35 protein-coding genes (2 of these 35 only partly in view) are annotated in these 57671 nt (G+C 42.9%); 13 read left to right on the top strand and 22 right to left on the bottom strand.

Annotated features, from left to right (window positions below; genetic code table 11):
- Positions 1 to 289 carry the 5' portion of a glucose-1-phosphate cytidylyltransferase gene (gene rfbF, locus MKY18_RS03565; protein WP_185107520.1) on the bottom strand. It extends 476 nt beyond the left edge of the window, so only the first 289 of its 765 coding nucleotides appear in the window; the start codon lies at positions 287 to 289; its stop codon lies off the left edge, out of view.
- 356 nt (positions 290 to 645) lie between these two features.
- Here rfbF and MKY18_RS03560 point away from each other — a divergent pair, with 356 nt between their 5' ends.
- Complete coding sequence (locus MKY18_RS03560) at positions 646 to 795, top strand: DUF1540 domain-containing protein (protein WP_080773021.1); 150 nt, start codon at positions 646 to 648, stop codon at positions 793 to 795.
- A gap of 198 nt (positions 796 to 993) precedes the next feature.
- On the top strand, positions 994 to 2073 hold the full coding sequence (locus tag MKY18_RS03555) for a DUF3900 domain-containing protein (protein ID WP_012009211.1): 1080 nt from the start codon (positions 994 to 996) through the stop codon (positions 2071 to 2073).
- A gap of 64 nt (positions 2074 to 2137) precedes the next feature.
- Here MKY18_RS03555 and MKY18_RS03550 read toward each other — a convergent pair whose 3' ends face one another.
- Positions 2138 to 3337 (bottom strand): MFS transporter, encoded by a 1200-nt coding sequence (locus MKY18_RS03550; RefSeq protein WP_044141578.1) that lies wholly within the window; start codon positions 3335 to 3337, stop codon positions 2138 to 2140.
- A 102-nt stretch (positions 3338 to 3439) separates the two neighbouring features.
- Between MKY18_RS03550 and MKY18_RS03545 the strand changes: the two genes are divergently transcribed.
- Positions 3440 to 4348, top strand: a complete 909-nt coding sequence (locus MKY18_RS03545; protein ID WP_044141577.1) for a LysR family transcriptional regulator — start codon at positions 3440 to 3442, stop codon at positions 4346 to 4348.
- 32 nt (positions 4349 to 4380) lie between these two features.
- On the opposite strand, the gene MKY18_RS03540 is transcribed toward MKY18_RS03545, so the two are convergent.
- Positions 4381 to 4860, bottom strand: a complete 480-nt coding sequence (locus MKY18_RS03540) for a YbaK/EbsC family protein (protein WP_044141576.1) — start codon at positions 4858 to 4860, stop codon at positions 4381 to 4383.
- A 145-nt stretch (positions 4861 to 5005) separates the two neighbouring features.
- On the opposite strand from MKY18_RS03540, the gene MKY18_RS03535 reads away from it, so the two are divergent.
- Positions 5006 to 6205, top strand: coding sequence for an MFS transporter (locus MKY18_RS03535; RefSeq protein ID WP_044141575.1), 1200 nt, complete (start codon positions 5006 to 5008; stop codon positions 6203 to 6205).
- A 17-nt stretch (positions 6206 to 6222) separates the two neighbouring features.
- On the opposite strand, the gene MKY18_RS03530 is transcribed toward MKY18_RS03535, so the two are convergent.
- Positions 6223 to 6954 carry a MurR/RpiR family transcriptional regulator gene (locus MKY18_RS03530; RefSeq protein WP_126741160.1) on the bottom strand — a complete coding sequence of 244 codons (732 nt, stop codon included), beginning with the start codon at positions 6952 to 6954 and terminating at the stop codon, positions 6223 to 6225.
- Positions 6955 to 7153: 199 nt separating this feature from the next.
- Here MKY18_RS03530 and MKY18_RS03525 point away from each other — a divergent pair, with 199 nt between their 5' ends.
- Positions 7154 to 8482 carry a 6-phospho-beta-glucosidase gene (locus tag MKY18_RS03525; protein ID WP_065099172.1) on the top strand — a complete coding sequence of 443 codons (1329 nt, stop codon included), beginning with the start codon at positions 7154 to 7156 and terminating at the stop codon, positions 8480 to 8482.
- 33 nt (positions 8483 to 8515) lie between these two features.
- Here MKY18_RS03525 and MKY18_RS03520 read toward each other — a convergent pair whose 3' ends face one another.
- Positions 8516 to 9163, bottom strand: coding sequence for a DUF3885 domain-containing protein (locus MKY18_RS03520; RefSeq protein ID WP_044141612.1), 648 nt, complete (start codon positions 9161 to 9163; stop codon positions 8516 to 8518).
- A gap of 113 nt (positions 9164 to 9276) precedes the next feature.
- Between MKY18_RS03520 and MKY18_RS03515 the strand changes: the two genes are divergently transcribed.
- Positions 9277 to 9477 carry a hypothetical protein gene (locus tag MKY18_RS03515; RefSeq protein ID WP_044141570.1) on the top strand — a complete coding sequence of 67 codons (201 nt, stop codon included), beginning with the start codon at positions 9277 to 9279 and terminating at the stop codon, positions 9475 to 9477.
- A 10-nt stretch (positions 9478 to 9487) separates the two neighbouring features.
- Here the strand turns inward: MKY18_RS03515 and MKY18_RS03510 are convergent, their stop codons facing one another.
- A complete protein-coding gene (locus tag MKY18_RS03510; protein WP_044141569.1) occupies positions 9488 to 10402 on the bottom strand; it encodes an NAD(P)/FAD-dependent oxidoreductase in 915 nt (304 codons plus the stop codon).
- A 64-nt stretch (positions 10403 to 10466) separates the two neighbouring features.
- Positions 10467 to 10904, bottom strand: coding sequence for an Rrf2 family transcriptional regulator (locus MKY18_RS03505; RefSeq protein WP_044141568.1), 438 nt, complete (start codon positions 10902 to 10904; stop codon positions 10467 to 10469).
- Positions 10905 to 11087: 183 nt separating this feature from the next.
- Between MKY18_RS03505 and MKY18_RS03500 the strand changes: the two genes are divergently transcribed.
- Positions 11088 to 11459 carry a hypothetical protein gene (locus MKY18_RS03500; protein ID WP_044141567.1) on the top strand — a complete coding sequence of 124 codons (372 nt, stop codon included), beginning with the start codon at positions 11088 to 11090 and terminating at the stop codon, positions 11457 to 11459.
- 71 nt (positions 11460 to 11530) lie between these two features.
- Here the strand turns inward: MKY18_RS03500 and MKY18_RS03495 are convergent, their stop codons facing one another.
- The 3 genes from MKY18_RS03495 to MKY18_RS03485 all read right to left on the bottom strand — a co-directional run bounded on the left by MKY18_RS03495 (position 11531) and on the right by MKY18_RS03485 (position 13466).
- Entirely contained in the window at positions 11531 to 11917 is a 387-nt protein-coding gene (locus MKY18_RS03495; protein WP_260406794.1) for a hypothetical protein, read from the bottom strand.
- Between the two features lie 9 nt (positions 11918 to 11926).
- The gene (locus MKY18_RS03490; RefSeq protein ID WP_260406793.1) at positions 11927 to 12385 is read right to left on the bottom strand and encodes an SMI1/KNR4 family protein; all 459 of its coding nucleotides are present in this window, start codon (positions 12383 to 12385) and stop codon (positions 11927 to 11929) included.
- A 106-nt stretch (positions 12386 to 12491) separates the two neighbouring features.
- Entirely contained in the window at positions 12492 to 13466 is a 975-nt protein-coding gene (locus MKY18_RS03485) for a tRNA-dihydrouridine synthase (protein WP_185107518.1), read from the bottom strand.
- A gap of 754 nt (positions 13467 to 14220) precedes the next feature.
- Here MKY18_RS03485 and MKY18_RS03480 point away from each other — a divergent pair.
- A complete protein-coding gene (locus tag MKY18_RS03480) occupies positions 14221 to 14793 on the top strand; it encodes a hypothetical protein (RefSeq protein WP_185107516.1) in 573 nt (190 codons plus the stop codon).
- Positions 14794 to 14958: 165 nt separating this feature from the next.
- Here MKY18_RS03480 and rlmD read toward each other — a convergent pair whose 3' ends face one another.
- Positions 14959 to 16395: a 23S rRNA (uracil(1939)-C(5))-methyltransferase RlmD gene (gene rlmD / locus MKY18_RS03475; RefSeq protein WP_342488164.1), complete on the bottom strand. Its 1437-nt coding sequence runs from the start codon at positions 16393 to 16395 to the stop codon at positions 14959 to 14961.
- Positions 16396 to 16398: 3 nt separating this feature from the next.
- Positions 16399 to 17307, bottom strand: a complete 909-nt coding sequence (locus tag MKY18_RS03470; RefSeq protein WP_044141563.1) for a diacylglycerol kinase — start codon at positions 17305 to 17307, stop codon at positions 16399 to 16401.
- Positions 17308 to 17488: 181 nt separating this feature from the next.
- Here MKY18_RS03470 and MKY18_RS03465 point away from each other — a divergent pair, with 181 nt between their 5' ends.
- Positions 17489 to 18442, top strand: coding sequence for a nucleoside hydrolase (locus tag MKY18_RS03465; protein WP_126741166.1), 954 nt, complete (start codon positions 17489 to 17491; stop codon positions 18440 to 18442).
- Positions 18443 to 18473: 31 nt separating this feature from the next.
- Here MKY18_RS03465 and MKY18_RS03460 read toward each other — a convergent pair whose 3' ends face one another.
- Positions 18474 to 21692: an efflux RND transporter permease subunit gene (locus MKY18_RS03460; protein ID WP_111912186.1), complete on the bottom strand. Its 3219-nt coding sequence runs from the start codon at positions 21690 to 21692 to the stop codon at positions 18474 to 18476.
- A 131-nt stretch (positions 21693 to 21823) separates the two neighbouring features.
- Between MKY18_RS03460 and MKY18_RS03455 the strand changes: the two genes are divergently transcribed.
- Positions 21824 to 22669: a TetR/AcrR family transcriptional regulator gene (locus MKY18_RS03455; RefSeq protein WP_065099163.1), complete on the top strand. Its 846-nt coding sequence runs from the start codon at positions 21824 to 21826 to the stop codon at positions 22667 to 22669.
- A gap of 188 nt (positions 22670 to 22857) precedes the next feature.
- On the opposite strand, the gene gatB is transcribed toward MKY18_RS03455, so the two are convergent.
- Genes gatB through gatC form a run of 3 tightly spaced genes read right to left on the bottom strand, consistent with a single transcriptional unit; the run spans position 22858 to position 26064 of the window.
- Positions 22858 to 24288: an Asp-tRNA(Asn)/Glu-tRNA(Gln) amidotransferase subunit GatB gene (gatB, locus tag MKY18_RS03450; protein ID WP_003214292.1), complete on the bottom strand. Its 1431-nt coding sequence runs from the start codon at positions 24286 to 24288 to the stop codon at positions 22858 to 22860.
- A gap of 13 nt (positions 24289 to 24301) precedes the next feature.
- Positions 24302 to 25759, bottom strand: a complete 1458-nt coding sequence (gatA, locus tag MKY18_RS03445; RefSeq protein ID WP_278178147.1) for an Asp-tRNA(Asn)/Glu-tRNA(Gln) amidotransferase subunit GatA — start codon at positions 25757 to 25759, stop codon at positions 24302 to 24304.
- 14 nt (positions 25760 to 25773) lie between these two features.
- Positions 25774 to 26064: an Asp-tRNA(Asn)/Glu-tRNA(Gln) amidotransferase subunit GatC gene (gene gatC / locus MKY18_RS03440; RefSeq protein ID WP_003213898.1), complete on the bottom strand. Its 291-nt coding sequence runs from the start codon at positions 26062 to 26064 to the stop codon at positions 25774 to 25776.
- A 423-nt stretch (positions 26065 to 26487) separates the two neighbouring features.
- On the opposite strand from gatC, the gene putP reads away from it, so the two are divergent.
- From putP to MKY18_RS03425, 3 genes are all read left to right on the top strand, one after another.
- Positions 26488 to 27969: a sodium/proline symporter PutP gene (gene putP / locus MKY18_RS03435; RefSeq protein ID WP_342497732.1), complete on the top strand. Its 1482-nt coding sequence runs from the start codon at positions 26488 to 26490 to the stop codon at positions 27967 to 27969.
- A 161-nt stretch (positions 27970 to 28130) separates the two neighbouring features.
- Positions 28131 to 28829: an MgtC/SapB family protein gene (locus MKY18_RS03430; protein WP_170938431.1), complete on the top strand. Its 699-nt coding sequence runs from the start codon at positions 28131 to 28133 to the stop codon at positions 28827 to 28829.
- Between the two features lie 113 nt (positions 28830 to 28942).
- A complete protein-coding gene (locus MKY18_RS03425; protein ID WP_081277221.1) occupies positions 28943 to 30349 on the top strand; it encodes an alkaline phosphatase in 1407 nt (468 codons plus the stop codon).
- Positions 30350 to 30391: 42 nt separating this feature from the next.
- Here MKY18_RS03425 and MKY18_RS03420 read toward each other — a convergent pair whose 3' ends face one another.
- The 6 genes in view from MKY18_RS03420 to MKY18_RS03395 are tightly spaced (at most 20 nt apart) and all read right to left on the bottom strand, a layout consistent with a single transcriptional unit that may run on beyond the window.
- Positions 30392 to 31399, bottom strand: a complete 1008-nt coding sequence (locus MKY18_RS03420; protein WP_044141556.1) for a phosphotransferase enzyme family protein — start codon at positions 31397 to 31399, stop codon at positions 30392 to 30394.
- Entirely contained in the window at positions 31392 to 37802 is a 6411-nt protein-coding gene (locus MKY18_RS03415; RefSeq protein WP_342497731.1) for an HAD-IIIC family phosphatase, read from the bottom strand. Before MKY18_RS03415 ends, MKY18_RS03420 begins: the two co-directional genes overlap by 8 nt.
- A complete protein-coding gene (locus MKY18_RS03410) occupies positions 37795 to 45027 on the bottom strand; it encodes an SDR family NAD(P)-dependent oxidoreductase (RefSeq protein WP_340909310.1) in 7233 nt (2410 codons plus the stop codon). The genes MKY18_RS03415 and MKY18_RS03410 overlap by 8 nt, the downstream gene beginning before the upstream one ends.
- Positions 45028 to 45045: 18 nt before the next feature.
- Positions 45046 to 49551, bottom strand: a complete 4506-nt coding sequence (locus MKY18_RS03405; protein WP_268452708.1) for a type I polyketide synthase — start codon at positions 49549 to 49551, stop codon at positions 45046 to 45048.
- Positions 49544 to 52213, bottom strand: coding sequence for a non-ribosomal peptide synthetase (locus MKY18_RS03400; RefSeq protein WP_340909304.1), 2670 nt, complete (start codon positions 52211 to 52213; stop codon positions 49544 to 49546). The genes MKY18_RS03405 and MKY18_RS03400 overlap by 8 nt, the downstream gene beginning before the upstream one ends.
- Positions 52214 to 52233: 20 nt before the next feature.
- Positions 52234 to 57671: the 3' portion of an amino acid adenylation domain-containing protein gene (locus MKY18_RS03395; protein WP_342497730.1), read on the bottom strand. The gene runs 3652 nt beyond the window's last position; only the last 5438 of its 9090 coding nucleotides appear in the window; its start codon lies off the right edge, out of view — the gene reads right to left on this strand; its stop codon occupies positions 52234 to 52236.

Raw genomic sequence — 57671 nt, 5'->3', positions numbered from 1 at the left:
AAAAGGTGATTTTCCAGTTCTCTGACTTTCCTAAAAGCTTTATTTCCCCTGTTGCCATATCCAGCTTCATGCTGTGATGCCGCCAGTCGTAGTTCAGGAAATACTCTTTGATCTTCTCTCCTTTATATCCAAGCAATAAGATAAACTCATCTACTCCGTAATACTGATAGATTTTCATAATATGCCATAGAATAGGCCGATCTCCGATCATAGCAAGTGGTTTAGGAAGCGCTTGTGTGACCTCACTCATTCTCGTTCCCTTTCCTCCGCAGAGAATGACTGCTTTCATCTTCTCCCCTCATCTCTCTATGAAAAATTTTTGATTGAAAACCTTATCTTTATGCGGAAAATCAGTACATGTACCCTCATACTTTGTCCGACATCAGGTTTTGAATCTACTCTATTCATATGTCGAAATGAGAGAGGGTGCCACCTAGCATTTAACTATTTTTACAAATAAAAAAAGAGCGAGATTTGTATTCTCGCTCTTTCAAAGTTTAAATTGTATATTATCAGGGTAGATGGTATGATAAACATGTGCATCAACAGCACAAACAGCCTCTTTTTATCAAGAGACTACTAGATGGAATGAATTCAAGTGGCAGCTTGCTTCATTCTCAATATGAATCACGGAGGTGAATTCCCATGGCACAAAACGTACTTTGTGAAGTGAACTCTTGCCGTTTTTGGGCTGATAACAGCTGTACGGCTTCTACCATTAAAATTGGTAAAAACACAATGGCTGATGTGACTCGCAATGCTGAAACTGATTGCGAAACATTTGAAACAAAATAAGTGATTTTTCTGAGGTGAAGGAACTGGCAGGTTCCTTCTTTTCTTTTATCATTCTATCAAGAATGATAATTATTATCAAGTGTTTTTCCATAAACATTTCTCGGGAAATAATGACACGATATTTCTCCATTCGTTGACGATTTTCACTCCTTTTTCTATACTCAACATATCCGAAGAAGAAAAAGTGGTGACCAATCAATGGATTTTACGATACGTTTTCTATCATTCTTTGTCGTGGAAATCGAAGGCAAAGATGAACAAGCAAATAAACGGTTCAAGCATTATCAAACATTAGATCAAGAGGAATTTGAACAAAGTGAGCTGAAGGACTTTTTAGATGGTGAACTAAAAAAAATCGTCAAACGAAAAGTGGACAGACACCCTAAATCTGAACAAGTACCGACCAAAATTGGCCGATTCATTGTCGAACCCGGTCATGAACTCGATTCAAATCCAAACTACAATTTATTTCATCAGACGAGATTTGCCGATACAAAAGAAGTATTTAATGAATGCAGTGAACAGTTTGTGCGCACGTATTTAGATACAAGTGCTGTCAGAGGCGGCGTTTTTTTAGTTGCGTCTGCCGTTCCTAAAAAGTACTTCGATGACTCCTTTGTCTTTATTATGAAATGCGATTTTGAACAGAAAGTCGCTTCTATCGCTGATACATCTACCTTGATCAAAAAAGTAGAAATGGCGATTACAACTAAAAACATGAAATCAATTCAATACCCTTTTATGCCAGAAGAGGGCATGACAGAGGAAGCTGAAGTGAAAATTCACCAATCCTCACATGCTCGTTATTTTGAGGACTTTCTGAAATTCGTCGAATACGGAGAATCAATGCCTGAAATCATGAAATCACAGGTCATGAACATGGTGCAGGAACAAGTATTTGAAACATTACAGGATGAAAGTGAAGAATTAAAGCAATTTGAAGAGGACCTTGAAATATGGGAAGCGAGTGAAAAACGAGAAATTAGAGAAACACTCGATACAGAACAGGTCACACTAGCAGCTTCTCACATTGTGGAACAAACCCCTGACATCACAATGAAAATGCGTCTAGGTGAAACAGAAATCAAAGGGCTTCTAGCGGACTTTGGCCACTCGATCCATATTGCGAAGGTCAACAATCGATATGTCGTGCTCGTTGAAGCAGACCAAATCGTCTTCGAAAAAGGAAGCACACCTGTAGAATTCCATAAACCAAATGGGTTAAAAGAGGTTGTCAGCCAGCTGACGCAAAAAGCCTACGATTCAGACTTAGAATAAGAGAATATGACTGCCTCCTGCGCTCAGCTGCATGAGGCAGTTTTTTTATATAGCGCTTTATTTTTTACACTGCACTAGAAGAAACATGCTGCCCGCCTCTTACCCACATGCTGACAAGCATTAAGCTTATGATGAGCATCAGCCAAAAGACGCTGTTTGTTCCGAAAAACTGAATCAATGTATACCCGCACAAAGGTCCTAAAGCAGCCCCCATATCTTGAACAAAAGAATAGCTGGCGAGAAAGCGGTTCTTATCTGTTTGAGCAGAGGCTTTTTGAAAGGCAAGTGTATCGGTGAACGTTGTTACAATCGTTGCCAGCAGCTGAATCAAAAGCAGCATCACAAGGAACCAGCCGCTTACCTTCAGCATGACCCCAAGAAAACTGAGCCCTCCAAATGAAAGAAACATCCAGCATAGCATTCGTTCCTTCATCACAAGCCGATCAAACCATTTGCCTGTTCTCGGTGCGAGAAATGGTTCCCATCCCCACCTGAGTGCTTGAATAACACCGCTTAAAGCCGAAGCTCCGATGACAAAGCCAAACAGAGTCAATTCATCCTGATCGATTTTTGCTTCAATGACATGACTCAGCGTGGATGCGAATAAACCTTGAATGATCAGTGCGATCAGCATGCCTGTTATCAGTACTTTTACCACATCTCGTGTAAACCACTTTTGTTTGATGCCATGATACACCTCGCTGCCTTCTCTCTTTTCAATTTCATCCAACGATACATAAAAAATGCCCCCCATCAATGTGAGTAAACCAAAGACAAGCGTCATGGACTGGAAGCCGATCAAGCTAGCAAAGATTCCTCCAAATAACATGCCAAATAAACTCCCAAGCCGGTAAAGTCCATTATAAAGACCCGTCAAATGTCCTTGTGAGCCTTCGCCCATTTCAGCCAAAACCCTCATCCCGCTCATACGGAGTAACGTCCAAGCGAGGCCCCATGCGCAGCGGCAGATCAATAGCAGCCAAAAACCGCTCATCCCATATAATATCGTGGTCACTGACGCGATCAAAATCGCCATCAATACACCTGTCTTCATTGGGATATATCGATAGAGCCACCATACGACAGGTGCTAGCGGGATACGTATGAATCGGTTGATAGACAGCAGTAACCCGACCTCCCAAATGGATGATAAACCAATCTCTTTCCAATAGATCGGGAGAACAATATAGAGCATTGAATCCCCAATAAGTGCAAATGCTGTGATAAGCGATATTGACACAACTTGCTTTTGACGACGATCCATTTTTCTTCCCCCTTCGCTACCTTTACGATAAGGGATGCCTTATAATAAATCTAATGAATGTTTTTGATTAATTTATCAAAATAATTGATAGGTGGTGCAAAGTTGAATTTACATGCCCTTCGAATTTTTGCAAAGGTCGCAGAGACAAAAAGCGTCACACAAACTGCAGATGCACTATCTTTAACACAGCCAGCTGTGACGGCCCAGCTTAGAAGCATTGAACGAGAGATCGGGATTCGCCTTTTTAAACGAAACGGTCGAGGCATTGCGCTCACAGAAATGGGAAAGATGCTGTATCCTTATGCCCGGCAAGTGTTTGAGGCTGAAAAGGAAGTAGAATATCAGATCACGCTATTACAAAACGGGAAGAAGGGGCGCCTCCGCATCGCTTCTACCTACGTACCACTCAACTTTTTACTGCCAGATTGGCTGGCTGCTTTTAAAACGTCATCACCACAGACAGAAATCGAATTAAAAAGCGGAAACTCCGCTCAAGTGATAGAGAGCCTGCTGCAATATGAATCAGATGTCGCCATCGCTGTGATTGAAGATTTGCATCATGAGGAGATCGTTACCTCTCATTTGACGAATTTAAGCTATGATTTTATTGTGCCAGCAGACCATCCGTTGAACGGAAAAACCGTCCCGCTAGAGCGCCTGAGTCTGGAGCCTTTTTTGATGCGTGAAGAAGGCAGCTCCACAAGAGATAAGCTCTTTTCCCTTTTCACCTCGAAAGGAATTAAAAAACCGACTGTTGATTTACAATTCAGCGGTGTTCATGAAGCGATTCAAATGATCAAAGCTGGCTATGGGATCACGCTTGTTCCCCGTGATGCGGTTCAAGGTAGTTTCCAGCGGAAAGAGATTGGTCGTATATATATCGAAGGCATAGAAATCGTCAGACCTGTTGTGATCTGCAAACGGGCGAATGATCTTGAAGAAAATAGAACCGTGGATGCCTTCCTGCAAATGAAAGGGATCGGTCCATTTAAGGAGCCTGCTGCAAATTAAAAAAGTGCCTGCATGAGAAACAGGCACTTTTTCTATTCTGCTGGTTGAACGATGTCATACGGTACAGCCTTTGAGGCTTTCACTAATTGTTCTGGTGTGATAAGGATTTCATTTCCCCATTCACCTGCGCCAACGCCTAATATTTCTTCCTCTAATAGTGAAGCTTCGATAATGGTGCGGAAGCCTTCTGGCTGCCAGCAAAACGGCGGTATTGAGCCAATTCGGTAGCCTGTCACTTCTAGAACCTTCTCTGGTGATGCCATTTTAATATTACGAGAGTCAGCCGCTTTCTTTAGTTTTCCTGACTTAATATGCTGGTCAGCGCCAACCATCACAAGCAACTGCTCCCCTTCCCCTGTTTCAAAAATCAATGTCTTAATCATTTGTCTCTCACGAAAACCAAGGGCTGCTGCTACATTTGCGGCTCCCTTCTCTGTTTCGGAAGAGAATGTTTTGATCTCATATGGGATGCTGTGCTGATTCAAGAATTCATGTGCTGGCAGTACTTTCATTGATTTGAACCCCTTTCCTTACGATGTCTTTCATTTAGCTTATCACAATCCTCTCATCCTTAAGATGTATTTTTCACTGAAAAGCCTCTGGGTCCTTCTTCACCATGCTATACTGAACTTGTTTTTGAAAAGGAGCCGGTTGGATATGGGAAATAAGTTTTGGTTTTATACAGGCAGTAAAAGCCTTCTCATGCTAAGTGATATTCTATTTGTGATGACGATCACATTTGTGATCTATCAAGATACACAATCTGTTGCGTATGCGGCTTTATTTCCGCTAATAAGAACACTATGCCAGCTATTAGCCGGGCTCATCTCTCCTGTTTTGGCAGATTACTTTCAAGCGGACCGGCTGTTGAAATGGGCCCCGCTTTTACGTCTCGGGTTGCTCATCGTGTTTACAGCCCAATTTCATTTCTTTCAGCAGCATATAGTTTGGCTGTTTGGTGCGCTTATTCTCATTTCCATCACAGGCGGGTTCATTAGTCCTTTATTGCAGGCCATCATGCCGATGCTTGTGCCAGAGAATCAGCTTGTGAAAGCGAACAGTACAGCCTCCATTTTTCAACAAACGGTTCAAATTGCCGGCTATTCGTTTACTGGAATGCTCGTCCTGTTCATTGGCCCCTTTTATTTAATGTGGATCACTTGTTTGATGATTGTGTTGTCTTATTTGTTTTTCATCCCTGTATTTCCTCTTCTTAAGCAAGGAGACACCGTTCGAAAAGCAAATAAGATGAACAGTTTCAAGGATGGCTGGACGATCATTTGGACAAACAAAACAATTCGCACTCTGACCTTTATGGATGTGTGTGAAAATATAGCAGGCGCTGTGTGGATCGGGGCGATTACGCTTGCCTTTGTCACACAAGATTTAAACGAAAGTGAGGATTGGTGGGGGTTTATCAATGCCGCTTATTATACCGGCGCCATTCTAGGCGGGCTCTTGGCTGCGTGGATAAGCCGGTTCATTCAAAAGCAGCTTCTTCTCTTTATGGCAGCTGGTTCATTCATTTATGCAGTGCTGACCATTGTCTACTCACTGAACAGCCTGCCGTGGCTTGCTTTGCTGCTTTGTATTTTGATGGGGCCTGCTTATCAAATTCGTGATGTTTCACAGCAAACCATTCTTCAAACGGAAACGCCAGTCCGAGATTTATCAAAGGTGTACTCGGCTCATTACGTTCTTTCCTCTGTATCTGTCGGTTTATCTATTTTCTTTGTTGGATTGATTGCAGATGCATTCGGAGCGAGGACTGTGTATATGCTGGGCGGTTTGTTTGTGCTCATCTGTTCCGGGATTGCCATCCTCTCATTTATGAGGCAGGAAAAAAAGAGCGGCTGATTCATGCAGCGGCTCTTTTACGTTTCCTTTAACATTGCGAACATATCACGCGCCATCGCTTCTAAAATATACACAACTGGCGTCTGTGTCGTAATATTGGCTCTGTGAACCCGTTCGTCTGTCACGTAATAAGCAATATTTAAATCTGAAATGCGCGAAATCGTGCAGTGCTGATTGTTTGTAATACTAATGATTTTGCTTCCTTCTCTTTTTAACTTCGAAATATGGTCGATTGTAATACTGTTCTCCCCTGATACAGACAGCACAATGGTGACACTATTGTCTAAATACTGCATATTCATCGGGAAAAACGGATCATTGATGTAAAATGAAAATTTCTCAAGACTCGAAAAATACCTTGCCCCATACTGCGCCAAAATACCAGAGCTGCCAGTGCCAATAAACAGCACATTTTTTGCATCGGCAATGATCCTTGCTGCCTCTTTAATTTTCCCCTCAAAGTCCCCTTTTAGTGTTCGTTCAATAAATTCATATAGAAAGTGCTGGGTGCTTTTTAAAGTAGGTGTCTGCTCTGCTTCTAAATACATTTTAAGCTTCACTTTAAACTCTGAAAAGCCTTCACAATTCACTTTTCGGCAAAAGCGAAGGACAGACGAGGTGGATATATGGGCAGCATCTGCTAAGTCCCGAATTCTCATATACACGACCTTTTCACTGTTTTCCATGATGTATCGGTATAAAGCGCTTTCTAGTTCATTAAAGCTGGAAATAACCTCACTTGAAAACATCTGACTTCCCCTTTCTCCAACAGCATGTCACAATGTGTTTCTTTTATGTAACAAATCTCTAAATAGGGCACCCTTGCCTAAAGACGCTGAAGTCATTTACGCACGAGATGCTCTCACGATAAGCTATAGATGTACAAACAAAAGAATTGGCTTTTCTCTATTATAACATTGCGCGTTACATTATTCGGAGGTGCAGAACATGGCAAAAGGATTAAAGGTTGTCACAATTGGCGGAGGATCAAGCTATACACCAGAGCTTGTAGAAGGATTTATTAAACGGTACGATGAATTTCCGATTAGCGAGCTTTGGCTTGTCGATATTGAAGCGGGAAAAGAAAAGCTTGAAATCGTCGGAGATCTTGCAAAACGAATGGTGAAAAAGGCAGGACTTCCAATCGAGGTTCATTTAACATTAGATCGCCGGAAAGCGCTTGCGGGCGCTGATTTCGTCACAACACAATTCCGTGTCGGACTTCTTGAAGCACGTATGAAGGATGAACGCATTCCTTTAAAATATGATGTCATTGGTCAAGAAACGAATGGTCCAGGAGGTCTATTCAAAGGGCTTCGCACCATTCCAGTGATTCTGGATATTGTGAAAGATATTGAAGAACTATGCCCAGATGCATGGCTTGTGAACTTCACAAATCCAGCTGGTATGGTTACAGAAGCCGTACTTCGCTATTCAAACCATCGCAAAGTCGTTGGCTTATGCAACGTGCCAATCGGCATTCGCATGGGAATTGCCAAAGGGCTTGATGTCGACGCAAGCAGAGTCGAGGTCAGCTTTGCTGGATTAAACCATATGGTCTTTGGACTCAATGTATTCTTAGATGGCAAAAGTATCATGGATCAAGTCATCGAAGACATGGCAGATCCAAACTCCACGATGTCGATGAACAACATTCATGCCATTCCGTGGGATGCTGATTTCTTAAAAGGGCTTGGCGTTATTCCATGTCCATATCACCGCTACTACTACAAAACAAGTGATATGCTGGCTGAAGAAAAGAAAGCAGCAGAGAATGAAGGAACTCGTGCAGAAGTCGTTCGTGCACTAGAAAATGACCTGTTTGAGCTTTACAAAGACCCTGATCTTGATATCAAGCCGCCACAGCTTGAAAAACGAGGCGGTGCCTACTACAGTGATGCCGCTTGTAACTTGATTGCATCGATTTATAACGACAAGCATGATATTCAGCCTGTCAATACCATCAACAATGGTGCCATCAGTGACATTCCAAATGATTCTGCTGTAGAACTGAACTGCGTCATCACAAAAGACGGTCCTAAACCAATCGCTGTTGGCGAAATGCCAGTCGCAGTCAAAGGACTGATTTCTCAAATTAAATCCTTTGAACGTGTTGCCGCTGAAGCAGCCGTGACAGGAGATTACAACACAGCACTTGTCGCAATGACGATCAACCCGCTCGTCCCATCAGATGCCATTGCAAAAAGCATCCTAGATGAAATGCTAGAAGCACACAAAGAATATTTACCACAGTTCTTCAATAAAGTAGAAGCATAAAAAGAAGCCGCACTTGTCAAAAGTGCGGTTTTCTTATTTCTTTGCAAACAGCCTGTCCATCTGAGCACGATCATAGTCTAATAGCCAGTGCTGTAAGCCCTCGTAGACTGGCCGAAGGCGCTCAGCATCTGCCGCAATAAGATCACAGCCTCGATCATCATATAAGTGGAAAATCATCTGTTTAGAGAGATTGATCAAATAGATTTCATAATCAAGCTTCCCCTTCATGATTTGATTCGGTGCATAGAAATCCTCCTGGCACATGGCTTGTAGAAGTGGGTGTAATCGTATATCTTGCAGCTGGCAAGACAAGGTAAATCTCTCCAATGTCAGGGGCTCATCTAGTTCTGGTCTTACATAGGTCAAAAGCTCGTGACGCAAGCGATTGCGTACTTGCCGGCGAACATATTTCTGATAAACTAGGAGCTTTTGCTTCATTAATTCATGTTCATGCTGCGTATAGACATCCGTGACAAACAGAATATCGTCTTCTGGATCAAAAGCATATCTCACAATTTCTAAAGCACGATCCCCCGCTTTTTCTAATACAACCGATTTCTTTCCTAATGACCAATCTGCCACTTCAAAGCGTAGCCCAAAAGGCCACCCATAAAAAAGTGGCGGCGTGAGGACAAGATCAGGAAAATGACTTTTTAAAAAGCTATTGGTTTGATCGCTCATGTCATGTCCTTCCATTGGTTTTATTTCTTATTTTACCGTTGAAATTGATGGAAATACAATTGGAAATAAACTGTCATTTCTTATATGATAGAAAGAGATGGAGGTGTGACCAATTGAAAAAATGGTTTTTACAGGTGTTCCTCACCGCATTGATCACTATGTGGATACAGGTTGGACTTGATCAGGCGAACATCATTCATATCACCAACGTATGGATCGATGCTAGCAGCTGGATCCTGATCTTCTTTGTCATCTACGCACTTTTTGAATGGGCAGCTCACGTTTTAGCAAAACGGAAAACCGTTCATCGCTGAACATCTCTTTTCATAGAGATGTTTTTTGTTGAAATTCTTCCTGCACAAGTTCATGGATAACGCCCATTCCTGCCTGGCTTCCAGCTGCTGCTGCAAGGACAAGCTGAGCAGGGCCGCCTAAATTGTCACCGCATGCAAAGACACCGCTGACTGTTGTACGTCCAAGAATATCTGTTTCAATGCCGGCATTTTTCGTCATTTGACAGCCCAGACTTTCAGCAAATGGAGCTGACTGCTTGAATTCACTTGCGACAAATCCGCCTTCTCTTTTCACCGTTTCCCCATTCGCAAGGTGAAGAGAGTGCATTTGTCCATTCTCATGATGAATTGACATAATCGGTACATCAATGACTTGAATAAAATGTGCTGATAGCAATGCCTTCTCCTCTTCAGCAAACACTTGCTGCCCATTCGTAAACACGATCAAATCCTTTGTCCAATTGGAAAGAAGTTTAGCCATATGCAAGGCGCGTGGATTCTCAGCAATGAGAGCAAGCGGCTTGTCCTTTAGCTCCCAGCCATCGCAGAAAGGACAGCTAAACAACGTCTTTCCATACACTTCATGAATCCCCTTGATCTCTGGCAGTATATCCTTTAGCCCTGTTGCCAATATGATTTTCTTCGCTTCGAACCTTTCTCCCTCTTGTGTCAGTAACGCAAAGTTGTCCTCATTGTTTTGTATCTCGACCATTCTACTTCGTTTGATTTGGATATTGGGGTAGTTTTGAAGATCTGCTTCTCCCGCTTGTCTGATCTCAAACGGTGTCATTCCATCGTTTGTAATAAATCCATGTGATTCCTGAGTCACTCGATTTCTTGGCATCTCGTCATCGAATACAATGACCTGTTTTCTGCCCCGCCCCACAACAAGTGCTGCGCTTAATCCGGCTGGCCCTCCTCCGATAATGGCACAATCTAATAACATGTCAATGTCTCCTTTTTATTCAAGACTTTAAAGACTCTTAATATCTATAATTTGTTCAAAAAAATCACATGTTGAAAAATGGATCTTTTTTTGTCTGCTCAATTTGGCTTGCGATATCAACTAACCGCTTTTGACTTAACGTCTCCTGCATTTTCGTTTCAACATCCTGCATGACCTGCTCAATCAAACAGTCATCATGAGGCATGAAAGAATCATGTTCTAAGGAACAACGAAATAAATTAGTTTGACCTTCTACCGCCTGAATGACGTCTAAAAATGAAATGTCCTCCTTCTTTTTCATAATGGTGTAACCACCTTTTGCGCCAGGTGTTGATTCAATCAATCCTGCCTTCACAAGCTTTGTTAAAATTTTGGATAAATAGGTGGGTGAAAGGTCTTGCATCTTGGCGAGAGGCTCAACGCCTATTGCTTTCCCCTTTGGTGCAAGAGTTAAAAATACCATCGTATGAAGTGCATAGTTGGTTGCTTTAGAATATTTCATCAGATGATTTCCTTTCTATCTATTATAGACCTTTTATATCTGTAATAGATCATAAAAGATTCAAGAAGAAAAAGCAAGTATTGTGGATCTGCTTCTTTTTTCATTCCACATTTCGCATTTTCTTCCGATAATAGAGGTAAGCACGAATCAAATTTTGATGAAAACTAGAAGGAGTGAAGAGAAATGTCAGATCAACAGCACAATGCAGCACACGAAGAAGAAGAGGAATTTAATGTATACGACATGCTTCCACCCGCAGGAACAATCATTGGTGAAGCAACAGAAGAAGAAATGGAAGCTGCGGCAGCATTAGAAGTAAGACACTATGCCTTTATGCGTCTGCAAGACTCGTACATTCAATTTGACGGATCTTCCTATAAAGAATTGCTCAAAGACTTTCAAGAACTAGAATTTGATTCTGCAAAGTTTTGGAGAGCCATCGCAAGACGCCTGCAAGTCCCATACGAATGGACAATCCGAATCGACCACGCAAACGGCCCAATTTATATTGGTGAAACAGAGGATAGCCGTGAGGTTGAGGAGAGTGCGGAGTAAGGAATTGATGACCCCCTTTTGATGAGGGGGTCTTTTGCTGAAATGATAGATTTCTCAATAAAAAAGATGTATTACTCCTCTAAATCAAATTCCAACGCAATCGATATATTAATGGCTATGTCGTGCATTTCATCTATTTCTGATTGATTCAAATGCTCCGCAAAACGACGTGCACTCTCGACAACATCAGCATGCTGCTTAATCATCTCTTCATTCAGTATAAAGATCGTATTGATCGCCCAGCCAGCATTCGTTAACATTTCTTCGTCTTGAATGGAGTTCATGTATGTTTCTACTTCAGAAAAAATCCACTTAACATCATCAATTTGTTCCACTTGAAAATTCGCAATTTTTGAAAGCTGTTCAGGGTCTTTGGTGATGAAAATGTCTTTCACTTCTTCTTTTGATAATGGTTTATTCTGCTTTTCATATTCAGCCTGCCACTCTTCATCTGACATCCCATCTTCTTAACTATCCTCTGCGGTATAATGCCCCGCAATCAATTCATCAAACGAATTCGCTAATTTAAAATCCGTCTCATATTCTAGATCAAAGTAATGAATTGGCGGATGTTCCTTTGTTTCTCTATAGTCCAATGCAATCCACGTATGACCATCCCCACAAATGAGCACAAGTCCCTCAGGCAATTCCCATTCTTCTATTAAATAATCACTATCCATGATGCCTTCGCCTTTGGCAATTCCTCTTAAATGATCAAATGACACATGATCCTCTGCCCATCCATTCGGCTGGTCCGTTGGAAAAGCGTTATGCAGGGTATACCCGCCATTTTGTTCAAGAATAAGTTTTTTATATGTATCAGGCAAGGTGACGCCTAGCTTCTTTTCCGCTTTTGCAATGCCTTTCTCATTGATTTTCTTAAATGTCTCTTCACTTTCTATGTCTGTATCCCAAAATGGTTTCAAATAAAATACCTCCAATTGTTATTTCTATCTCATTTTACCATTCGAGAGAACTAGTTTAATAGTCCTATTTATAAAAAAAGAGAAGGGTTACCCCTCCTCTTGTCCGTCATGATTGTTCTTGATTTCTCGCTTCAAATTCATCTAGCATTGCACGCACTTCATCTGTTGATGATGTGTTCATTAATTGGTTTCTTAGGAAGCTCGCTCCTCTGAATCCTTTTACATAAATCTTAAAGAAACGATGCAACGCCTTGAATGGACGCAAGCCTAATGAGGAATATTGATCATGAAGATCAAGATGCAATCTTAAAAGACCTAGCAGCTCATCACTCGTATGCTCCTTCGGCTCTTTTTCAAAAGCAAATGGGTTATGGAAAATCCCGCGCCCAATCATCACACCGTCCACTCCATACTGCTCAGCGAGCTTTAAGCCCGTTTGACGATCAGGAATATCACCATTGATGGTCAAAAGCGTATCAGGTGCTACTTCATCACGAAGTTTTACAATCTCAGGAATGAGCTCCCAATGCGCATCCACCTGGCTCATTTCCTTTCTTGTACGAAGGTGGATCGATAAGTTCACAATGTCTTGCTCCAAAATGTGTCTGAGCCAATCGCGCCACTCATCGACCTCTGTAAAACCAAGTCTTGTTTTGACGCTGACTGGTAATCCTCCAGCTTTTGCCGCTTGAATCAGCTCTGCGGCAACACCTGGGCGAAGAATCAAGCCACTGCCCTTCCCGTTTTGTGTGACATTCGGAACAGGACAGCCCATATTAATATCAAGACCCTGAAATCCTAACTCTGCCATTCCAATACTCATTTGCCTAAAGTTCTCAGGCTTGTCTCCCCAAATATGAGCAACAATTGGCTGCTCATCCTCTGTAAAGGTTAAACGCCCCTTCACACTTTGAATCCCATCAGGGTGGCAATAGCTCTCACTGTTCGTAAACTCTGTGAAAAACACATCCGGTCTCGCCGCCTCACTCACAACATGACGAAACACAACATCTGTCACTTCTTCCATAGGTGCTAATATAAAAAATGGTCGTGGTAAATCACGCCAGAAATTTTCACTCATCTTTCATCCAATTCCTCTCATGACATAGCGCCTTATAGGGCTTGTCCTTCTATAAAGTCTTTCAGCAATTTTTATCATTATATACTTTAGTAAGGATTCAACGCAAAAGGAGCATAAAATGAACATTAACAAAATGCTATCAGCACTTTATAAAATATCAAAAATTTGAGAAGACGTAAACGTTGTTCAAAAAGGTACTACTGGAAAACGTGTCAGACGGGCAGCAGGTAATGCATCTGGCAAACTAATAAAAAAGATATTCAAATAAAAAAAGCCCTATGCAGGGGCTTTTTAAATTGTAATTGCCTTTTCTGTTACATGATAAGTATTAGAAGTAATGATTTTATCAAGCGACCAACCGGCAGCGAATAACACAGAAAAAATTGTTAAACTGATAAATAACTTATTCATCTTTAGTTATTCTTTATTCAAAATATATCACGTTATATAAAATACAGTACTAAGATACAATTCATTCTTAATATGGTTTTTGTTACAATCTTTGTGTATCGCATAGATAAGAGTGATTTTCTTAAAAGCTGCTGTTTGGATCAGAAAACTTTCTGCCAAAATCGCAAAAGTAATGGATAAAGGGGAGAAAAGTAGACAGAAAAACAGTTCACAAATGCTTTTATTTAAAATGGGTGCGCCTAGAGATGCTGCTAAAACTTTGGCAAAGTTCATCGTTAATCTTATCTAAATATAAAAATAAGTGCTATTAGTTTCTAATAGCGCTTTTTAATGGAGGATCTTCATGTCTTTTTCTTACGTGATTTCATTGACTTTTTTAATACTCCTTTTAGTGTCTATCATACTCTATACTTTTTTAAGAAAGAAAAACGTTGTAGATGAAGCCCCTGGCGCTATTGCTGCCGTTCTTCTTATTTTACTTATATTTTTTTCCCTAAGTTTAGTTATTGTCCTTCCAACTGCTATGCTTTACCTAGTATCATTGGGAGTAAATTTTCTTTTCGGTGAATACATCACTTATGATTCATTTTTTTCTTTGATTACCTTCTCGTTGTTAGTTAGCATCATTGTGATTTTTTGGTCATTTATCGTTTTATTTATAGGGAAAGGAATCACTTTTTTGTTGAAGGTCCCAAAATGGATAACTTATATTTTAGAATTTTTTGCTTCGTGGGCTCTTATTTACTTCACGATTAAATATGTACTAAATTTGAAGATAATTGAAGTTTCTATATGGGGAAATGGGGTATTGATTTTATCTTTCTTTGTTAGCTTTTTATACATCGGACTTGATATCATATCCTCTGCACTTGATCAAAAAAATCAGAACATAGAAGAAGAACCCCCCATCCATTAATGGAGAAGGGATTTTATTCCATTTCATGACTTTTTCTATCTATATTCATATGTCTATAGAGTTTTACTTTAATAGAATTTCAAGCGAATTTTTCATTCTAACGGAGGGGAGCAAAAATAAAAATATCCCGATATCGATATTTTTCACGAAATCAGGACATCTCCATTATTGATTAATCACAAGACTTGCCACACACTCCACATGACTCGTATGCGGAAACATATCCACAGGTTGCACTTCTTCCGTCACATACCCACCATCTTCAAGAATACGCAAATCACGAGCTAGCGTCCCAGGATTACAGGAAACATAAACAACGCGATTTGGCTTCATCTTTAAAATCGTATCAAGCAGTGCTTCGTCACAACCTTTTCTTGGCGGATCGACGACGAGGGTGTCTGCTTTGATGCCTTCTTTATACCAGTTTGGGATAACAGTTTCTGCTTCACCGACTGCGAATTCGACGTTGTTGATCTCGTTTAAGGCAGCGTTGCGTTTTGCGTCTTCAATCGCTTCTGGCACAATTTCTACGCCGTATACTTTGCCTGCTTTTTGTGCGAGAAATAAGGAAATCGTACCGATTCCGCAATACGCATCGATGACGGTTTCTTCACCTTGCAGCTCGGCATATTCAAGCGCTTTGTCGTAAAGCACTTTTGTTTGAGCTGGGTTCACTTGATAAAACGAGCGGGCTGAAATGGCAAATTTGATGTCGCCAATCGTGTCATAAATGTATTCTTCTCCCCATAAAACGGTCGTTTCGTCTCCGAAAATGACATTTGTTTTCTTTGAATTCACGTTTTGCACAATTGACCGAACGTGTGGGAAACGTGCTATAATCTGCTCAATCACCTGCTGCTTTTGCGGAAAGTCAGCCGTTCTAGTAACAAACACTACCATCATTTCACCTGTTGCAATGCCGTAGCGAACCATCACATGACGCAGCCAGCCTTTGTGGCGCTCTTCGTTATATGCTTTGATGCCAAACGCATTGCATATGTCTTTTACTGCCTGTACCACTTCGTCATTTTCTGATTGCTGGATCAAACATTTTTCCATATCGATGATTTCATGGGTACGTTGCTGATAAAATCCTGCAACAAGTCCGCCTTCCCGTTCGCCAACTGGAACTTGTGCTTTGTTTCGGTAATTCCAAGGGTCTTCCATTCCTAGTACAGGATGAACTTTTACACGGCTCATATCAAGTTTGCCGATCCGCTCTAAAACGTCCTTTACTTGTTTCTGTTTAAATAGCAGCTGGCCTTCATAGCTCATGTGCTGAATTTGACAGCCTCCGCACTGCTTATAGATAGGACATGGCGCATCTTGCCTATGCTGACTTTCCTTTGTCAGCTCCATGAGTCGCCCAAAAGCAAATCCTTTTTTCACACGTGTGACCTTGATTTTCCCTTGTTCGTCTGGAAGGGCATTCGGTACAAAGACAGGGAACCCTTCAATTTTCGCTACACCTGCACCTTCGTGCGTTAGGTCTTCGAAGGTTACATTGTAGTATTCATTCTTTTCAACAGGCGGTTTCATCTTTACCAATTTTATCACCTCATTTGCAAAGAAAAACTTGGCGCCATAAGGAACCAAGTTCATTCTCTACCCTATTTTTTCAGCTGTTGCTTTTGGCACAATAAATTCAATATGACGATACAGGTTTTCAAATTCACCAGGCAGCATGCCGCCGAATTCGCCATCTAAATTCAATTGCATTTTATCTTTTACATCTACCTTTACGCGATTCGCTTTTGTGTAGATGACATTGTTATCATGAATATGCTCGCCTCGCAGTGCAAGGCTGACTACTCGAATGGCTTCTGCTAAATTGACCTTCTTTAAAATAATCAGGTCAAACATGCCATCATCTAAAACAGAATCTGGCGCTAGCTTTTCAAAGCCGCCTACTGAGTTTGTGAGTGAAACAAGAAACAGCATGATTTCTCCATGAAACAATTTGCCGTCATATTCAATTTCGACTTCTGTCGGGCGGATAGAAGGAAGCATCTCCATGCCTTTTAAATAATAAGCAAGCTGTCCAAGCATTGTCTTTAGCTTACTAGGCACTTCATAGGTGAGCTCTGTTAACCGGCCGCCGCCTGCAATATTAATAAAATAATGGCCATTGACTTTACCGATATCAAGCGGCTTCGCTATACCATCTATAATGGCATCTGTTGCTTTTAAAACACCTTCTCGTGGAATTCCAAGTGCTCTTGCGAAGTCATTTGTTGTTCCAACCGGAATAATTCCTAGTTTTGGTCTTTTTTCAAGCGGTGCTAGTCCATTGACGACTTCATTGATCGTGCCGTCTCCACCTGCTGCTACAATTAAATCAAAGTCTCTCTGGGCAGCTTTTTCAGCTGCTTGTGTCGCATCTCCTGCACATGTCGTTGCATGACAAGATGTTTCATAGCCAGCTTGTTCAAATTTTTGCAAAACCTGCGGCAAATTCTTCTTGAAGAGTTCACGCCCAGATGTCGGATTGTATATAATTCGAGCACGTTTCATTCATCATCATCCTATATTCATTATGCAATCTATTTTCACCACTAACAACCTTTAATTATACTATGAGATTTGAAAATGGCAACAGAACAACACCCTAATCTGACAAATCTCCTGCCACATTTCCCTCAGCAAGAAAGCATTCTGATAAGATAAAAGAAAACGCTGTAAAGGATGGTTTGCGATGAAAAAGCCTGTTTATTTTAATCATGATGGCGGTGTTGATGACCTCGTCTCGTTATTTCTTCTCCTTCAAATGGAACATCTGAAAGTGATTGGGACGTCTGTGATTCCTGCTGATTGTTATTTAGAGCCAGCTCTCAGTGCGTCTCAAAAAATCATCGATCGATTTAGCCCTTATGAAATTGAAGTCGCTGCTTCAAATTCTAGAGGCGTCAATCCTTTTCCGAAAGAGTGGCGCATGCATGCTTTTTATGTAGACGCCTTACCTATTTTAAACGAGAAAGGCACTGTTGATACAAAAGTGTCCAAGCTTCCAGCACACCTTCATTTAATCGAAACCGTTAAAAAGTCAGCAGAACCTGTCACGCTGCTCTTTACAGGTCCGCTCACAGACCTTGCACGCGCCTTAGAAGAAGATCCTTCAATCTCTAATAAAATTGAAAAATTGGTATGGATGGGCGGTACGTTTCTTGAAAAAGGCAATGTTGAGGAACCCGAGCATGATGGGACAGCAGAATGGAATGCATTTTGGGACCCTTATGCTGTCAGCACTGTTTTTCAGGAACGCTTTCCTATTGAAATGGTCGCACTTGAAAGCACGAATCAAGTTCCGCTTACACTAGATGTGCGTCAGCGCTGGGCTTCCCTTCGTTCTCATATTGGAATAGATTTTATTGGGCAGTGCTACGCCTTTTGCCCGCCTCTCATTCATCACGAAACCAACTCGACTTACTACTTATGGGATGTGCTGACAACGATCACTCTTGATTCCTCATCATTTACTCGTTCAAAGGAAATGAATGCAATCGTTTACACCGAAACGCCAAAGCAAGGACGTACCGAAGAACATACAGATGGAAAATCAATTCAAGTGATTGACCATGTCGATCGTGACGCATTTTTCCAAGCATTTGAAGAGCTCATGAGAAGAGCTGTTTGTCAGATTTCAACATAAAAAAGCCCCGCCATCAAAGCGGGGCCCCATCTCAATCTTCTTCTACGTATTTCTTTTTGCGTTTAAATTTGCTTAACACTTCGTATACGATTGGTACGATAACCAGTGTTAGCAATGTTGAACTTGCGAGACCACCAATGACTGTGACGCCAAGTCCTTTTGAAACAATTTGGCTTCCGCCTTCAAATCCTAATGCTAATGGAAGAAGTGCCCCAATTGTCGCAAGTGCCGTCATTAAGATTGGACGTACTCTTATTGTACCAGCTTCCAGTAATGCCTCTCTTGTTGAGAGTCCTTCTTTCTCTTTATGAATGACTCGGTCAATCAAGACGATCGCATTTGTCACAACAATTCCGATCAACATGAGCAATCCAATCATGGCGTTTAAGCTGATGGTTTCTTTTGCTAAAAACAATCCAACGAGCGCGCCAATAATTGTAAATGGAAGCGAGAAGAGAATTGCAAATGGTGCAAGACCTCCGCCAAATGTGATGACGAGAACGAGATACACAATGGCAATCGCTGCAAGCATTGCTAGCCCAAGCTGCGTAAAGGATTCCTCAATATCCGCACTTACGCCTCCTGTGTCAATCGTTACGCCAGATTTCAGATCAAGCTTGTCGACTTTCTTCTGAACATCTTGTGTCACACTTGATACGTCGTCTGTTGTCATGTCACCAGACACTTCTGCGTAGATTTTTCCATCACGCTTTGTCACAGTATTTGCTGTTGAGCCATCCTTCACTTTAACAACATCACCAATTCGGACTTCTTGGCCTGTCGGTGTTGTGATCTTTTTATTTTCTAAATCTTTTTTGCTCTTATATTCATCTTTTTCCGTTTGAAGATTCACATCAAGTTCTTTGCCGTCCTCAGTTACTTTCGTCAGTGTTGTTTCACTATTTTGAGGAGCAATCGCTTGTGCAATTTGTGAAGCTGTCAGCCCTAGTTTCGCCAGTTTTTCTTGATCTGCATTAAATGTATATTCGTCATATTTCTCAGATAAGCTTGTACTGACGTTTTTCAGGTTTTTCTCATCTTTTAAAATATTTTCAACTTCTTTTACTGTGCCTTCAATATCACTTGCTTTATCACCGTACACATAGTACGTCACTGTATTGCTTGCGCCAGCAGATGAGAAGTCTTGTGATTTCCATTCCCCTTTAGACACTTTGTCTTGCAAGGCTTTGACCACGCGATCTTTTTCTTTATCAAAATTCGGTGTGTCCTCATCATATTGTACGAAGAATAGCGCACCGTTAGAGTTACCGCCTACACTTGCTGTAAGCGCATTTGAAGAGCCAAGTGAATATTGAACAGTATTGACATGGTCACGTTTGATCAAATATTCTTCTGCTTTTTTCGTTTCATCGATAGCTTGTTCTCTCGTTTGTCCAGGTTCAGGTGTATAAGTCACCATCGCCGTCTTCTCTGCTTCCTGTGGTAAGAAGCTGACACCGACAAGTGGAGCTAAGAATAAGCTTCCGACAAGCATAAGAATGGCAATTCCTGATGTGATCCATTTGTGGTTCAATGCCCAATTGAGTACGCGTCTATAACCGCTAGCAAGCTTGCTTGGTTTATGCTCTTTTACCTTTTTCGCTGTGCCGTACAGGTTCTTTTTAAATAAACTGTGTGCCATCATTGGAACAATCGTAATGGCTACAAGGAGTGAAGCCATTAAAGCAAACACAATCGTTAATGCAAATGGGATGAATAGTTCTCCAATCATTCCACCCACAAGTGCTAGCGGTAAAAAGACCGCAATTGTGACAATCGTCGAAGACATGATTGGAATAAACATTTCTTTTGTGGCTTCTTTAACGAGTTCTTTTCCTTTTAATGGCTCATCCTTTAATGCCATTCGTCGATATATGTTTTCTATGACAACAATGGAGTCATCAACAACACGCCCAATAGCGACGGTCATGGCACCAAGTGTCATGATATTTAGTGTAATATCCAGCTGATTCAATATTAAAACAGCAATCAACAGAGATAACGGAATGGAAATAACCGAAATTAAGGTTGATTTGATATCTCGAAGGAACAACATAATGATAATGATCGCAAAGATTGCTCCGATGATTGCCTTGTTCAGCATTGTGCTGACAGACTCTTTTATCGGCTCTGCTTGATCATATGTGGTACTTACTTTGATTCCTTTGTTATCTTTCTTGAACTTCTCGAGTTCTTTTGTGACTGCTTCTGCTACACTTACTGTGTTGGCATCAGAGCCTTTAACAATTTGCAGACCGATACTGTCTTTTCCATTTGTTCTAGAGATCGATTCTGCATCCTTGACGACTTTAATATCCGCAATCTCAGAAAGCTTGATTGTCGGCAGCTCCACAGATTGGCTGCTTGCTGAACCGCCACCAGTTTGCTGCTGAGCTACCTGCTGCTGACTTGCACCAGCCTGCTGCTCTGCGCCTTGCGCACCTGCATTTCCTGAGCCGTTAGAAGGCGCTCCGGCTCCAGCGCTTCCCGCACCGCCACTAGCACCTGGTGTGACAGGAATTCGCATGTTTTTCAAATCTTTGACGCTTAAAATATTGCCATCAACGACAACTGATTTTTGTTTGTTGCCGAATGTGTATAGACCTAATGGTACGTTGACATCAGAGCCTTTGATCATATTTTGGACGGTTTCTTCATCTAAACCGTATTCTTTCAATTTCTTTTGTTTAAACGAAAATTCTACTTCTTTGATTTGCTGTCCCGAAGCTTCGACGGAAGATACACCGTCTAATCCTTCAAGTGAAGGGACAAGGTCATCTTCCACTTTTTTCGTCAGGTTTTCTAATGATTCTTTATCACCAGATACACTAAGTGCTAATATTGGAACCGCATTGATACTAAAGCGTGCGATTTTTGGTTTTTCTGCATTTTCCGGAAAATTGATATTGTTAACAGCATCTTCAATTTCCTTTTTTGCTTCATCCATGTCTTTGTTGTAGTCGTACTCGACTTGAATCGATGAGGCATTTTCAAATGAATTGGATGTGACCACATTGACTCCATTTAGGTTTTGGATCGATTTTTCAATTGGATCGGTCACCTTATCTGATACTTCGTCCGGCGTTGCGCCAGGATACGTTGTAGAAACCGTAATGACTGGAGTGTTGATATTCGGGATTGATTCTTGTTTCATATTCAATCCAGCATATAGACCAGCAACTGTTACGATAATTGTCATGAGCCATACAGCGAACTTATTCTTTAATACAAAATTGATGATCGAATTCATTATGTCCTCCATTTTCCTTTATGTATTGACTGACTGGTCATTCTATATCATAATAAACGGTGATATACAATGCCGTCAACCATTTCTCTTGCGTTTGACGTAACATTCTAAAGCTGAAGGGGCCTTATTTCATGAACGAAAAAAAAGAAAAAATCATTAAAGCAAGCATCCAGTTGTTTGCGAAAAAGGGTTTTTCTTCTACGACCATTCAGGAAATAGCAGATGAGTGCGGAATATCGAAAGGCGCGTTTTATTTGCATTTCAAATCAAAAGAACAGCTTTTCAACCGAGCGTTCGAATATTATATCGACACGTCTATGCAAAGTATTGAAACGATTCGAAAAGAGAATCAGCATCTCGCGCCGAGAGAGATCTTCCAGAAGCAAATCGCTGAACAGTTTCAGCATTTTGCTGAGAACAAGGATTTTATCATTTTGATCCTCAGCGAGAACATTATTCCAGAAAACCAGCAAATTAAAAAGTATTCAAAAACTGTGAAAAAGCAAATGAATGATGAAATTCAAATTTCCATCTTGACCACTTATGGACAGGAGATCGAACCATATATAACTGACCTGTCAGTCATGATTCAAGGAATCATCCAATCTTATGTTCAGGTGCTGCTTTTACAAGATCAGATGCAATTATCATTTGATGAGCTCTCTTCCTTTATACTCGAACGGTTTGATGATTTGGTTCAAGGTATGCTTCGTTCTCAGACGAAACCGATCTTAAAGCCAACCATTTGGGACGATGAAGCGCCGAGTGCTGCTTCCCTTCAAGAGGAGCTTCGTTTGTTAAAGCTTGAACATTTGCTTTCTGATGATACCCTTGTATCCATTGAAGTCATTGAAGAAGAACTGGCGAAAGCTGAGCCTCGTAAGCCAGTTATTCAAGGGATGCTGACGAATTTAGAAAAGTGTGAGGACCCTGCTGTCTTAAAAGTAGTTGAACAATTGAAGCTTTTTCTTCAATAACATTACGTGCTGTTTTTCCGATTCGTTCACCTTTATCCCCCTTCGAATGTGCACTTTCGCTTATACTTCATTATAAGAAAAGAATCTCCGAATTGATATACGGCGGTGGTCTGAATCTATGATAAGACCCTGTCATTTCAAGCAAAAAAAACCGCCTCTTCTCATGAGGCGGTTTTTGCTATTGTTCATTAGCGTTTTTTGATTTCTTCTAGGAGAATCTTGTTGACCATCGGCGGGTTCGCTTGTCCCTTCGATGCTTTCATGATTTGTCCGACTAAGAAACCAATCGCGCGGTCTTTTCCATTTTTAAAGTCTTCGATGGATTGCGGGTTGTTATCAAGTGCTTCTGTGACAAGTTTGAGCAGGGCACCTTCGTCAGAAATTTGGACAAGCCCTTTTTCTTTGACGATTGTTTCTGCGTCTCCCCCATTTTCAATCAGCTCTTTGAATACCTTTTTGGCAATCTTAGAAGAAATCGTTCCTTTTTCGATGAGATTGATCATGCCAGCCAGGCCTTGCGGCGTTAGCTTTGTATCTTCCAGCTCTTTTTGAGCTGAATTTAAGTAGGCAGATACTTCACCCATCAGCCAGTTTGAAGCTTGCTTCGCTTCTGCACCTTCTGAAATGGTTGCTTCAAAGAAATCAGACATTTCTTTTGTCAGCGTCAGCACCATCGCATCATATGCAGGAAGCCCAAGCTCATCGATGTAGCGTTTGCGGCGCTCGTCTGGAAGCTCTGGGATCGATGCTCTTACGCGTTCTTTCCACTCGTCATCAATGTACAGCTCCACCAAATCTGGTTCTGGGAAGTAGCGATAATCATCTGATCCCTCTTTGACACGCATGAGGATCGTCTTTTTAGACGCTTCGTCATAGCGGCGAGTTTCTTGTTCGATCAAGCCGCCAGAAAGCAATACTTGCTCTTGACGTTTCTCTTCGAATTCAAGACCTTTTTGTACGAAAGCAAATGAGTTCAAGTTCTTGAGCTCTGTTTTCGTTCCAAACTCTTCACGGCCGATCGGACGAAGTGAAATGTTGGCATCACAGCGAAGTGAGCCTTCTTCCATCTTACAATCAGATACGCCTGTATATTGAATAATAGATTTTAGTTTTTCTAAGTAAGCATACGCTTCTTCTGGTGTGCGAATGTCCGGCTCAGATACGATTTCAACAAGCGGTGTGCCTTGACGGTTGAAGTCGACAAGTGAATATCCGTCGCCTGTGTGCGTCAGTTTACCTGCATCCTCTTCCAAATGGAGACGCGTAATACCGATTCGTTTCGTTTTGCCTTCTACTTCAATTTCAATCCAGCCGTTTTCACCGATCGGTTTATCAAATTGAGAAATTTGATACGCCTTTGGGTTATCAGGATAGAAGTAGTTTTTACGGTCAAATTTTGTATCTGTTGCGATCTCGCAGTTTAGCGCCATTGCTGCTTTCATTGCAAAGTTCACCGCTTCTTTGTTCAATACAGGCAGTACGCCAGGATATCCAAGGTCGATGACACTTGTTTGCGTGTTGGCAGCTGCACCAAAAGGTGTCGGCGAGCTGGAGAAAATTTTTGATTGTGTTTTTAGCTCAACGTGGACTTCAAGTCCAATTACCGTTTCAAAGTTCATTCTGATTCACCCCTTACAGTTCAGGTTTTGCTTTATGATGATCTGTTGCTTGCTCGAAAGCGTGAGCCACGCGGTAAACCGTTCCTTCATCAAAGTGCTTGCCAATGATTTGCAGTCCTAACGGAAGACCATTTGCAAATCCACAAGGCACACTGATTCCTGGAACGCCTGCAAGGTTCACAGGGATCGTTAAAATATCGTTCGCGTACATTGTCAGTGGATCGCTTGTCTTTTCACCAATCTTAAATGCAGGAGTTGGTGTTGTTGGTCCTACAATGACATCATACTTTTCAAAAACATCTTCGAAGTCTTTTTTGATCAATGTACGGACTTTTTGCGCCTTTTTATAGTATGCATCATAATATCCTGAGCTAAGAGCGAATGTGCCAAGCATGATGCGGCGTTTCACTTCGTTTCCAAAGCCTTCAGAACGAGTATTTTTATATAAATCAATCAGGTTTTCTGCATTATCTGTACGGTAGCCATAACGGATGCCGTCAAAACGCGCAAGGTTTGCAGATGCTTCTGAAGAAGACAGTAAGTAGTAAGTCGCAAGCGCATATTTAGAATGCGGAAGAGACACTTCCTCCCATGTTGCACCAAGTCCTTCTAATACTTTTAACGCTTGAAGAACAGACTCTTTTGCTTCTTCGCCAACACCTTCTCCAAGGTATTCTTTTGGCACTGCAATTTTCATGCCTTTGATGTCTCCAGTTAATGAAGAAAGAAAATCTGGGACGTCGACATTTGCACTCGTTGCGTCCATTTGATCGACTCCAGCAATCGCTTGAAGAACGTATGCGTTGTCCTCTACGTTACGCGTAATCGGCCCGATTTGATCTAATGAAGAAGCAAATGCGATTAAACCGTATCTAGATACACGGCCATACGTCGGCTTCAGACCCACAACGCCGCAGAATGATGCCGGCTGGCGAATCGAACCGCCTGTATCTGATCCTAGAGAGAATGGTACTTCTCCAGCTGCAACAGAAGCTGCTGAGCCACCACTTGATCCACCTGGAACAGTGTTTAAATTCCACGGGTTCTTCGTTGCTTTGAAGCCTGAGTTCTCCGTAGAAGATCCCATTGCAAATTCGTCCATATTTAATTTACCGATTGTGACTGCTTCCGCATCTCTTAAACGATTGACAACCGTTGCATCATAAATAGGATCAAAGTTTTGCAGGATTTTACTAGATGCTGTTGTACGTAAATCCTTTGTGACGATGTTATCTTTCACACCGATTGGCATACCGAACAATAGACCAAGCTCGTCCTTTTCACCAACTGCCTCGTCCAATTCCTTTGCATACGCACGAGCTTTCTCTTCGTCCAGTGCAAGGAATGCTTGTACTTTCCCGTCTACTTCATTGATTCGTTTATAAGACTCGTCCACTAAATCAGAAACAGACAGTTCCTTTTTATGTAAAAGCTCTTTTAATTCAGAAATTTTGTGATCAAACAGTGACATGCCTCAGGCCTCCTTTAGTCCAAAATTGATGGCACACGAATATAGCCGTCTTTATGATCAGGCGCGTTTTTGATGACTGCCTCAATGGAAAGACCTTTATTCGGAACATCTTCTCTCATGACGTTTTTCATTTTTAATACGTGTGTTGTTGGTTCAACGTTTTCCGTATCTACCTCGTTTAACTGCTCTGCAAATGAAATGATGCTATCAAGCTGTTCTGTAAACATCTCAGCTTCTTCTTCTGTAATTGCAAGCCGTGCCAAATGCGCCACGTGCTTTACTTCTTCTATTGAAATTCTAGACATGCAGGTTCACCTCCAAAAATGATACGTGTTCGTGGTCATGATCATAAGTCATATACACTTTATCATATCAAATTTTACTGTTCTAAAGCAACTTTACGCAGGGGCTGTAAGAGGCATTTTCTCTCGAAGCATCATTGTGATTCAACTGATGAAGAAAATAAGCATGCAGACACCCTTTTGTTTTCAGAAAATTTTTACTTTTATCCATTTTTGTAAGCGCATACAAACTGATTCGTATCACCGATCTGTCCATTTTTTCTTCAAAATAGGGAGGTTTAAGAAGGTTGATCACTTGGGAATACTCTGTTAGGTTAAGTAACCATAGCAGTGAGAAGGGCATTCAATCAAAAAACTAGCCCTGACACTTCTGGATATTTTGATTGAGGTGATGTCAAATTTATACGAAAAAGGTGAGAACACAAAATGAGTATTGAAGTTACAATTTCCTTATCTATTTATTTTATCGGGATGCTTGCCATCGGTTGGTATGCATTCAGGAAAACACATGATTTAAATGATTATATGCTTGGTGGACGCGGACTTGGTCCATTCGTTACAGCTCTTTCAGCAGGTGCTGCGGATATGAGCGGCTGGATGCTGATGGGTGTACCAGGTGAAATGTATAAAACAGGTTTATCGACTACCTGGCTTGCGATTGGTCTCATCGTCGGTGCTTACTTAAACTATCTCATTCTTGCACCCCGTTTACGTTCTTATACAGAAATTGCTGATGATGCCATTACGATTCCTGATTTCTTTGATAAACGATTCAAAGGATCATCTTCTTTATTAAAAGCTGTATCAGCTGTCATCATTTTAATTTTCTTTACGCTGTATACATCGTCTGGGATGGTATCAGGCGGACGTTTATTTGAGTCAGCATTTGGTGCACACTACATGTTTGGACTGATTTTGACGTCAAGTATTGTTATTTTGTATACATTGTTTGGTGGATTTCTGGCAGTGAGCTTAACGGACTTTGTCCAAGGAGCTATCATGTTTTTAGCATTAGTGCTCGTGCCGATCGTTGCCTTTACACAATTAGGTGGACCTGTTGCCACATTCCAAGATATTCAACAGATTGATCCTAAATTGCTTGATATTTTTAGAGGAACGAGCGTCATTGGCATTATATCCTTCCTCGCTTGGGGATTAGGTTACTTTGGACAGCCGCATATTATCGTGCGCTTTATGGCGATTACGTCCGTCAAAAACTTAAAACCAGCACGCCGCATCGGAATGAGCTGGATGATTATTTCAGTAATTGGTTCACTATCTGTCGGTTTAGTTGGTGTTGCCTATGTTCATGAAACGGGTATGAACCTTGCTGACCCTGAAACCATCTTTATCGTCTTTTCTAAGGTGCTGTTCCATCCATATATCACTGGATTTTTACTTTCTGCTATTTTAGCGGCGATTATGAGTTCAATTTCGTCTCAGCTGCTTGTCACGGCAAGTGCGATGACAGAGGATTTATACAGAACGTTCTTTAGAAAAAAAGCATCTGATAAAGAGCTTGTGATGATTGGCCGTATGTCTGTACTCGTTGTCGCTGTGATTGCCCTTTGTCTTTCACTTAACCCAAGTGATACCATTCTTGATCTTGTCGGTTATGCGTGGGCTGGATTTGGTTCTTCATTCGGTCCAGTCATCTTACTTTGCCTATACTGGAAACGAATGAATCACCATGGTGCCCTAGTTGGGATGATTGTTGGTGCGGTTGTGGTTCTCACATGGATCACGACAGGCCTTAACCATGCAACAGGTATTTATGAAATGATTCCTGGCTTTACGTTAAGTGGATTAGCTGCCATTATTGTGAGCTTATTGACAAGTAAGCCGTCAAAAGCATCAAAACAGCTATTTAACAAAATGGAAAATCATCTTGAAGAAGAAACAAAATAAAGAACATGAAGGGTCGTCCGCCTTATGCGGATGACTCTCTTTTTAAATTAAATAAAAAGCTTTTCTTTCTTCCGATTCTGAATAAAATAAGAGTTGTGCAGCCATATGGGCTGTGAGAAGATCATATACATGATGTGAAACGTACATGAAGTGAAGGAGCGATACGCATGTTTTGGACAATTGAATGGGATACAGTCTTAAAATTAGCCGTGGCCACCTTAATCGGTTTGATTATTGGGCTTGAACGCGAGCTGAAGAAAAAGCCGCTCGGCTTAAAAACGTGTATTGTCATTGCTGTCAGCTCCTGCGTGTTAACCATCATCAGCATTGATGCAGCCTACAATTTCCCTCGAGTCTCTAGGCTTCAAATGGACCCACTCAGGTTACCGGCGCAAATTATATCTGGTGTTGGTTTTATTGGAGCAGGTGTGATTCTGCGAAAAAGCAATGATGTCATCTCAGGTCTCACGACTTCTGCGATGATCTGGGGAGCAGCAGGACTTGGTGTTGCTACAGGTGCAGGATTTTATAAAGAAGCCTTCCTCAGTCTTTTCTTTATTCTGATTAGTGTCGAATTTCTACCGTGGCTCTTCCAGCGGATCGGGCCGATTCGCTTACAGGAAAAAGAAATCCGCATCAGAATGTCTCTTTCTGATCGAAACCGCATGACGGATATTTTAAAAGAAATGAAAGCCCTCAACATTCGCATTCATTCTGTTCGTATTGATGATTTAACAGAAAAGAACTATCCGATTATGGAAGTACGCGTACGCGTGCATAAAGATCGCTATACAACTGATGTGTATTTTGATATTAAAGATCTAGAAGGCGTCGTTGGCGTCAAGTGTGATACGGTATAAAAGGTGATGAGGCAAAAGTCTCATCACCTTTTTTTATGGGAAAAGGGGTTGAACCATCGCCTTCATTCAAATAAAATACAAATTATGAAATAAATGATAAAAGGGGATTTTTCATGGGCTATATGGATCGTAAAAAACGTATTTTTCTTATGAGTGGGATTCTAGCGGTACTCGTATTCGCTGCTTTATTGACCTCACATTATGTCACTCCCGTCTCAACAAATGCAGCAGACAAGAAACAAACGAAAACACCAAAAAATGTTATTTTTATCATTGGCGATGGAATGGGGATGCCCGTGATCAAAGCCTACCGCACATTCAAGCAGGAAAAGCTTGGTTCTCCAAAAGCACAAACCGTCTGGGACCCGTATTTAGTCGGGATGCAGACCACACACCCAGATGATCCTCGAGATAATATTACCGACTCAGCTGCCGCAGCCACGGCCATGGCGACTGGAAAAAAGACATACAATGATGCCATCGCCGTCAACCAAGAAAAAGAACCTCTTAGAAGTGTCGTTGAAGCAGCAAAGGAAGCACAAATGAAAACAGCCTTTGTTGTCTCATCTGACATCACCGATGCGACACCTGCCGCTTTTGGCACACATAACGTCTCCCGAAAAAACAAAGAACAAATTGCAGACCACTTTTTTGATGAGAAAATAGGTGGAGAGCACAAAGTTGATATCCTTCTAGGTGGCGGCATGCAATATTTTGACCGAAAAGACCGTGATCTTGTGAAAGAATTTGAGAAGAGCGGGTATTCCATACTAAGGTCAAAAGATGATTTAACTACCCAATCATCTTCAAAAATGCTCGGCTTATTCCAGGAGGACGAGCTGGATCGAGCCATCGATCGTCCAAAGCATGTGCCTACTTTAAAAGACATGACGCAGTCAGCATTAGCCCAATTAAATCAAGACAATTCGCATGGGTTTTTCATGCTGCTTGAAGGTAGTACCATTGATTCTGCTGGACATGAAAATGATGTGGTCGGCGCAATGAGTGAGATGGAGGATTTTGAGAAAGCAGTCCAAGCGGCTCTTCAATTCGCTAAAAAAGATCAAGAAACACTCGTTGTCATCACAGCAGATCATGCGACTGGCGGCTTTTCGTTTGGTGCAGACGGCATGACAAGTGAAACCGGCTATAAATGGGACCCAGCACCCATTTTAGCTGCTAAGAAAACACCAGTGTATATGGCAAAGAAAATCGCAGGCGGACAATCGGTACGTGATGTTCTTCACACCAATATTGATTTCTCGCTCACAAAAGAGGAAATCTCACAGGTGGAGAAAGCGGCACAATCAGGGAAGGCCGGTACGATTCAACTCAGCATTCAACACATCTTTGATCAACGTTCTTTCTCAGGCTGGACAACCTTTGCTCATACAGGTGAGGATGTCCCTGTCTATGCATATGGACCTGGGAAAGCAGCATTTCAAGGCTGGATCGATAATACAAAGCAAGGAAAGAACCTGTTTCATATCATTGAATCACCGTCCACCTATCGCCCATAAAAAACAATCCCCGCCTCATCACATAGGCGGGGATTTTCATTTTTAAGATTGACTTAGCTTTGTAAAGTCAAACGTCGTAATCGGTGCTGCTTGCTCAATGTCGGAGCGGAAGCTAGCGAGCATGGCCTTCTCTTCATCTCCGATGGTAGCCAAATCAAATGCTTGATGCAGCAAGCCATAGATTAGCACGTGACGTAAGCGAAGGAAGTCAGGAATGTAGGCAAGCCACTCATCCCCAAGCTCATTCTCTTCACGATAGCCTTTAAGAAACTGCTTCATAAAGTTTCCTGCAAAAGCTGCTTTGTCTTCGTATGGAATGACTGGGTACCACAACACATTGTATAGCAAAATGCTAATGTCATTCATAAACCAATTGTACCCGATATCATCGAAATCAAAGGTCGTAATTTTGCCTTGATCCCAGTGGAAGTTTCCGTGATGAAGATCCGCATGAACCAATCCGTACGTATCCTGATTTTTCGGAAGCTTTGCCAGCTTTTCCATCAACCGATCCGCTTGTTCGAACACAAGCGTCTGATCGGCTGGGACATACTTACGCAATTTAAGCTGCTCCTCTTCATCCCACTCTTGTCTTTTATATCGCGGATCTGACAGCTGATAGCTTTTTGTCAGTTTATGCATGCGGCCTGTGTACTGTCCAAGGGCATAAAATAATTCATCGTTCCAGTCTGCCTCTTCGACTTTATGGCCTGGTGCTTTTTCATAGACTCGCAGTAAAAATGAACCGCCTTGCCCATCGTCTACTTGCTCGATATCACGGCCATTTAATGAAGCAATTGGTTTTGCAACCGAAAGTCCGCCCTTCGCTAAGTGATGGAGCCATTCCATTTCACCTAAAATATAATCAGGTGATCTGCGGATGGTATGGGTAATTTTTAAAATGAAAGACTCTCCGTCTTTTTTAAGTTCATACACATAGTTTTCTGCATCTGCGATAAAGTGGATGTCACTTCGCTGGACTCCGTATAAATGAGTGGCCTCATCTAAAATTTTTGATTCTTCATATATGGCTTTTACATCTTTATGCATGCTGATTCTCCCTCTTCATATATTTTGCTAATTCTCGAATGGTGTGTTTTTCAGCAAAATTCAAATCATCAACATACCAACCCTTCTTTTCAATCTCTACTTCCATTTTGACAGCAAGTAAAGAATTTCCTCCTAAATCGAAAAAGTCGTTGTCAATTCCTACTTTTTCCACATGAAGAATGTCACACCAAATCTCAAGAAGCAGTGCCTCGCGTTCATTGGTTGGGTGTGCGTAAAGTCCATGATCCTGCGTTAGTTCCGTCTTTAATAATGAACACAGACCTTCTTGATCATGTACCTTAAGGGCTTTTACATAACCGCTGTGCAGCGTTTGATCTGTTTGAATCGTTTCCCATGTGTAACCTTCAGAAGCTGAATGACTTGCTGTCTCCACCCTTTGACCCTCTATTTCTTCAGCCAGGTGCTGACGAGGTGACAGGTGGTCAACGATCTGAATGTGATCGCTCAGTGAACCGATTTCTTTCACTTGTATCCGGTATGTTTGCTGCTCCTCAATCTCCTGCATCTGGTGCTCTTTCATAAATGACTTGAATAGCTCATTACGTCCAGTCGATGTAAACTTGAATTCAATAGAAGAAAGCTGGTGCTGACGGCTATATTTAGCGAGCCATGTCAGACATTTTTGCTCAATCCCTTTCCCTAGAGCACGGCAGCTTAGCATCCAAGCATCAATGATCAAGGTGTCGCCTGCATGATGAGCCAAGATCGCCCCTACAATTCCTTCATGACTGAAGCGATCCGCTGCCTCGATAATCCAGCCCTTAACATGCTCATTTTCCATCCGCTCTCTCAGCTGCTGTTCATCAAAGCGCTGAGCATTTAAGCGGAATTGGTTAATGCGACTGCTCATTTGCGCCACGCGGGCAAGGTGCTTTTCTCCCCACTCTGTTACACTCATGTTTAAATTCAAATCTTGTAAAAATTGCTCCTTTGACAGAGACTCAGCTTTCTCTTTTTGACGAGCTTTTTCAGCCTTGTAGCTCGTTGTTCGCCCTCTATCTTCTTCTGTGACATCATAGCGGTCAAATGCCCAAGCATGCTGAGCAAATAATGGGATCGCTTTTTCATTGGCAGGTAGTAGCAGTGTCATCACTTCAGGTAGCTCTTCATTCATACGCAAGCACTGAGCAGGATCATCGTCTAAGAAAATAAACTGAGATAATGAAAGATTCAGTGAATCTGCCATCTCTTTGAGATGTGCCGGTTTACTTTCCCAATTGATTCGCCAGTCGACAATATCGTCTTTTTGCAAGATCATATCTGGGTGGTTTTCAAACACGCGCCACACATCTTCTTCATTATTCCTGCTGCTTAAGACAAGCAGGAGACCCTCTTGCTGCTTTTGTTTTAAAAAGCGCTGAAGCATTTGATGTTCTGGCGTAATATCGATACCTTCCACACCGTCTTCTGAAACAACACCCCTCCAAAGCGTATGATCACAATCAATGGCCGCTACCTTAAATGGGGCACCTTGCCATGCAATGAACTCGCGTGCGACTTTTGTACCAATGGCTCCACAAAAGACTTCAGTGAATGGGAGATGTGCGGCTTGCTCTCCTTTTGCATCAAAGATGTCATCCATCTGATATTGCTGCGCAAGCTGACGGCAATCGATCAATTGAACACCGTCTATCTCAGATAATTGAGCAATCCACTCTTGTTCCACATCTTGCAGCGTGTCTTTAAGAGCAGCACTTATCGGCAGAATCCCAACAAAATATAGGTTATGTTTCGTTTTTGATTTCAGAACGTTTGCAAGTTCTTCAGTATGCTCTGCAGCCAGTTTTTTGTTTTCTTCCAGTGAAAGATGAGCTGGACCCGTGATATCCTCTAATCGAATGAGCAGAAGGTTCGCACCGTTTTTCTTCTGTGAGATAAGGCTGCGCTCATTTAGTAATTCCTGATATACCTGCCCATACGGTGCAAATTGAACATCAAGCTGCACATCAAACTGTTTGGTCCAGTACTGAATGTAAGGTGCGATTGGATCTGCTGTAAATGTCGAGCTGACTGTTAGTACGAGCGGTGCTTTTTCCTCTGCACGCTCCCTTTTCTCTTTTGCTGCCTGTTCTTCTTCGTCTGAAAGCACATCGAAATCCTTGAGCAGTTGATCAGGTGTTTGAACAGCCTGTTCGACCAAGTGCTCGAAGTGCTTGACGAACGCTTGCATTGTCTCATGTTTAAACAGCGCAAGATTGTATTGAAGGACGCACTTTAACTCACCTGTTACTTCTCTGACAACATCCATTTTCATATCGAGTTTGGAAATTCCCTTTGCAAACTCATGTGTTTCAAATGTTAGTCCATCGGCTTCGATTTTAATATTCGGATCGTACTCATTATGGTAAATGAGCATTGTATCAAAGAATGGATTACGATGCGGTCTTGTTTTTGGATTCAGATGCTCGACCATTTGGTCAAATGGGTACTCTTGATGGTCATACGCATCCAGCAATACTTGCTTTGTCTGCGTCAGTTGCTCTGTAAAGGTTGCTTCTTGTTCCATGTCTAGTTTAATTGGTAGGAAGTTTGTAAACATGCCAATTGTATGCTCGATATCTGCATGACGCCGTCCAGCCACAAGTGAACCGACAATTAGTTCCTCTTGATCTGCATAACGTGAGAGCAGCAGCCCATAGAGCTGGAACAAGATGACGTTATTTGTCAGCTGATACTGTTCAGCAAGCTGTTCAATTTTCTCAACAATGTGCGGTTCAATATTGAATTTGATCGCTCTTCCTAAGAAGGATTGTTCCTTCCGTTCAAAATCATATGGCATTGTCAAAGTTGGCACATTTGAGCCAATTTGCTGCTTCCAATAATCCTGCTGCTTTTGAAACATCTCGCTGCGGAAATATTTATCTTGCCATTCTGCATAATCTTTATATTGAACAGTGAGTTCCGGCAAGGTTTCCCCTCGATAGAGCTCAGTAAATTCTTTAATAAAGATGTTCATGCTCGCTCCATCCGCCACAATATTATGCATATCGACTAATAAGAGATGATCATGTGCAGCGATTTTCACAAAACGCACACGGATCAATGGTGCAGCCTTTAAGTCAAATGGACGAATGAATTCATCGATTTGTGCTTCTAATCCTTTTTCATCAGCCTCTGTCAATTCAACAGCAAATTGGAAGTCATCATGGACACGCTGAACCGGTTCACCATCTTTTAATTCAAAGGTCGTTCGCAAGGTTTCATGACGATCAATTAATTGCTTGAAGGTCTGCTCAAAGCGCTCGACGTCAATTTCCCCTTTACATCTCAGTGCCATCGGCATGTTGTAAGAGGTCACTTGACCAATACGCTGATGAATGAGGAATGTCCGTCTTTGAGCAGCAGATAATGGATACGTGTCTTTCTTTTCCACTGGTTCAATCTTGAAATATTGATGCTTCTCTGCCTTTTCGATGAATGCTTGGAGCTTTTCAATTGTCGGATTGTTAAACATGTCTGTGAGCGTTAGCTCTACACCAAACTCTTTGTGAATTTGAGAAATCAGACCGGTGGCATTTAACGAATGTCCGCCAAGCTCAAAGAAATGGTCGTCTCTTTCCACCTTTTCAATTCCTAAAATGTCTTTCCACATCCGCTGTAACGTTGCCTCAATGTCATTCGATGCGGCGGCATGGACTTGATTGTTTTCTTCTATTTCCTGCCCTTTGTTATCCTTTGGCACCACCATTTGCACACCTGAAGATGAAGATAATGCAGATGTATCTACCTTTTCAATCCAATATCGTTGTCGTTCAAACGGATAGGTCGGCAAGGATACTTTTTGATTTGATGTCTGATTTCGCAATTTTGTCCAGTCAACCGGCACCCCTTGAAGCCAGATGTCACCCAATCTTCCCAGCAGGTAGCGGTCGTCGGCTGCCTCTTCTTTTGGATGACGCATCAATGGAATCGGCTGCTGATGATGTTCCTTTGAAGCTGGGCGAATAAAGGCACTTAACGTATTCCCCGGCCCGACTTCAACGAAAATAGGATCAAGCTCCGTTAATAACGTCTCCGCTCCATCACGGAAACGAACCGCTTGCCGCAAATGATTAGCCCAATATGCCGGGTCTTGCACTGCTTCATGGTCAATCCACGTACCTGTGACGTTAGAAATATAAGGGATAGACGGCGCATTCAATTGATACTCGGCTACCTTTTCTTTAAATGATGGCAGGATGTCATCCATCATTTTAGAATGGAAGGCATGAGAGGTGTGAAGCTTTCTACACCCATGTCCAGCAGCCTCCAGTTTCTCAGCAAGTGCATCAATGGCTGTGGTCTCACCTGACACTACGCACAATTCAGGACCATTTACTGCTGCAAGTGAAAGATCATCTGTTAAATATGACAACACGTTCTGTTCACTCAAAGGAACACTCAGCATAGAGCCTTTTGGAAGCTGGCTAATGAGCTGTCCGCGATAAGCCACAAGATCTACGGCATCTTCAACAGATAGTAAACCAGATACGGCAGCAGCTGTGTATTCTCCAATACTGTGACCGATCAGTGCCTGCGGTTTGACGCCAAAATGAATCAGCAATTTAGCCAAAGCGTATTCCACACTAAACAGAAGCGGCTGCGTATATTCTGTTTGGTTGATCAGCTGACGATCATCACTTGCTTCTGTAGAGAATAAAATACTAAATGGGTCAACTGAGACATGCTGTTTGAATTGATTCAAGCATTGATCCAGCGCTTCCTTAAAGACTGGATACTTGTCATAAAGCTGACGCCCCATGTCTACATACTGAGATCCTTGGCCTGGGAAAAGAAAGACGATTGGACGGCTCGATGTTTGGGAGCTGGCCGTCTTGACCACCTCTTTTGACCTTTGATTCAGCGCCTGTAACATGTCAGCCGTGTTATTTCCAAGAATGACACGTTTATGCGGGAAATGATGGCGCCCTGTTTGCAGCGTATAGGCAACGTCACTTAGACGAACTTGCTGCTGATGCTGGAGTAAATAGTCCGCAAGGCGATCCGTCATTTTTTCAAGAGCTGCTGGTGTTTTGGCAGATAATAAAAGAAGTTCACTATCCTCAGGGCTATCAGCGGCAACACGTGTAGCAGGTGCTTCTTCTAAAATGACATGAGCATTTGTTCCACCTATCCCAAATGAGCTTACACCCGCCCGGCGAGGAGATTCCTGTGTGCTCCATGGCGTCAAGTCTGTGTTTACAACGAAAGGCGAATTGTCAAATTCAATTTTTTCATTCGGCGTTTCAAAATGAATGGTCGGCGGAATCACTTGATGCTTTAAGCTTAAAACGGTTTTAATAAAGCCCGCGACACCTGATGCATCATTCAAATGACCAACATTCGATTTGACAGAACCAATGCGGCAAAAGCCTTTTTTATCTGTATCAAATGCTTGCTTGAGCGCTTCAATTTCGATTGGATCTCCGAGGGTTGTTCCGGTTCCATGTGCTTCAATGTACGAAATGGTTTCAGGTTCCACCTCAGCCATTCGAAGTGCTGTCTTAATGGCTGAAACTTGACCTTTCGTACTCGGCGCCGTATATCCTACTTTTCTATTTCCGTCATTATTAATAGATGATCCTTTAATGACAGCATAGATGTGATCACCGTCTTCAATGGCATCCTCTAAATTTTTTAAAATAACGGCTCCTGCACCATCACCAAAAACGGTTCCATCGGCTTTGTTATCAAAGACGCGGCAATGTCCGTCAGATGAATGGATCATGCCTTCTTGATAAAGATAACCTGATTTTTGCGGCAGGCGAATGGACACGCCGCCTGCAACTGCCATATGACAGTCGCCACTTAATAAAGCCTGAACGGCTAGATGAATCGACACCATCGAGGTCGAGCAGGCGGTTTGCACCACCATACTCGGTCCCTTCAAATTTAATTTATATGAAATCATCGTCGCTAAATAATCACGCATATTCAGAACGGCAGCTTCTAGTGTTTTCGAATCCTCACCTTGAGCCGCCCCTTGAAGTGCTCTCATGACCCATTCTGTATTGATCCCTGCACCTGTATAAAGACCAATTTGCCCTTTATATTCAAACGGATCGTACCCAGCGTCTTCAAGCGCTGTCCACACACATTCATGAAAGAGTCTAAACTGCGGGTCCATCATGGCCGCTTCCTTTGGTGTATAGTCAAAGAAATCTGCATCAAATAAATCAACATCATCTAGCATCCCTTTTGCTTTGACAAAACGGGGATTTTTTAATAAAGCTTCATCTGTACCTTCACGCCGTAATTCTTCTTCTGTAAAAAAGGAGATTGTTTCTTTTCCTTTTTTCAGATTCTCCCAGTACTCATCTACATTTTTGGCCCCTGGAAAACGACCTGCAAGACCGATAACAGCAATTTCTGCGCCATGATAGTGATTCGTTGTATCATTCATTCTCGATTCCGCCTCTCAATCTTTTATTCCGTTGCTGTTTAAAACGAGCTCTACGATCACCTGAAGTGACGACGGCTAGTTCTTCTTCCATCGTTTCTTCCTTCGAGTCCTCAGAAGGCTGGATATATTTCGCAAGCTCTGCAACAGATGGGTACGTAAACAACGTCACAACCGCTTCATTTGTTTGAAGTGCTTGGTTTAACCGATTGGTGACTTGAACAATATCCAGCGAGCTTGCGCCGAGATCGAAGAAATTGTCGTGAATGCCCACTTGTTCCATGCCCATAAAATCCTGCCATACTTGACAGATCGCTTTTTCAGTTTCATTGCGAGGCGCCACATACGGATTGCCCAGCTCTGGTCTTTCGTGCTTAGACACTTCATATGAATCCTCATCCGCTGCGGTCTTAGGCTCTAGTGACAGCCATTGATCTATCCGTTCATCAAGATTTCCTGTGGACACGAGCATGTGTCGATTCTGCCGGCTAGACAGAACATACTGGAACAGCTCAGCACCCTCTTCTGGTAAAATCGCAAGCTCATTGATCGATTCACCAATTGTGGATTCTAGTTCACCCCAGAAATTCCAAGCATCCCAGTTCACACACATCCACGGGGTTTGACTATGTTGATTAAGTCTAGCTGCAAATGCATCCATATATAAGTTAGCCGCTGAGTAAGCAGAGAATCCTAAGCCCCCAAGCAATGCACTAATGGAAGAAAAGAGAAGACAAAAGTCTGCTTGTTCTTGTTCCAGCAGCTGCTCTAGCACATCGAGCCCTTTCACCTTTGATTGGAATTGATCCTCTCCCTGCGCCAGTGTAGAAGGGATATCTTTGATTGCACGGAAGGATGTACTTCCTGGTAATCCTGCTGCATGGAATACACCATGAACGCCGCCATGCTTTTTGCGGATGGCATCAAATACATGTTTCATCTGATCAAGATCTCCTGCATTCGCCTGCACCGCTTCTACTGTTGCACCTAATCGTTCAAGCTCAAGCACCTTCTCAATTCTCGTGCGCTGCGCTTCATCGGCATTTGCTTGTTGAACATATGACGCCCATTCATTTCTTGGTGGCAATGCCGTTCTGCCAGTTAAATAAAGATGTACATTTCCTTCCTTCGCCAGCATCTTTGATAGAACAAATCCGATACCGCCTAAACCTCCTGTGATCAAATAAACACCATTTGGCCTGATCATCTTCGGAAGTCCATCTTCTTTTTGTAGCGGCAAATGCTTGTAGCTCTGCACCCAGCGCTTTCGATGACGATACGCCACAAGCTGGTCCTTTCCAGGCTGCATGATTTCCTGCACAATAAGATCGACAAGGACTTGTTCCTTCCAAGACATGACTTCTGGCACGTCTTCCACATCGATATTCCAACATTTGATATGATGGTATTCCTGTGAAATCACTTTACATGGCCCAAGCATTGCACTTTTCTCTGCACATATCGTCTCATTTCCTGTGACTGGCTGAATTCCGCTAGTGATCGTAAACAGACGGCATTCTCGAATATTTTTTTGGGCAGCAATCGCTTGAGATAAGAAAATTAAGCTGTAATAGCCTTTTTCAATGTGCGCCTGAAAAGCGGCTTGACGATTCGAGTTGTCATCTTCTTTCGCAGCTTCCCATAAATGAAGAATCCGATGAATATTGATGCCTCTATTAGACAATGAATCTAACATGTTTCGGTAGTGCTGGCCTTCTGCCGGATTGATCGTAAACGACTCATCTTGCTCTTGATAAGCTTCACCCTTTGTGACAGAAATGACCTTGATACCTTGTTGCTTAAATGAATGAATAAACAGTTCATGAAAAGCATCCTGTTCCCTGAAAATGAGCCACGTTTGTTCTTCTGTTTCTTTTTCGAAAACTGGTTTTAGCGGCTGCTGCTCCCATGAAGGCAGGTAGAACCATTCTTCCATCTCTTTCTTCTTCGTTTCCTTAGGAGCGGATAGTTGCGGAGACGCGGGCTTTCCTGCTTCAATCCAATATCGTTTCCGCTCAAATGGATAGGTCGGCAGCGATACGAGCTGACGTTCCTCTTGAGTTGGATGTTGCTGTGCTTTGACCTCGTAGCCCCCTGCCCATAGCTCTCCTATTCTCTTTAAGAAATATGCATGGTCATCCGCTTGTTCTCTCGTATGCCTCACCATATTCAGGACATCATGATGAGACTCTTTGTTTTCATGACGTTTCGCTAATGCCGTCAAGCTGTTTCCAGGTCCAACTTCAATGAGTGCTCGTACTTCATCGGTTAACAGCTGAGATAGACCTTCATGAAAACGAACGGTTCCACGCAAGTGGTTCGTCCAATAAGATGCTGTCATCACCTCTTCGCTTGTTGCCCAGGTGCCTGTCACATTCGATATAAACGGAATCGCTGGCTCGTGCAATTCTACTTTCTCTACGAATTGTTGAAACGCCTCAAGCATCGGCTCCATCATGTAGGAATGAAAGGCATGAGAAGTATGGAGCTGTCTTGTGACAATTCCTTTGTCTTGCAGTTTCTTTTCAAATGCAGCGATATGCTCTTCTCTTCCAGAAACGACACAAAGGTCTTTTGCATTGACAGCAGCAACAGAAAGCGATTCATCGATCATTGAGACGAGCTCCGCCTCGGGTAATTGCACACTAAGCATCGCGCCTTTTTCCATGTCTTGCATCAATCTTCCTCTTGCCATCACGAGTGTTAATGCAGACTCGAGAGAAAAGACCCCTGACAAACAAGCGGCAACGTACTCGCCGATACTGTGTCCAATCATTGATTCTGGCTCAACACCGCTATGCTGAAGCAATTTGGCTAATGCATACTCGAATATAAAGAGAAGCGGCTGAGCATTTGACGTTTTTGTGATGTCTTCGTTCGTTTCATCCTCGGAAAAGACAATGCCCTTTAAATCCACTTGCTCCGTTTCCATTACATATTTAAAGCATCTATCTACTTCCCATTTGAACACTGGCTCTGCATCATATAATCCGCGCATCATACCAACATACTGAGCGCCTTGACCCGAAAACATAAAGGTCGCTTTACGCCATTTTTTGCTTCGAAACACACTTGTTTCAAGCTGTTTCTGCTGCATCCATTCATCAGCAGACGCGAGTACGATCGCTTTTCGGTATGGAAATTGCTTTCTGCCATAACGTAATGTATAAGCAATATCTTCAAGCGGGACTTGAGGATGGTGGATCACATACTGCTTTAATCGCTCTGTCATTTCCGTCAAAGCAGTATCTGTTTTTGCAGATAAGACGAGCAGCTGCTTTTGGTTAGAAGCTGGCTTTTGCTTCGCCTGTATGCCCTCTTCTATGATCATATGGGCATTCGTTCCGCCGATACCGAAAGAGCTAACTCCCGCTCTTCTCGGACCATCTGCTTCCTTCCAATACAACGCCTTTTGATTCACATAAAACGGTGTATCTTTGAAAGGAATCTCCTGATTGGGTTTTTCATAATGAATGGTTGGCGGGATCGTTTTATGCTGGAGAGCCAAAATGGCTTTAAACAAACCTGCAATCCCTGCCGCACTATTTAAGTGTCCGACATTACTTTTCACAGAACCGATCGGAATCGTCAGCGGATCTGTCCCTTTGAACACTTGGCTAAGGGCGGATACCTCAATTGGATCTCCCATGTTTGTCCCCGTACCATGAGCTTCTACATAACCAATAGACGCGGGATCGATACCTGATTTTTCATACGTTTCTTTTAAAACCTCTGCTTGTCCTTCCACACTCGGAGCGGTAAAACCAGCTTTTCGGCTGCCATCATTGTTCACACCAACCCCTTTGATGACCGCATGAATCGGGTTGCCATCTCTCATTGCATCTTCATAACGTTTTAGCAGAACAATCCCCGCTCCATCTCCGAAAATGGTTCCGCTCGCCTCTTGGTCAAACGGTCGGCAATGTCCATCTTTTGATTGAATCATCCCATCTTGATAGATGTAGCCGATATTTTCTGGAGAACTAACCGTCACACCGCCAGCCAGTGCAGCATCACATTCTTGATTCAATAATGCTTGACAGGCCATGCCAATATTGACAAGTGAGGTCGAACAAGCTGTCTGCATGGTCACACTAGGCCCGTGTAAATTCAATTTATAAGAAAGCTGCGTACTAAAGAACTCACGATCATTTAACAGCATGGCGCTGAATTGCTCAGTTGCTTCCATTTGATGGGCAAAGCGCGTCAGCCACTCATGGTTTGGACTCGTTCCTGTATAAACGCCAATTTTCCCTGCCATTCGATCAGGGTCACAGCCAGCATCCTCCAGCGCTTCCCAAGCACATTCATGCAAGAGCCTGAACTGCGGATCCATTAGCTCTGCCTCTCTGGCAGAATAGTTGAAGAAGTCTGCATCAAAGCCTTCAATCTCTTGTAAACGACCTTTTGCTCCAATGAAATTTGGATGCTGATAGACAGACGCATCCAGCCCTGCTTTCTTGAGCTCTTCTTCTGTGAAAAAGTGAATCATTTCCTCGCCATTCACAAGACGCTGCCAAAAGTCTTCTAGCGATGAAGCTCCCGGGAATCTTCCAGCCATTCCGACAATCGCAATATCCGTATGCTCCTGGGACGTGTTTTTTACTGGGCGAGAAGCAGGCGTTTGAATCTGTTCTGACTGTTCTTCAAACAAATATTCAGCAAGACTTGCCACTGTCGCAAACCGATACAATTGCACAGTGTCAATTTGCTTGTCCACATGCTCAGATATTTTCGCTGCAAGCTGAGAAATATCAAGGGATGTCGCACCAAATTCGAAAAATGGCGATTCATCATCCATTTGATCAAACCCAAAATGAGTTTGCACAATGTCGTGAATGTCTTTTTGTAAAGAAGCGAGTGAAGCAAAGACACGCTGTTCATTCTGCGGCTTTTGTGGTTCAATGGCTGCCATCGTATTTGTTTGTGCAGAGAAATCAGTTTTATGAAATGGGTACCCAGGTAGCGGAATACGCTGTCTGTTCTTCTCATCTGTTATTGGGAAAGCTAAGCCGACCCCCATTTCCCAAAGAACACCTGCGATTTGAAGCATGTCTCCATCAAGTGGTTCGGTTGTTTTTTCTGCTCCCTTTTCAATTACAATCCCTTGTTTCATTGAAAGGTCAATGATCAAAGCTGGTGATTCTTGCTCAATCATTGGTGATTTTACAGGCTGATCCATATGAAGAAGACCCTTTGCAGACGATGGGTCGAAAGTGGTTTGTTGCTCCCCAGTTTGCTGCAAGTAAACAGGCCGCTTGAGTGTCCTCTGAGGCAGGGAAGCCAGCCTTTGATTAACCGTCTCGGTATCATGAAGATGGTACACAATAGATGCCGCATCTTTTAGCTCAAGACCGCCTGCTGCATATAAAGCTGTCCAGACTCCGCTGCCTTCTCCAACCCATCCATCTGGTTCAATTCCGAGTGATCTTACCATGTTGGCAAAAGCGGATGTCATGATCAGCATCGCCACTTCTGATTGACGGCTTTGTTTAGGATGGAACAGCTCGTCTTTTTTGATAGGTACTGCGGATTGGACGAGGCTTATGATTCGATCCACTTCTGTTTTGAAAGAAGGATCTTTCTCATACAGCTTGATGTAATCACGTAAACCTGACTCATGATACCCTGTCAGCTTCATGCTGATCCGTTTATAAAGATGACTTTCTCTGCCTGCTGTCTCTTCATTCAGCACTTGCAGCTCCTCTAATAACTCTTCCCGCGTGGAACAGACAAACGCTTTTCGATATTTGAAAGCCTTTCTTCCACTTTGTAACGTATAAGCTGCTTCACCAAGTGAGAGATCAGGATGTGAGGAGACATATTCCTTTAAGTTTTTTGTCATGTTCCTCAGATCATGCGTTGATCTAGCTGACAACACGATTAATTCTTTGGACGAGGCCTTGCTGTTTGCTTTTCTCGGCTGTGCCTCTTCTAAGATGACATGAGCATTTGCTCCCCCTATACCAAAGGCACTGACTCCAGCTCTCCTTGGCAATTGAGATGTCTTCCACTCCTCTTTGTCTGTCCCAACATAAAATGGGGTTTGATCAAAAGAAATACGGTGATTCGGTTTCTCAAAGTGCGGCATCGGGGCAAATTGACGATGATGCAGCATCATGACTGTTTTGATAAAACCAGCTACGCCGCTTGCAGCATCTAAATGCCCAATATTGGCTTTGACTGATCCAATTCGGCAATAACCTTGTTGATCTGTTTGAAAAGCACGGGTAAGCGCCTCAATCTCAATCGGATCTCCAACAGGTGTACCCGTTCCATGTGCTTCGATATAAGAAATCGTCTCTGGTTCTGTCTCAGCCATTTCTAACGCAGATTCAATGACACTTGCCTGTCCACTCACACTTGGGGCTGTATAACCGACTTTATTGCTCCCATCATTGTTCGTTGCAGATCCTTTTACGACAGCATAAATAAAATCTCCATCTTCTATCGCATCTTTTAAACGTTTTAGCGCAACAACGCCTGCACCTTCACCAAAAACGGTTCCTTTTGCTTTTTCATCAAACGGACGGCAATGACCATCAGGAGAATAAATCATTCCTTCTTGGTATTGATAGCCTGTGATTTGCGGCTGATGGAGTGTGACACCTCCTGCTAACGCAAGGTCACATTCACCGCCGATTAATCCTTGGCAGGCCATATGGATAGCAACAAGCGATGTGGAGCAAGCCGTTTGCACCGATACGCTTGGACCTTTTAGATTTAATTTATAGGCAATCCGAGAAGCAAAGGATGGGTCATTGAGATGCATGATTTGAAACACATCTTCGTTCTTCGCAAGTGACGACATATGCTGCCCCATCCACGATAGATTGCTAGATGCCCCGGCATAAAGACCAATTAATCCTTCGTATTGCTCAGGCTCATAGCCTGCATCCTCTAGCGCATGCCATGTACATTCATGCATCAATCGAATTTGCGGGTCCATAATAGATGCCTCTCGCGGAGAGTAGCCAAAAAAGTCTGCATCAAATGATGATGCATGCTGTAAATATGGCTTTGCCTTGACATAATCAGAACGTTTTAGCAGCGTCTCATCTACACCCGCTGCCTTTAATTCTTCATCAGTGAAAAACGTAACGGATTCTTTCCCTTGCGATACATTTTCCCAAAACGCTTGCACATTCGGTGCCTCGGGAAACGTACCTGCTAATCCTACAACTGCAATTTCAAGTCCAGATTCGGTCCATTGCTCTTGATCAGACATACGCTGCATTTCTCCCATCTATTTTCGTTTTAATCTCTGTTTACGGCGGTTCTTCCCATCTGCCATCGCCTGTTTGCGGAGATTAGATGATTCAGTGACAGCTTGCTTTTCTTCCTTCACTCCATGTATCTTCTTCAGTTCTGCAGCCAATGACGCGATCGTTGGATGACTATACATCATGACCACTGGAACCTCTATACCATAAATTGATTTAATATGACCGCTCATCTGCAGCAAATCAAGGGATGTTGCACCCATTTCAAAGAAGTTCTCATTTACATCCGGTTCATGAGGAAAAAAGGAGCTGAGTACATCACACAATGATGCTTCTAGACGATCATCTATGACCTGCGATATTTGTTGAGACGGCTCTTCTTCCTGCTGCATAGGTGTTAATCGGTGTTTTATTCTCTCACCCATGTCTCGAACAGAAACAAGAATTTGCGGATAATCTAGACGCAGCACTTCCTGAAAGACCTTGATTCCTTCTTCTGGTAAAATTCCCGCCTGCTCCTCGAGCGTCATCATGTCATTGACTTTGGCCGCTAATGCTGAGTCGTGTGCCATACCGACTTTTTCCCATCGATCCCAGTTTAAAGAAATCACTGGCTTTCCTTCCTGCCTCTTCGCATGAGCAAAGCTGTCCATAAAAGCATTGGAAGCGGCATAAGCCACTTGTCCAGCCGCTCCAAGAAAGGACACAAGGGATGAACAAAGTAAAAAGAAGTCGAGCGTTTCATCCTTGAGAGCTTCATCCAGCACATAGGTCCCGTTGATTTTTGCCTGACACATGCGAATTTCATCGTCTGCTGTTCTTGCTTGGATGATCTTCCCATCTGCCTCTCCTGCCGCATGAATGACACCATGTAAATCACCAAATGATGTATGAGCCAGCTGGATCGCTTTCTGCACGGCGTCTTTATCTGACACATCACCGTTTACAGTTTGTACATCAGCTCCTAACTCTTCAAGAACCATCAGTTTTTTCACGGTCTCAGCTTCTTTCCCATCCGCATCACGCAGCTCACCCCATGCAGAACGTTCACGTATTTGTGATCGGCTGAGGAACACAAGTTTTGCTTGATACGTTTCTGCTAAATGTTGAGCTAGTGTGAAGCCAATGCCTCCCATACCGCCGGTCAGGAGGTAAACACCATGAGTCCTGAAAGGCTGTGTGGACGATTCCTCTTTGCTTAAAGGTGTACTTGAAGCTTTTCGAACCCATCTGCTGTTCCCTCGATACGCCACGACCGCCTCTTGATCGTGCATTGCAACCTCGTATGAAAGAAAGAGCGGCCAGTCCGCCTTTGTTTCCTGACATAAATCAACGTGCTGACACGCAATATGCTGATATTCTTGAGGAATGGTCAGAGCTAATCCAGTACATGTTGCTTGAAGAGGATTGACCTTCTCCATCCCGATGACATCATGTGCTTGGTTTGTCACAAGGTGAAGACGGATGGTTGTGTTATGATGCTGACTGATCAGCCTGACGAGATCGAGCACAGATAAGTAGTTTGGCTGTTCACCTGTATCTTCTGTTAGTTCATCATGCATCCAGATGATCTCTTCCGGTATAAATTCAGATTGCTGCAGTTCAGCCATCACCCACTCTAAGTGTGACAGCATATGAACGTCAGCTTTCATCAACTGGTCATTTTCTTTGATCGTATGATCACTTTGACAGACGCTGACAACCTCTGCATGCCGCTCTTTCAAATAGGCGCCAATATGACCACTTTTCTCAAAAACTAAGATACGCTTCCCTTGATGATGCTGCTCTTTTAGTACAGGTGCAGAGCGCTCCCATACCGGAATGTAAAACCAGTCTTGAAAATCAGCTGAGAGTTTCTCCCCCTTTTCTGATGGCGCTAAATTGCTCATCAGCTGATCCGCTTTAAACTGCGGAGAGGGGAATATTTGATGCTCAAATGGATATGTTGGCAGTGACACTCGATATGGGGTCTTTTCTTTTCTGACAGCGCTCCAATTCGGTTCCACTCCGAAAGTCCACAGCTTACCTATAGCTTTTTTCATATATTCATCATCAGCAGCTTGTTCTTTTGGATGTCTCACCAATGAAACAGCCGCTGCTTTGTTCACATCATAGTCATCATGTCGTCTCACAAATTGGGTCAACGTATGACCTGGCCCCACTTCAATGAAAACCACTTCTCCAAGTCCAAGTAACGTCTCTAATCCTTGACTAAATAAAACAGGCTGCCTAATATGAGATGCCCAGTAATCAGGCGATGAGGCTTGCTCATTTGTTAACCAGTTCCCTGTCACATTCGAAAGGATCGGAACCTCGCCCTGCTGATAGGTGATCTCTGAGAGAACGTTCTTAAACTGTTCGGATGCTTCAGCCATCATACTCGTATGAAAGGCGTGAGAGGTTTTCAATGTTTGGACAGAAGCTCCTCTTTTTTCAGCTTGTTCGAGATAGATCTGTAACCGTTCTGAAGGTCCGGAAACAACAGATAATTGTGAGCTATTCACCGCAGAAAGCTCGACCCCCTCAGGAAGATCATGTTCAATCTCTTCGGCAGGGAGGGACACTCCGGCCATTTCACCCCGAGGCATTTTTTGCATCAAACTGCCTCTTTTTAAAACGATACGGATTGCATCTTCAAGGTGGATGATACCGGCCACGCAGGCAGCCGTGATTTCTCCAATACTATGACCAATGAAATAATGCGGACGTATGCCTAGTCCCATCAGCTTCGATGCGAGCGCATACTCAAAACTAAACAAGATGATTTGTGTATATGATGTTTGCTGCATGAGTTGTTCTGCTTTTATGAACTCTTCTTCGGTTGTTGGATATAACACGTTCTCGATCTCAACACCTGATAAAGATAAAATGATGGCAAAACATTTCTGAAGCGTTTGTTTAAATTCAGGGTCTTTCTCATATAAATCCTTGCCCATATTCACATACTGAGCACCTTGTCCAGAAAACATCCAAACGACTGCAGGCTGTTGAAAGGCCTTTTGCGGCTGTCCGGCTGACTGGAATGTGCGGTCCGGACCTGCAAGAAAAGCTTGTCGATAAGGAAAATGCTTTCGTCCCTCTTGCAGTGTAAAGGCAGCCTCGGATAGTGTGACATTCTTTTGTTCTTTTAAATAAGATGTCATTTGTTCAGCAGATTTTTGAACCGCCTGCTTCGATCTTGCAGAAATCACCATTAGTTCATGATCTCTTTCTAATGACGGTTTGTCGGCTGCGGGTGCCTCTTCCATGATCAGATGTACATTCGTTCCACCAACTCCAAATGAACTGACCCCGGCACGTAGCGGCTGCTCTATTTTCGTCCATGGTACGGGTGTTGTATTGACATAAAATGGACTTGATTCAAAATCAATTTTCGGATTCGGTTTTTTATAATGAAGGCTAGGCGGCAGCATCTGATGGTACAGACTAAGCGTTGTCTTGATAAAACCTGCAACCCCTGCGGCTGAGTCAAGATGACCAATATTGGTTTTCACAGACCCAATCGCACAAAACTGTTTTTTATCCGTTTGAAAGGCTTTCTTTAGTGACTCAATTTCAACCGGATCTCCAAGAGTTGTACCTGTGCCATGTGCTTCAATATAAGAAATACTCTCAGCTTCTACACGACTGATGTTGAGTGCCTTTTTAATCACTTCGCTTTGTCCTTCTATACTTGGTGCTGTGTAGCCAACCTTACGCCCGCCATCATTGTTATAGGCTGAACCTTTAATCACGCCATAGATATGATCCTTATCTTTTAGTGCCTGCTTTAATGATTTGAGCACAACAACACCGCAGCCCTCACCGCCAACGGTGCCTTTTGCCTGTTCATCAAAAGCTCGGCAGTGCCCATCCGGCGACATGATCATCCCCTCTTGATACATGTATCCTTTTTTGTGAGGGGTCGTAATGGTGACGCCGCCTGCGAGAGCCATTTTACATTCCCCAGTAATTAGGGCGCGCGCCGCCATATGAATGGCAGTCAAAGAGGAAGAACAGGCTGTATCAACAGCTACGCTCGGTCCCTTCAAATTCAATTTGTAGGATACCTTTGTGTTCATGAAATCTTTATCTGTTAACTGAACAGCCGCAAATTGTTCAGATGAGTCATTGGTTCTCATCAGCATGGAAGCAGCTTGCCAATATAAATTAGCAGAAGCGGCTCCAAATAAACCAATTGGTTCCTGATAGGTTTCAGGGTTATAGCCTGCATCTTCAAGAGATTCCCACGCCACCTCATGAAACATGCGGATTTGCGGGTCCATTACTTCTGCTTCACGCTGTGAATAACCAAAGAAATCTGCATCAAAATGATCATGCTGATCAACTGCTCCTTTGGCACGTACATATTGCTCATGATCTAATGCCTCTTTCTCAACCCCTGCCTCAAGCAGCTCTTCCTTCGAAAAGAACGTAATGGACTCTCTTCCATTTGCAAGGTTGTCCCAAAAGTGATGAATATTCTTTGCTCCCGGAAAACGGCAGGCCATCCCAACCACTGCAACCTCTAATCCTGTGAACTTACTCATCTATCATCCCGCCTAACAGTTGAGCGGCACTTTCTAAGTCATCCGCTTCATTTTCTCCATCATCTTCGATCTGTTTCTCTTGCCCTGATGCTTTGTTTTTTAATTGAGCAGCTATTTGCGAAACAGTTGTATATTGGAACAGCTCCATTACTGTCAGCTCCTGCTGAAATTCCTCTTTCACTTTATTGGACAGCTCAACGATATTAAAAGAGTTCCCGCCTAAGTCAAAAAACGGTTCATCTATACGAATCTGCGAAGCAGGGACTTGTAAAATAGAGGCGAAAATGCGAACAAGCTTCTGCTCTGTTTCATTATGTGCTTGAATGGTCACTGGCTCTTGATTGTCTGCCAGCTGATCTTCTGGATTCGGCAGTGCTTGGATATCCAATTTCCCCGATAGATTCAAAGGAAATTGCTCTATTTGAATGACATGCCTCGGCACCATATAACCTGGTAATCTTTCACTTAAAGACTGACGAAGCGCACGTTGATCTATCGCTTGTTTTGCCATCATGTATGCGCAAATGTATTGGTCCTGATCCTGCGTTTCCTTAGGAATGACAATGACATCTTGAATCAATCCTTGCATATGCGGGTCATCAAGAATCGCTCTGCGGATTTCCTCTAGCTCAACTCGATATCCCCTAATTTTCACTTGACCGTCGTTTCTCTTGGCGAATTCTAACAATCCATCAAACCGCCATCTTGCAAGATCTCCCGTACCGTATAACACCCCGCTGCTGAGCTCTGGTTTTTTGATAAATTTCTCCTTGCTCAGATCAGGGTGATTGATGTACCCACGACCTACACCATCGCCTGCTATATATAACTCTCCAAAGACGCCAATCGGAACTAGCTCTCCTTGCGCATCACATATGAAAATATGCTCATTCGGCATCGGCTGCCCAATAGGAATGACTTGCTCATCCCAGTCTTGGGGAATCAGAAAGGATGATGACTGAACCGTACATTCAGTCGGCCCATACGCATTAATCATGATTGGTTTTTCACCTGATATATGCTGTAAAAATTGATCCATCAGCTCTTTTGTGAATACCTCTCCGCCCACCAGCAGCATCTTCAACGCTGGCAGGTCTTGTTTTGATTGCGCTGCTGCCTTGTTCATCAGCTTTAAATGAGAGGGGGTCACATCAGACAGCTGGATGTGATGTTCTTGGTAAAACGACCATAACGCATGCCCATCCATACGGACTTCATCTTTGGCAATATGCAGCGTATGCCCGAGGAGCAATGCTGGGAACAATGTTTGAACAGACGCATCAAAAATGTGTGAAGCCAGCATCCCTACTTGCAAAGGATCAGGGAGCAGATCAAAAAAGCGCGTTTTCATTCCATATACCAAATTAATGACATGACGATGTTCGATAACGACACCTTTCGGATGCCCTGTCGTACCTGATGTATACAGGACATACGCCATATCCGAAGACGAGATAGACCAAGTCAGATTCTCTTTTATTGATGATTCTTGAAGCATGTCTTGAATCACATGAACCTCGACATCCAATCCTTCGTGTCCTTCTGTATCCGAGACAATAGCTGTAGCACCGCTGTTTTTGAGCATATACCGAATTCTTTCAATCGGCAGATGGACATCAATCGGTAAATAAGCATAGCCAGCCTTTAAGATGCCAAGAATAGCAATGACAAGTTCAGCAGATCGATACATTCTGAGTCCAACAGGAGTCTCACATGTTATCTGACTTTGAGATAGTCTAAGCGCAATGCGATCTGATAAATGATCAACCTCTTCATATGTATAGGAGGTGGTGCCAAACACAACAGCCGTTCGTGCTGGATGCAATTGGACTTGTTGTTGAAATAACGACACAATATCACGATCCACTGGATAAGCGAGCGACTCCCCTTGAAACGAATCAAACAGCTGACTTTTCTCCATATCAGATAAAAATGAGTGTGTGCTCATCGTTTGCTCAGGCGTTTCGAGACATTGCTCTGTGAATCCCATGAAATGATTGGAGAACTGCTCCATCATGTGGTCATCATAAATGGAAGCATCCCAGTGAACTTCAGCATGAAGGTGATCTTGTTCTTTCTTCCAAACAATAAGCACATCCGCATGCAGCTGCTCTCGGTCAGCTTGCCCATGCAATGGCTCAAATGCACATGCCAGATTGACACGCTTCTTGTCTTCTTCTATTGAACGCCAAAGCTCATCCATTAAAATATGAACAGGATAATTTTGATGACGCACTGCCTCCTGAAACGATTGTTTCAATACCTCTAGCCCTGCGCTAAAGCTCATATGAGGCTCAATCTCTGCCTTAAGCGGCAGTATATGATTGATGGCTGATTGATTGGCAGACTGTTCCATTGTAGGAACAGTCACCATCAACTCAGTTTTTCCGCTATAACGTTGAAGCAAGCCAAAAGCAGCTGTGGTCAGCACGATAAACAGGCGCAAATCAGAATCTCCACATAATTGCTTTAACGAATGATTCATAGCCACAGGGAAGGACGAATGAAGCGATCGGTTCATTGCAGCAGGCTTGGCTTGTGAAACCGTATGAGGAATACGGCCATCAAGCTGGATACCTGATAAGATCGATGTCCAGTAGGCTCTTTCCCTCACCCTTTCCTTCGCCGCTGCTTTCAGTTGAAAATCATCATGTTCAATCACTCTTCCATTCACCTCTTTACTTATATTTTCAAGTCATCTAATTCGAAAAGAGATACGTCATCTAATTGCTCGAATGAAGAAGTCAGTTCGATCTCCTCTATTCTTACAGCATCTACTGAAACAGCCCTCATGATGTCTTTCAGCAAGCCCGCAATCCGCTCGATGGTTTCCTCTGTGAAAAGCTCAGTATTATATTCAATCGTTGAAGAAAGACCGTCTTCCTGCTCATACGCAATCCAGAGTAAATCAAAGCGTGACGTTCCTGTCTCATACGGATAATCACTAAAGGTTAAGCCGCCTACCTTCAGTTCTGGCTGATTCATATTTTGCAAGGCAAACACAGCATCAAACAATAGATTCCGGCTGACACTCCGGCTTAACTGGAGATCTTGAACCATTTGTTCATATTGATAGTCTTGATGTCCGAAATCATCGATGACATGTGCTTTCACATCCTGTAGGAATTGCTGGTACGTCAGCTCTGCTTTAGGATACAAACGAAGTGGTAGCATATTGACAAAAATACCGATCACTTGCTGCAGCTCCTCTTGTTTTCTCCCTGCTACCGGAACCCCGACCGTGATATCTGATTGTCCGCTTAATTTATGAAGCAAAATCTGATATACACTTAACAAACCCATAAACAGTGTGGCGTCTTCCTTTAAAATCACCTGCTTAAACGCGTTCAGCTCCACTTCTTCTATACGGAACGTATAATGTCCGCCGCGGAATTGTCTCACTTCCGGCCGATCGAAATCTGTTGGCAGATCAAGTAGCGGGGCACTTTCTAACCGGTTTTTCCAGTAATCACTCGATTCTTTCAGTGCTTCCGACGCAAGCAAGTCATTTTGCCATTCTGAAAAATCTTTATATTGCAGAGCGAGAGGCTCAAGCGTCCTACCGTCATATAACTGCATAAAGTCATTGACCAAAATATCTTGAGAAAGACCGTCTGAGATAATGTGGTGCATGTCTAGCATAAGTACGAATTCCTCTTCTGCCAGCTTCATCACGCCGACTCTCATCAATGGAGCCTCACTTAACGTAAAGGCAGTCAAAAATTGTTCAATCACTTGTTTTTGATCTTCCTCAGATCCTTGTGTCGATCCGTTAGTGAGGTCAAATAATGTGACTGCAAATGGTACCTCTTCTTCAATCTTTTGATAAGGGACTCCATTCTCTAGTACAAACACTGTCCGCAAACTTTCGTGTCTCTTAATAAGCTGCTGAAATGCCCATTCCAACCTGCTAATATCGAGTTTCCCTTTGATTCGTCCCGCTTTAAACTCGTTGTATCCTGTGCTGTTTACATCCATTTGCTGCATGAGATACAACCGTTTTTGCGCAGACGACAGAGGATAATGCTCCTTCACTTCGGCTTTTTCAATCGCATGATAAGCAGCAGTATCTGCTTGATCGATATATGCTGCCATTAATCGTATCGTAGGGATTTGGAAAAATTGTGGCAGCGTCAGCTCTACACTAAATGCACGATGAATGATGCCAATGAACGTAATCGCCTTTAGAGAATCTCCACCCATTTCAAAGAAATGATCATCTATGCCAATTTCATCAATCTTAAAGAAAGCTTGCCAATGTTGACTTAATGCCTTCTCCAGCTCCGTTTCAGGTGCCGCATAATTCGTGGAAAGCGCTGGCCTAGAATACAAGTTTCCATCTTGTTCATTCTCTCCGCCGCTCTCTTCCTCAAGGGATAAACGGTCTACATATCGGTGAATACGATCATGTAAAGATGTTGTCGAAATAACCATTTGTTCCACTTGATCCAGCGAAAGCAATCGTTCAAAGATCATTCTTCCTTCTTTTTCTGTAATTAACGTTTCGGTGACATCATCTCCGATTGGAAGATCAAGCTGCTTCCCTTGCTCAAATTCCCAGCCGTCAAAACTAATGACAGACCACTGTGTTTCTGAACGTAGATTGCGTTCATACACATACGCATCGATGAAATGATTCACAGCTGTATAGGCTGTAAAACCGAGTCCACCCAAGATCGGTGACAAAGATGACAGGACAAAACAGAAATCAAGGGATCGATCACTTAAGGCAGCATCAAGATGAAGCACACCATTCATCTTCGCTTCAAAATGCGGCTCCGAAAAAGTGACATCTGTTTGCTCCATCACCTGGAAAGATTGGTCGCCTGTCACTCCAGCTGCATAGATCACGCCATCGATCTGCCCATATGATGCATCCACTGTGTTGAACAATTGCTGGATATCTTCCTTGTGACGAACGTCTACTTTCTGAATGAGAACATCTGCACCTGTCTCTTCCAGCGCCATTACCCTTTGGATTTTTTTCTTTGTTGGATCCTGTTCATCATGCGTAGACAGCCATTCTTGCCACTTGCTTCTATCAGGGAATCCAGACCTGCTCGTTAAGATCAATGTTCCCTTCGTTTGCTCGGCCAAAGTCTGGGCGATATTCAATCCAATAAATCCAAGTCCGCCAATTAAAATGTATACACCATCTTTTTTAGCCAAATGAGCCTGTCCTGTTTCAGGAACTGAACTATTCGCATACTTTTTCACATATCGCTTATTTCGTCGATAGACCGTGAGAAGCTGTCCATACGCTCGATCTAGCTCATCGCTTATTTGCTTTAGCAATCTCTTTTCTTGAACCCCATTTTCCACTGGGCGATCAATATCAAGAATGCGGTAGCGTAAGTTCGGTGTTTCTTGTGAAATCACCATCGCAGGTCCTAGATGGATCGCTTTTTCAGGATAAAGTACAGGCTCACCGCCAACGGCATACGTCAATGAGGAAAGAACTGTAACCGATACCTTTTGGTCCAACACATATTTTTTCAGTGCCTGGCCGATATAAAGCAAGGAGTAATAAGCATCTTGCTGCGTTTGCTTCACCCATTCTTCTTCCGTGTGAGATGAGTGTCGTTCTGAAAGCCCCCATAGATGACAAACTTTTGACACGTTGATTTCATCATCTGCCAGATTTGATATGAGCCTTTCATAATCAGATGGCTCATGTGACCGAATGGTATAGCTTTTTTCGTCATGCTTCGTAAATTCATTTCCTTTACGAACCACTACGGACTCGTTCCGTTTCGTCATGAGCTCAGCCGCAATCTTCTCTCCAAAAGCAGATGGATCTGCAAACAAAAGCAAGGCTCCGCCAGACGTATCTTCTGATGGCACGCAAGGTAAAAGATCCGCTTCCCAATGAGGGGTATAGAACCATTCATCCATTTGCTGCTTTCGTCCAGACTGCTTTGGTTTTTCTTGTTTCACACGATCTGCTGCATCATACCAATAGGAGGTTTGATCAAACGCATAGGTTGGAAGCGGCATTTTCCGCGGCTGACGGTTTAGATGGAACCTGTCCCAATCAATAGATAATCCGTTTGTCCATAGACGTCCCATTTGACCAAGTAAAAATTCAGTATCCGTCACATCTTGTTTTGCATGTCTTAACACATGACATACATGCTGGTTCAGACCGTTCAGCGACCGGTTGACCATCACACTTAAATCTTGTCCTGGGCCAATCTCAATTAATTGAATATTGTCCTCTTGTAAAAGATTTGTGATGCCTTCAGCAAAGCGAACTGTATCGGTCATATGCCTTTTCCAATAAGACATATCCTTCGCACTCGTATCTGTCATCCAATCTCCTGACAAATTCGAAATGAATGGAATACGAAGCGACTTGGCTTTCATATGCGTTAATTTTTCTCCGAATTGCTCCGCTGCCTCCTTCATGACATGTGAGTGGGCGGCAATGGTTCCACCTAATCGCATACACATCAATCTGTTGCTTTTCAGCTCTTGTTCAAATTCACTTATCGCCTCTTCTAGACCTGACACGATACATGATGAATCATTGACAACCGCGAGAGAAATATCTTTTGGAAGCATCGGTTTGAGCTTTGCCTCAGGTAATGGAACACTCATCATGACGCCGGGTGGTGACGACTGCATCGCATTCGCACGATAGGCGACCATGGACATTGCGTCCTTTAAGCTGAATAGCCCTGATATGGCGGCTGCTGTTAATTCGCCAAAGCTATAGCCGATCATTGCATCAGGACGAACGCCCCATTCAATGAAAAGCATGGATAAGGCATATTCAATGGCAAAAATGGCTGGCTGTGCATATTGAGTACTTGCCAATTGTTCACGTGCCTTTTCTGTTTCAGCCGCTAATGGGTACAGAATACGGGCAAGACTTCGTCCTGTTGCTTCTTCATATGCTTGAAAACAAGCATCCATTTGCTTCTTAAAGTAAGGCTCTTCCCGGTACAAATCTAATCCCATATTGAGATATTGATTGCCTTGTCCAGAAAACATAAAAATAATCTTTTGCTTCTCCACATGCGAATGCATGAGCTTTCCAATGCCCTTGCCTTGCTTTTCTGTTAATACTCTTAGAGCATCTTCTCTGTTTGCCGCAACAAATGCCTGACGGAAATCAAAGGATTGTCTTCCTGTTTGCAGCGTATAAGCTGCGTCTGCCAAATTGATAGAAGGCGTGTTTTCTATTTGGCTTGCGAGTTTGTCTTTCATTCGTTCCAAGCTCGTTTTGCTCTTTGCTGAAAGAACAAGCAGCTCAGCAGAACGAGGCATTTGCTGACGATCTCTTTGTGGTGCTTCTTCTAAAATGACATGTGCATTCGTTCCACCCATTCCAAATGAGCTCACCCCAGCCCGTCGCAAATGGGAAGCTGGCTGCTTCCAGTCGGTCAGGTCAGTGTTGACAAAGAAAGGGCTATGTTCAAATGCAATGTTTTCATTGGCTTTTTTGAAGTGTAGACTAGGTACAAACGTGTGATTCTGAAGCGAAAGCACAGCTTTGATCAAGCCAGCTGCTCCTGCCGCTGCATCTAAATGTCCAATATTTGTTTTCACAGACCCAATGCGGCAAAATTGTTTTTTCTCTGTGTCGAAAGCCTTTGTGAGCGCCTCTATTTCAATCGGATCACCAAGTGATGTGCCAGTTCCATGTGTTTCCACATATTCAATCGTATCTGGTGAAACATCTGCTTGATGCAGGGCATCCTGAATGACACGTGTCTGTCCTTCGACGCTCGGAGCATTGAAACCAACCTTTTGATCACCATCATTGTTGATGGCAGAGCCCTTAATAACCGCATAAATATGGTCACCATCTTCTATGGCTTCACTCAGTGCTTTTAAAGCAACAAGACCAACACCATCTCCGCCAACAGTTCCATCCGCTTGATCGTCAAAGGCGCGGCAATGGCCATCGCTTGATTTCACCATATTCTGTTGATAAACGTAGCCTGATTTCACTGGGTGCAGGATCGACACACCTCCCGCAAGAGCTACATCTGAATCACCATTTGCAATGGATTGACAGGCCAAATGCAAGGCGACCAAAGAAGTTGAACAAGCGGTTTGCAGCGTAAGCGCCGGTCCTTTCAAATTCAATTTATGGGCAATTCTTGTACTGA

It is taken from the genome of Bacillus sp. FSL R7-0672, from assembly GCF_038601465.1.
In the GTDB taxonomy this organism is placed as follows: Bacteria; Bacillota; Bacilli; order Bacillales; family Bacillaceae; genus Bacillus; species Bacillus pumilus.
Note: the sequence above shows the minus strand (reverse complement) of the source record. Positions and strands in the feature narration are given on the sequence as shown.

Coding starts and splice junctions, on each gene's coding strand:
- MKY18_RS03410 (WP_340909310.1), bottom strand. CDS start 45,027: ATGTCTGATCAAGAGCAATGGACCGAATCTGGACTTGAAATTGCAGTT.
- gatA (WP_278178147.1), bottom strand. CDS start 25,759: ATGTCACTGTTTGATCACAAAATTTCTGAATTAAAAGAGCTTTTACAT.
- MKY18_RS03505 (WP_044141568.1), bottom strand. CDS start 10,904: ATGAAATATTCTAAAGCAACCAACTATGCACTTCATACGATGGTATTT.
- MKY18_RS03550 (WP_044141578.1), bottom strand. CDS start 3,337: ATGGATCGTCGTCAAAAGCAAGTTGTGTCAATATCGCTTATCACAGCA.
- MKY18_RS03525 (WP_065099172.1), top strand. CDS start 7,154: ATGGCAAAAGGATTAAAGGTTGTCACAATTGGCGGAGGATCAAGCTAT.
- MKY18_RS03420 (WP_044141556.1), bottom strand. CDS start 31,399: ATGCATAAAGATGTAAAAGCCATATATGAAGAATCAAAAATTTTAGAT.
- MKY18_RS03495 (WP_260406794.1), bottom strand. CDS start 11,917: ATGTCAGATGAAGAGTGGCAGGCTGAATATGAAAAGCAGAATAAACCA.
- gatB (WP_003214292.1), bottom strand. CDS start 24,288: ATGAACTTTGAAACGGTAATTGGACTTGAAGTCCACGTTGAGCTAAAA.
- MKY18_RS03480 (WP_185107516.1), top strand. CDS start 14,221: ATGTCTTTTTCTTACGTGATTTCATTGACTTTTTTAATACTCCTTTTA.
- MKY18_RS03455 (WP_065099163.1), top strand. CDS start 21,824: ATGAACGAAAAAAAAGAAAAAATCATTAAAGCAAGCATCCAGTTGTTT.
- gatC (WP_003213898.1), bottom strand. CDS start 26,064: ATGTCTAGAATTTCAATAGAAGAAGTAAAGCACGTGGCGCATTTGGCA.
- MKY18_RS03425 (WP_081277221.1), top strand. CDS start 28,943: ATGGGCTATATGGATCGTAAAAAACGTATTTTTCTTATGAGTGGGATT.
- MKY18_RS03560 (WP_080773021.1), top strand. CDS start 646: ATGGCACAAAACGTACTTTGTGAAGTGAACTCTTGCCGTTTTTGGGCT.
- MKY18_RS03530 (WP_126741160.1), bottom strand. CDS start 6,954: ATGTTTTCAAGTGAGGTTATTTCCAGCTTTAATGAACTAGAAAGCGCT.
- MKY18_RS03500 (WP_044141567.1), top strand. CDS start 11,088: ATGTCAGATCAACAGCACAATGCAGCACACGAAGAAGAAGAGGAATTT.
- MKY18_RS03405 (WP_268452708.1), bottom strand. CDS start 49,551: ATGAGTAAGTTCACAGGATTAGAGGTTGCAGTGGTTGGGATGGCCTGC.
- MKY18_RS03465 (WP_126741166.1), top strand. CDS start 17,489: ATGAAAAAGCCTGTTTATTTTAATCATGATGGCGGTGTTGATGACCTC.
- rlmD (WP_342488164.1), bottom strand. CDS start 16,395: ATGAACTTGGTTCCTTATGGCGCCAAGTTTTTCTTTGCAAATGAGGTG.
- putP (WP_342497732.1), top strand. CDS start 26,488: ATGAGTATTGAAGTTACAATTTCCTTATCTATTTATTTTATCGGGATG.
- MKY18_RS03540 (WP_044141576.1), bottom strand. CDS start 4,860: ATGAAAGTACTGCCAGCACATGAATTCTTGAATCAGCACAGCATCCCA.
- MKY18_RS03510 (WP_044141569.1), bottom strand. CDS start 10,402: ATGTTATTAGATTGTGCCATTATCGGAGGAGGGCCAGCCGGATTAAGC.
- MKY18_RS03460 (WP_111912186.1), bottom strand. CDS start 21,692: ATGAATTCGATCATCAATTTTGTATTAAAGAATAAGTTCGCTGTATGG.
- MKY18_RS03555 (WP_012009211.1), top strand. CDS start 994: ATGGATTTTACGATACGTTTTCTATCATTCTTTGTCGTGGAAATCGAA.
- MKY18_RS03470 (WP_044141563.1), bottom strand. CDS start 17,307: ATGAAACGTGCTCGAATTATATACAATCCGACATCTGGGCGTGAACTC.
- MKY18_RS03485 (WP_185107518.1), bottom strand. CDS start 13,466: ATGAGTGAAAATTTCTGGCGTGATTTACCACGACCATTTTTTATATTA.
- MKY18_RS03415 (WP_342497731.1), bottom strand. CDS start 37,802: ATGAATGATACAACGAATCACTATCATGGCGCAGAAATTGCTGTTATC.
- MKY18_RS03520 (WP_044141612.1), bottom strand. CDS start 9,163: ATGAGCGATCAAACCAATAGCTTTTTAAAAAGTCATTTTCCTGATCTT.
- MKY18_RS03535 (WP_044141575.1), top strand. CDS start 5,006: ATGGGAAATAAGTTTTGGTTTTATACAGGCAGTAAAAGCCTTCTCATG.